Source organism: Brevibacterium sp. FAM 24630 (assembly GCF_049804075.1).
Classification (GTDB): Bacteria; Actinomycetota; Actinomycetes; order Actinomycetales; family Brevibacteriaceae; genus Brevibacterium.
On sequence record NZ_JBNBZD010000012.1, the window covers coordinates 57,672 to 113,955 of the forward strand.

Consider the following 56,284-nt stretch of genomic DNA (forward strand, 5'->3'; position numbering starts at 1 on the left):
GTCCTCCAACCAAGCGTCGACGATCATCAAATGCCTGAAGAGTCTGTCGCCGAGGATCTCCGAAGACGATCGGCTCAAGGCCGAACGCCTGCTCGTGGAGAAAGCGCCGTCCGTCCGTGTGCGCGACATCCACGCTCTCTTCGAGGAGATCCTCGGCTGGATCGACCCCGACGGGCAGGAACCCAAAGACACAATCGACCGGGAGGACTTCAACGTCAACCTGCGCCAGCTCAAGGACGGAACCTGGACTCTCAAGGGTCGCCTCGACGCAGAGACCGGTGGAGTCCTCAACGGGCTGCTCACTTCGCGGATCAAAACCGACGACAAGTCGGACATCGACAACGACGGGCAGGCCACCGGAGGCGACGACGCGACGTCCAACGACGACGCCACCGACACCGACAACGACGGCGTCACCGAGACCGACAACAGCGTCACCGAGACCGACAACGGCGGCGTCGCGACCGGAAGCGACGCCGACACACCCGACAGCGACCAGTCCATCGTGGACACCTTCACCGAGGTTCTGCGCGGAGACCGCTCCGATTGCCGAGACCCCTCGCTCGACTTCTCGCCGCCGCAGGTCAGCGAAACCGGAGAAGCCCCCAAAGGAGCAGGAGTGCGCGAAGACGGCTCACTAGTCGCAATGGCCGAACAGCAGCCGAGCGTGCGGCGCCGCATCTACGAACGCTTCTCCAGTCTCATCGGCGGAATCGAGATGAACCGCATCAAGGCCGGCGCTGCTTACGCCCTGGTCGTCACGGCCAAGGCCGAGGACCTTGCCAAGCAGACCGGCAAAGCGGTGACCGGAGCCGAAGCGCCATTCCCGATCACCTCTGCGGCACTCGAAGGGCTCAACGGCTCGGTCTTCTTTCACCTCATGGGAGAGAAGGCCAAGTCGATGGCGCTGGCAACCGAACGACGATTGGCAACTGAGAAACAGCTGGCTGTCCTCGCCAGTCGTGACCAAGGATGCACCTTCCCCGGATGCGACACTCCTCCCGGCTGGTGCGAAGCCCACCACATCGTCCCGTGGGCCGACAAAGGCAAGACCGACGTCAACAACCTCACCTTGGTCTGCTCGGCTCACCACCATCTGATCGACAAATCCGATTGGTTCTGCACAACGCTCTTGGATGGGCGACCGGCGTGGGTGCCGCCGGCTTCATTCGACCCCGAAAGAAAACCGATCCTCCACGCCCGCTTCATCGCGCGCGAGATCGGAGAGACCCTCTTCGGGTGAGCGCCGGCGGCGAGTCGGCCGGACGCCTGTCATCGCGTCGGCCGATATCCACCCCAGGGGCGTTGCCGGAAACGGCGACTGCTCGTCCGCTCGTCCGCTCGACCACTCGAGTGCTCGTCCGCGCAGCCGATGTGTGCTCCTGCCCACGAGCGGAATGAACCCGCAGCGGACACTGTTGCTTCGATATGAAGCTTTCCATCCTTGACCTCATCCCTGTTCGCACGGGGCAGACCACCGCAGACTCATTTGCCGCGTCGAAGCAGATCATCGAAACTGCCGACAGGCTCGGGTTCACCCGCTACTGGGTTGCCGAGCATCACAACATGCCATCCATCGCATCGACGATGCCCGGGCCCGAGCTCATGTATCTCGGTCAGGGAACCGAACGCATCCGCCTCGGATCCGGCGGAGTCATGCTTCCCAACCACGCGCCCCTGGCCGTGGCTGAACTCTTTGCTCTGCTTTCCGCGGTCTACGGCGATCGTATCGACCTGGGAATCGGCCGGGCGCCCGGAACCGACCCGGTCACTTCTGCGGCAATGCGCGGCCACCTCGGTGAAGGACGAATGGTCGACCGTGAGGGCAACACCATCGATCCGGTGCAGCAGTTCCCTCAGCACGTCATCGATACCCTCAGCCTGATGCAGCCTGATGGGATGCGAGTTCCGCTGCACGGCGGACGCGAACATGTACTCAAAGCAACCCCCGCCGCGGTGCCCGGCACCCAGCCGCTGCCGTGGCTGCTCGGCTCCTCCGGGTACTCGGCTCGACTGGCCGCCGAACTCGGCATGCCCTACGTCTTCGCCAACCACTTCGCCTCCGGAGCAACGACCGGCATGAAGATCTACCGCGACAACTTCACCCCCGGCAGCTACGGAGACCAGCCGCAGACCTTCGTCACCGCCAACGTCGTCGTCGCACCCACCGAAGAAGAAGCCCAGTTGCGCTCGGAGCCATTCCTGCTCCAGATGTCGCGCCTGCGCACCGGAGGGCCCATGGAGAAACTGCACTTGGCAGGCGACGACGTCCGGTCGGTCATGACCGACCGTGAGCGGATGGTCGGCGAAGAACTGTCGACCAACTGGATCATCGGTGACCCGAAATCTGCAGCCGCGCAGCTCGAGGAACTCGCCGCGCGCTTCGAAGTCGACGAAATCATGATCCAGCCGATCGCCGGAGCAATGGAAGGCGAAGACGTGCGCGAAGATCCCGGTCGAATCGAGACGATCGAGCTCCTTGCCGCAGAACTGCTCGACACAGCAGCCGAAACCTGATTCCAGGACGAAACGGATGCAGCCTGAGGTTTTTCGCCGGTCGGCTCACGTCCCTCACGTCCGATGCTCTGTGCCGGTCGGTTCACCTCCCTCACCTCCGATGCCTTGCGCCCGACGGCTGATGCCTGGCCCCTGAAACTGTTGGACTTGTATTGACCGGAGCAGAGCCTCCTCAGCAGCTCGATCCGGTGGTATCCGGCGATTCGATGCGGGGCCGAAGTCTCGGCTCCGCATCGATTCGAGCAAGTGGGCTTCAAACCGCAGGCCGATCGCGTTATCCTGTCACAGTGTCATGAATGCTGGCCGTCATCAGACAGTCAGTAGAATTGTCACCGTGCTGTGACCCGAAGCCAGTGCGATCACCCTCTTGAGGGAGACCGCTCCGGCAGCGAAAGCAGTACGCCGAGGGCGCTCGCGCAACTTCGGAGACTTCCCCCACGCGGGCCTGCAGCCCGCAGACCGAAAGAGAAATGATGCGTACCAAAATTGCTGTTTCGGCAGCACTTGGGGTCGGACTGGTTTTCGGCGCCGGTGCTCCCGCACTGTCGAGTAATCTGTCCTCGGCCGACGCCGCGAAATCATCAGGCATCTCGGCTGATGTCGTTCCCGGCCAGGAACTCGAACCGATCACCGACGGAAAGATCGAAAAGGGCGAAACGGCCTACGTCGATGTCACTGTGGCGACACTGTGGACCGACCCGAAGGCACCGCGCAAAGTGGACAAGCCTGCCCTCAGCCATCCGGTCGACCTCAAGAAGTGGAACAAGAACCTCAAATCCACCGAGGTGCGGCGTGGCCTGACAGGCAAGACCGAGACGCAGGCAACCTACGGTTCGGAAGTCACCGTCCTCGACATCAAGGGCAGCTGGGCCAAGGTCAGCGTCAAGGACCAGAAGACCCCGAAGAACAAGAAGGGATACCCCGGCTGGCTGCCGACGAAGCAACTGGTCGAGAACGACCGCTTCGGAAAGCTCCGCGATGCGCAGCCCCGCGCCGTTGTGACCACGCCCAAGAGCGAACTCGAAGGCATTGAGTTCACCAAGGACGCCGGAGCCGACGTCAGCTTCAACGTCGACCTGCCGCTCATCGCCCAAGACGTCGACGATGTTCGTGTCGCTCTCCCCGGGGGAGGGGCTGCCTGGATCGATATCGACGATGTTGACGTCTACGACGTCGGTGAGAAGCCTGAGAAGCCCAGCGGCAAAGACCTCGTGAAGACCGCGAAGCAGTTCGACGGCCTCCGCTACCTGTGGGCCGGAGTCTCCGCATACGGATTCGACTGCTCAGGATTCACCTACTCGATCTACAAAGCCCACGGCATCGACCTGCCTCGCGACTCGGGAGACCAGGCGAAGGCCGGCAAGGCCGTGTCGTCGTCGAACCTCAAGGCCGGAGACCTGCTCTTCTTCTCGACTTCTACGGGAACCGTCCACCACGTCGGCATGTACGTCGGCGACGGCAAGATGATCCACTCGCCGAACGCGTCGAAGGACGTCTACGTCACCGATTGGAAGAAGTGGGATACGGGCAACGAATTCTCCGGAGCCCGCAGGATCCTCTGACCCCGAAGCCAGCAGCCGGACGGTTCGGTGCTGCTGACAGGCTCACAGATGGCCGGTGCCCCGCGATGGGGCACCGGCCATCTGCGTCCATGTCGAGTGCACCGGTCTGCTGCGCAGGAAGCGCGCGGAGCTGGTGTCCATCGAACGCGCGCGGAACTGGTGCGCAACGAAGACACAGAACCGGTGTACAACGAACGCGCGGAACTGGTGTCCAATGAACGCGCGGAGCTGGTAGGCATCGAACGCGCGGAACCGGTGCACTTCCAACGCACGGATGTCATCGACGCTGGAGAGCGAACGGCCGCCTCGGCGAGAACAGCTGCACGAGCGTGAGCAGGAACCCGCGGCCCGCAGCGGACCCGTGGATCAGTGACGGGAACTCTGCGTCGACTTGAGGAAGACCGCGCGGGCCAGATCGTCGCGGCGTTCGATGACCAGACGGCGCAGAGCCGCGGGGGCACCCGGGTTGGCCGCCAGCCAGGCATCGGTCTTCTCTACGACGGCTTCCTCGTCGATCGACCACTTCGGGTAGAGACCGAGCACCAGGCGCCGAGCGATCTCGATCGAATTGTCCATCCAGAAACCGAGCAGACCCGCGAAATACGCGTCGACATAGCCCTCGATGAGCGGCAGCGCGCTCGGTGCGACGAACCCGGAGATGATGGCTGAGAGCACGTCATTGCTCAGCGCACCCGCCTCGCGGATGGCCTCCCAAGCGCGGATCTTGACGATCGGCAGAGGCAGCGCAGCACTGGCCGTCTCGGCATGGAGCCGGCCCGAAGAGCTCGGATCCGACTGGTTCTCCCGCGCGATGTCCGTCTGATCCGCCCAACCGAGGCATACGAGCGCCGTGAGAGCATTCCACCGCAGCGCATGATCGTTGACGAGACCGCGGAACGGCAGCGTCGCCGTCGAATGCACGGCGCCGCCGGAACTGCCGGCACCACCGGAACCGCCAGCACCACCGGCATCACCGGCGAAACCAGCGTCGCCAGAATCACCAGCGCCACCAAGATCGCCATCAGCCTGGACCGGAGCCTCCGGGTACATGCGGTCGATCTCCTCGCCGACGGGCACGGCGAGGATCTGACTGGCGAATCCGCGCCCCATGGCCACGGCCGAACTGTCGCTCGCGCAACGTGCCGTCCGCGAAGTCAACGCCAGCACGAGGTTCGCCAAATGCAGCTGAGCGTCGGAACCGGCCTTCGCCGCGGCCAGAGCATCGAGCGCCGCTCCCAGCAGGCCGGTGATCGCGGCATCGAAATTCCGATCCGCCACCCACTGATCGATGCAGGTCAGAGCCGTCTGACTGAGCCCGGCCATGATCCCCGCATGGCTCTCCTTGCCGAGGCTGCGAGCATAGGCCTTGAGGTACTTCTGCACCGGCATGAGCCCATCGCGGACCGCATTGTCCAAAGCCGACCACACGAGAGCCCGCGACAGGGGATCGGTGATCCGTGACGCCGAGGTGACCGCCGCCTCCGTCGACTCCGGATCCAGGCGCACACGCGCATAGTCGAGATCGTTGTAGTTGAGCAGAGTGATCACACCGGCGCTGCGCCCGATGAGCGGCTCGACCTCGGCGGATTCCGTGGAGAACTCGAACCGGAACGTATCGAGCGGAACGATCTCCCGCCCCGACCGACCGAGCGTGGCGATCTCGAACGTATGCGGGCGCAGCAGCGCCGCACCCTCGGCAGAATCGGCCTGAGTGATGATCGCACCCGTGATCGTCTCGGACCCAGACCTTCGCCGAGGCGGCTCGACCGTGGACGCGGACGCCGAGTCAACGCTGGCACCGGCAGACCCGGAATCGTTCTCGACCGAACTCGCGCCGGCTTGGCCGGCACCGGCATCGCCGGGGCCGCGCAGCCGGGCTCCCGTGCTCGAGGCCACTCGTATTCGGGACCCCGCGCCATACGCATCAGCCCCAGCCCCCGCGCCATACGCCCCAGCCCCCGCGCCAAACGCGTCAGCCCGGGCTCCCACTCCAGCCGAGGAATCACCGGCCGACGACGCATCGGACGTGGTCAGCTGCAGGGACAGCTCGGACACCCCGGACGTGCCCAGCCACGCGCCCGCCCAATTGGCGATGTCACGGTCGGGAGCCGCCTCGGCGAGGCATTCGAGGAAGTCCGCGAGCTCGGTGTTGCCGTACTCGAACCGCTTGAAGTACAAGCGGGATCCGGCGAAGAACGCCTCCCGGCCGACGAACGCAACGAGCTGCTTGAGCACAGACGCGCCCTTGGCATAGGTGATGCCGTCGAAGTTGAGCTTCGCGGCCTCGACATCGGGGATGTCGGCGACGATCGGGTGCGTTGTCGGGTAGAGGTCCTGCGTGTACGCCCACGCCTTGCGCCGCAGGGCGAAGGTCACCCAGCCGTCGGTGAAGCGCGTGGCCTCGGCGAGCGCCAGTCCGCCCATATAGTCGGCGAACGACTCCTTGAGCCAGAGGTCGTCCCACCATTTCATCGTCACAAGATCGCCGAACCACATGTGCGCCATCTCGTGGAGGATGACGTTCGCGCGCGATTCGTATTGGGCGTCGGTGACCTTGTCGCGGAAGATCAGGCTGTCGGTGAACGTCACCAGTCCCGGATTCTCCATCGCCCCGAGGTTGTACTCGGGGACGAAGATCTGATCGTACTTGCCCCACGGGTAGGGGTAGTCGAATTCGGAGGTGAAGAAGTTCAGCCCGGACTTCGTGATCGAGAAGATGTCGTCGGCATCGAGATGATCGACGAGGCTGGCCCGCGTCCACGCGCCCAGCTGCACCGTCTGCCCGGTGCGCGGATCCTTCCATTCGTCCCGCGCGCCCTCGTACGGGCCCGCGGTGATGCAGGTGATGTAGCTCGACTGCGGGAGAGTCGGCTCGAAATGGTGGGTGACGACTCCCGCCGAGGTGGAGTCACCGGTCTGTCCCGTGCGCGGTCCCGGCCCCGGTTCCGTGCTCGCCTCGCCGCGGTTCGACAGGACCTGGAAATGGGCGGGCGCGGTCACGGAGAAGATGAACTCGGCTTTGAGGTCGGGCTGATCGAAGTTCGCGAACACTCGCCGGGCGTCGGTGGGCTCGTACTGCGTATAGAGGTAGACCTTGCCGTCGGCAGGATCGGTGAAGCGATGCAGTCCCTCGCCCGAAGTCGAATAGCGAGCCTGCGCCTCGATGGTCAGGCTGTTGCGGCCGGCGCGGACGGGGAACGTGACACGAGCACCGTCGAACACCTCGGCGGGAGGGAGCATCTCACCATTGATCTGCACAGAGGTGACGGAATCGGCGATGAGGTCGATGAATGTCGAATCGACGAAACGAGCGGTGAAATCGACGACGGTGCGGGAGAGGTAGGTCTGGTCATCGGTCTCGGCGTTGCTGACATCGATGTGAACGGTGTAGGTATCGACTTCGAGCAGCTGTGTCCGATTCTGCGCTTCGTTTCGGGTGAGATTCGTTGTCATTCAATAGCCTCCTCGGCGGACAGACTTTAGCATGCCATATTTCCGGTACTCTGAGTACAGCACCGGCGAATGGCAGAGGGGACTGATGGCAGAGATTCGGGTCGGCGGACTGCCTCGGCGAGGGTTCGACGTCGTCTCCCATCGCCTGCGTCTGGGTCTCAAGCGCGTGTGGGTGAACTCCGGTCAGCTGATCCAGATCCCCATCGCCGCGACCGCCGCCTACACCTTCTGCGTCTATGTGCTCGGCCACCCGTACCCGTTCCTCGCCGCGGTCGCCTCCGCTGTCGGAATCGGCCCCGTCGCTGACCGCCGCCTGCGACGCGCCTTGGAGATCGGCATCGGCGCCACCTTCGGTGTGCTCGTGGGAGAGATGCTCGTCAACCTCTACGGTTCCGGCATCTGGCAGCTCGCGCTGACCCTGGTCATCGGGCTGGTCATCGGCACGATCCTCAACTCCGGCGGCATCTTCATCACCCAGATCGCCGTCCAATCCGTCTACGTCGTCGTGGTTCCGGCCACCGCCACGTCCATGCCGTTCCCTCGCACCCTTGATGCTCTGACGGGGTCGGTGTGCGCGATCCTGCTCGCCTTCCTCATCCCGCGCGACGCGAGGAAGGTCCCCAGGCGTCTGGCCGCGGACATGCTCGAGGAGATCGACGATGTCCTCACGATGATGAAACGCGCCCTCCAGGACGCCGACACCTCCATGGCTGGCAGCGCCCTCGAACGTGCCCGCGAAACCCAGAACATCATCGACTCCTGGGGGTCATCGCTGCGGATCTCCCGCGAAGCCGCGAAGATCAACGCCCGCGCGCGCCGGCACGCCGCCGAGGTGACCCGACTCGCCCGCGCCCATACCTTCTCCGACCGTGCGATGCGCACCATGCGCGTGATCGCCCGCCGCGTTGTCGGCATCACCGAGCTCGGCGTCGACAAACCCGTCATCGCCGTTTACGTCGGTTCCTTGGCCGAAGGGGCCAAGAAGCTCGAGATCGCGCTGCGGCGCGGCACCGATCGCTCCCTCGCCGAGGCGGCCCTGTCCGAAGCGGCGGGCGCCCTGGATCCGCGTGCGAACTCCGATTGGGACATCCACGACGAATCCCTCGTCCTGCTCCTGCGCACCGTCGCCGTCGACCTGCTCCAAGCAGCCGGGCTGACTCGAGACGAGGCCCAGTCGCGGCTGCCGCCGCTGGACGATACGGCCGCCGAGGCCGACGAAGGCCCGATCGTCGAGTAGAAGGCGTACGTGCCTCGGCGACGGGTCGTCAGGGTGCGCCGGAAATCCGAGCCGGGCTCGGCCTGCGGTCCGATCCCTCAGGTGCTTTCGACGACGAAGACGGCGTTCGTGCCGGGTGCGAGTGCCGTGAAGCGATGCGGCTGGTCTCCGGGATGGGTGAGATAGTCGCCGACGCCGAGTTCGAAAGACTGCCCGAGCACCTCGATGCGCGCTGCCCCGTTGCCGAGGATGACGTGCTCGATCGTTCCCTGCGGGTGCGGCTGAGACTCTCTCGGCTCGCCGGGTTCGGCCTGGATGAAGTAGATGTCGCGTCGGGAGTGCGCCGGAGACGGTGACAGCAGCGTGGCCACATAGTTCGCCGTCGTCGACGGCAGGCTGGGCATTTCGCCGACGTGCTGCAGGGCCACTTCGTGCGGGGGCGGGTCGAGCAAGCGGGCCAAGGGGATGTCGAGTGCGGCGGCCAGTGCCCACATGGTCTCCAGGCTCGGATTGCCGGTACCGGTTTCGAGCCCGGACATCGTCGACTTGCCGATCCCCGCCCGCCGTGCGACCTCCGAAAGCGACAGCCCGGCACGAACGCGTTCGCGCTTGAGCGCGGCCGCGATCTGTTCACTCGGCGACAGTCCGGGTGCGGGATCTGCCGACCGACCGGCCGGCAGATCGGCCGACGCATCCTGCACATCGGCCTGCCCGTCGGCAGGCAGATCGGCCTGCGCACCGGCCGACGCATCCGGCAGATCCGCCGGAGCATCGGCCGACGGACGGGCCGACAAATCGGCCGAGAGATCATCGGGCGTGGAGTCGTGGCGTCGAGAACTCATACGTTCACTATAGCGGCAAGCTCGTTCGGGTTGACGAACAACAGCACGGAGTGCACTGTATAGAACATGGGTTCATTATTTCGTACGGCTGAGCGGGCGCTTCCGCGGACTCGGAATCGGTTCGGAGCGCGCCGCGTCGAGCGGACGCTTCCGGGTTCGATTTATCGGGCCGTCGCCATCGTCACCGTCACGATCATCGCGGTTGCGTTGTCGTACGGCGCGATCTCTGCGGTCTCCGGGTTCGCGTGGTGGCAGACTCTTCTGCTGGCGATGTTCGCCCTCGGCGGTGCCGCGGAATTCACCTTCGTCGGCGTCATCGCCGCTGGCGGTGCGCCGATCCTCGCGGTCCTCGCCGGGCTGCTCGTCAACACCCGCAACTTCGCCTTCGGCGTCGCCGTCGGACCCTATTTCCCGCAGGATTGGCGCGCCCTCATCGCCTCCCACTGGATCAATGACGAGTCGACCGCGATCTCGCGCACCGGGAGAAACGACCGTGCGAAATGGCATGCCTTCCTTCTCATGGGCGCCTCGATCGCTCTCATGTGGCCCAGCGGTGCCATGGTCGGGCAGTGGCTCGGCAACGTCATCGACGCCGACCTGCTCGGCCTCGACGCCGCATTCCCGATCATCCTCTTCTGCCTCATCCGCGGAGACCTGAAGAACCGCGCGACGCTGTCACTGACTCTCGTCGGCATCCTCGTCGCGGTCTGTCTGACCCCGGTGCTGCCGCTCGGCCTGGGCGCGGTGACCTCGCTGTCCGTCTTCGTGCTCGTCGCGGCCGGTTGGGCCGTGCGTTCGACGCTGCGTCGCCGTCGTGAGACACAACATGCGCGCGATGGCGACCGCAATGGGGCAGAGCGTTCCGCTGTTCGGCAGGATTCGTCCCAGCCCACCACCAGCATCGCCGGCCCCGGAACCGATCGGCCCAGCACCGTCAGCCGCGGAACCGACCAGTCCAGCACTGCAGGGGAGGACCGCCGATGAACGCTGGAGACTTCCTCATCGCCCTGGCGGCGCTGAGCATCGGAACCTACCTCATGCGGTTTGCCGGGGTGAAGCTCGGCGCGGCAATCGCCACGAAGGGTCGCCGCCGCACTCCGGTGACCGCCTCGGTGGGAGCGGAGGGGGATCCGACTGGTGCGGATGCACCTGCCGCCGGTGGTGGAGACTCCGCCACCGCTGCCGGAGGCGCGGGCCCTGCCGCTGTCGAGAACGCCGCCCCCGCCGACTCGACCGAACGGGTGACCAAGTGGATGGATCGGGCCACGGTCGTGCTCATCGGCGCCGTCTTCGCGACCACCGCGATCTTCGACGGCAAGGACATCGCCGACCCGGCCCGGCTCATCGGCGTCGGGGTCGGTGTGTTCGCCGCAATCGTGCGCGTGCCGATGCTGCTCGCCGTCGCCATCGGCATGGCCGTGTGCGCGGTCATCCGCATGACCGGCATCCTCTGAGGCTGTCTGCCCCGCTGTCCACCTGTGCCTCAGCCCCGTCGGTCAGCTCGAGGCTGCCCAGATGCGGCCCCGCTGCCCATCGACGCGCAGTCGCGCTGAGAGACCGGTGGGACGCGGGTGGGCACTCGCCGAGGATTCGCCTCCGGGGCCTGACCTCGACGAGTGCGATTGCTAGGCTGTGGGGATGGAATACATCGCGGGCTTTCAGCGTCTCGTCTTTCTCGCTCTGACGGTGGCCGCATTCGTCGTCCAACTGTGGGCGTTCATCGACTGCCTCCGCTTCAAGGATGAGAACTACCGCGCCGTGGACAAGCAGAGCAAGAAGTTCTGGGTCATCCTCCTCGGCGTCGGACTCGCGCTCGCCCTCATCGCCCTCCCGCCGATGGGCATGAGCATGATCTTCCTCAACATCATCGCCCTCGTGGCCGGCATCGTGTACCTCACCGATGTGCGTCCGAAGGTCCGCGCCGTCGACCCGCGCTACCGCAACCGCTGAGCCCCCGCATCGCATGAGCCCAGACCTCAACCTTCCGGGTCCCGAATCCGGCTACATCGCCACGTTCGGATCCGGCGAACCGCACACCCTGTTGGGCCACGGATTCGCCGGCGCGATCCGCGACACCCGCCCCTTCGGCACCGGTATCAGCGGCACCCGCCACTTCCTCCACCTGCCCGGACACGGCGGCCGTCCCTCACCCGGTCCCGGGTGGACCTACCCGCAGATCGGCAGGGTCCTCGCCGAAGCCGTGGAGACCACCTCGGCGAGCCGCGCCCTGGGCGTGTCGATGTCCGCCGGGGGTCTGCTCCACCTGCTGAGCACCGCCCACCCAACCGTGCGCGGCCTCGAGAAGGTCGCTCTCGTCCTCCCCGCCTCCTTCACCGGATTCCCCGCCGAGGTGGCCACCGCCAACCGCTCCTACCTGGAGCAATTGCGCGGCTTGGTCGCCGACGAGGACATCGACGGCATCGTCGATCTCATGCTCTCCCGCGAACCCGCCGAGGTGGCCCAGATGCTTCCCGCCCGGGCGTGGACGAAGGCGAAGGCCGAGAACCTCATCGGCACCGACATGTCCGACGGCCTCGGACTCGCCCTCGAAACGGCCGTCGACGACACAGCCGTGGCCGCCGAGAACCTGCGGGCCTTCCCCGGCGAGATCCTGATCCTCACCCACGAAGACGATTCCGCTCATCCGGTCGCCATCGCCGAGGGGATCCATCGTGCGATCCCGAACTCCCGCCTCGAGGTGCTGCCGGCCGGTTCGATCCTGTGGCGCGGGCGTCACGAGGTGCGGCGCATCCTCGGCGAATTCTTCGGATAGTCACCAGACCGAGGTCGTTGGCTAGACTGTCTCCGTGCGCATCTGTGTCCTCTCCCTCCACACCTCTCCCGCGGCCCAACCGGGCCAGGGCGACGCCGGTGGAATGAACGTCTACGTCGACCAGACGGTGCGCGCGCTCTCCGCCGCCGGTCACCGTGTCGACGTGTTCACCGCCGACCCGGGCGGACTCGACGGCACGGGCGCGGGTGATGCAGCCGGCACCGTGGGAGAGCGGATGGAACTCTCCGAATCCATCACCATCCACCATCTTTCCGTCGGCGCGACGACGAAGGACGAGCTCGCCGATGCCATTGACGAACTCGCGCAGCTGCTCATCGACCATCCGGATTTTCGCGCCGCGGAGTTCGTGTGGGCCCACTATTGGATCTCCGCCGAGGCGGCCCTGCGCACCCGTGAGATCGCCGGTGAGGTCGCAGACGAGATTGCAGGTGGGGCCACAGGTGGGACTGCAGGTGGAGCCCCCATCGCGGTGAGCATGCACACGATCGGCGCGGTGAAGAACCGCGACTCCGAAACCAGCCACGAACGGCCCCAGCGGCTGGAAGCCGAAGAGCGGATCGCCGCGGAGGCGGACCTGCTCGTCGCCGCGACACCCGTTGAACGCCGTGACCTCATCACCGAACTGCGCGCCGAGCCGGACACCGTGGTCGTCGCCCGTCCCGGCGTCGACCATGCCCTCTACGTACCCGGAACGAAGTCGGCGGCCCGCGAACGACTCGGCTTCTCCGACGACGAAGCCATCGTCCTCTACGTCGGGCGGATGCAGTTCATCAAGGGCACCGATGTCGCCGTCGACGCCCTGGCCGACCTGCGCGAACGGGACCCGCACCTGGCCGCGCGGACCCGCGGAATCCTCCTCGGCGCGGTCTCCGGGATCGACACCGGACGTACGGCGCAGATCTCGTCAGTGCACCCTGCGATGTCGCAGCCCGCGACGACGAACTCGACAACGCAACCCGCGACGCCGCAACCCGCGAAGCCGCGGCCCGCGATGCCGCAATCCGCGGCGCCGCGGCCCGGCGGTGCGTCCTCGTCGTACCTGCGAGGGCTGAACTCGGCGATCGCCTCCGAGCCCAGCGTCGAAGTCCGCCCGCCCGTGCCCTCGCACATCCTCGTCGACTACTACCGGGCCGCCGATGTGCTCATCGTGCCCTCTCGCAGCGAGTCGTTCGGACTCGTTGCCGCGGAAGCGGCGGCGTCGGGACTGCCGGCGATCGCCTCGGCGGTGGGAGGACTGCCCGAAATCGTCGAACACGGCCATTCGGGGCTGCTCATCGCCGACCACAACCCGCACCACTGGGCGACGGCGATCGAAACCCTGCTGCGCGATGCGGATCTGCGCACCGAACTCGCCGGCCACGCCACGGCGCGCGCCGAACGCTTCGACTGGTCCCGCACCGTCGCGGCCGTCCTCGACGCACTGCCCGAATCGGCCGGTCGCTCCAGCCGATCCGAGCTGTCCGAAGCGGCATCACGGCGGTCGGAAGCCCTCGGAGCGTGCTGAAGGACTAGAGTCGGCGGTGAGCATGAAGGCCGAGCGAAAGGCGTGAGAGCATGAGCACCGACACCGAGGCGATCCTGGAAGGTGTGCGCACCTGGGCCGAGGCCAACGATGTTCCCGTCGACTCGGTGGAGGACGCGGAGATCGTCGTGACCCTGCCGGGGGAGAAGAAGCTGAAGACGAACGTCGCGATCAGCGTCTTCGCCCGCACCGCTCACCTGCAGGCCTTCGTCATCCGCCACCCCGATGAGAACCCGGCCGCATTCAACCGGTGGCTGCTGCAGAAGAATCTCAGGCCCGGACCGGTGGCCTTCGCGATCGACAGCCTCGGCGATGTGTATCTGCGGGCGAGCGTGCCCAGGGACCATCTGCTCGACGAGCTCGACACGCTGCTCGCCGCGATGCTCTCGACGGCGGATTCCTCATTCAACGAACTCCTCCTCATCGGCTTCATCACCGGGATGAAGAAGGAATGGGCGTGGCGGGTCAGCCGCGGAGAATCGACGCGGAATCTCGCCGCGTTCGAGAAGGTGCTCAGCGGAGAAGACAACGAATTCCTCGGCACCTTCGACGATTCTCAGGCGCAGCTGCCCGAGACGACGGCGATCGCTGGCAGCCCTCGGACCACGAGCGAAGACGGCGCGGATGAGCAGGCCACGAGCGAAGACGGCAGCGCGCGTACTGCGAACGGAGACGGCGCGGATGAGCAGAGCGCGGAGTCGAGCGGGGAATCCGATAGGGCGCAGGACGAGCACGGACGCTGACGGCGAGAGCGGCCAGGCCCGATCCGAACCGCAGCTCACTCAATCGAGGGAGAGTTTGAGACCCTCGTGGCTGGCGACATAGCCGAGCCGAGCATAGAAGCGGTGCGCATCGGTGCGTGAGCGGTCAGTCGTCAGCTGTGCGATGCCTGCCCCGACGCGACGACCGCAGGCGTGCGCCCATTCGAAGACCGCCGTGCCGAGTCCGATTCCCTGCGCGGCCGCACCGACGCGCACCGCCTCGATCTGCAGCCGCAGCGTGCCTCGCCTGGACAGGCTGGGAATGAGGCTCAGCTGCAAGGTCCCGACCACAGCGGAATCCTCCTCCACGGCCACGAGCAGCTGATTCGGGTCGGCTGCGATGAGCGCGAACGCGCGATGGTAGGCGGCCGCGTCTGTGCTGGCAGGAGCTTCTCGAGAGGCGCCGAGGACGTCATCGCGCAGCAGCGCGATGAGGGCGGGCACATCGGATTCGGCGGCCCGACGGACCGTGAACGTCCGTCCCGACACCTCGAGGACCTCGGGACGGAAGGAGTCGAAGCCTCGGCCCGGAGCCGCCTCGGTGCTCAACCCCGGGTCTCCTCGGTGGGGCCGGTGCCGACCGACGCCGTTTCGCGATGAGCGGCCCCGACCGGGGGCTTGCCGTAGGGGCGGCGGGCGAAGACCGAGGCGAGCAGGGCACCGGAGACGTTGTGCCACACACTGAAGACCGCGCCGGGCAGAGCCGCCAGCGGCGAGAAGTAGGTCGTGGCCAGGGTCGAGGCGAGCCCGGAGTTCTGGAGCCCGACCTCGAACGACAGAGCCCGGCGGGTCGGAGTGTCGAGGCGGCAGGCGGCGGCCACGCCGTAGCCGACGCCGAGTCCGAGCAGATTGTGTGTGACCACGGCCAGCAGCACGAGCACCCCGGCGGTCGCGATCGAACCGGCCGAACCGGCCACGACGATGGCGACGATGTAGGCGATCGACACCGACGCCAGCCACGGCAGCACGGGCGCGATCAGGTCGACGAACTTCGAGGCGAATATGCGGATGATCACGCCGACAATGACCGGCACGAGCACGGTCTGACAGATCGAGACGAACATCGACCAGAACGGCACATCCATGTAGGAACCGGCCAGCCACAGGGTCAGCAGCGGGGTGAGGATCGGTGCACACAGCGTCGACAGAGTCGTGATCGACACCGACAGAGCCGTATCGCCCTTGGCCAGATAGGTGACGACATTCGACGCCGTGCCGCCGGGCGCGCAGCCGACGAGGATGACGCCGACGGCGATCTCGGCGGGAAGCGAATAGACGGTGACGACGAGGAGGCCGAGCAGCGGCATCGCCACGAACTGCGTGACGACGCCGAGGACCGCGATCCACGGGCGCTTGGCGATGCGGGTGAAGTCCGGCAGGGTCAGCGTCAGTCCCATGAAGAACATGACGACGCCGAGAGCCCAAGTGATCGACGGCGCAAGAGGCGTGAACGCCTCGGGGAGGAGGAATCCGAGGACGCCTGCGATGATGACGAGGACCGGCAGTGCCGTGACCGCGATGATCGAGCTGCGGTCGGCGGCGGGAGCGTCAGAGCTCGCGGGGGACTGGTGTATCGGTGCGTCAGACATGCGCTCAGACTACTCTCGGCGTTTTGTGATGCGAGACACTGAGCCGAATGATGAGACACCGGTCAGGTCCGCGCAGCGCTCGTGCCACGGGCCCGGGGATTGCTCGTGCGACGAGCCCGGGAGACGCCCGCGCACTCTCGTGCCAAAATGGTGCCATGACGTATAACCTCATCCTGCTGCGCCACGGCGAGAGCGAATGGAACCAGAAGAATCTGTTCACCGGGTGGGTCGATGTGACCCTCACCGACAAAGGCCGTGCAGAAGGCCAGCGCGCCGGTGAGCTGCTGCGCGAAAAGGGCCTCATCCCGGACGTCGTCCACACCTCCCGTCTCAAGCGGGCGATCCTCACCGCGAACCTCGCGCTCGAGGCCGCTGACCTGTCCTGGCTCGACGTTCACCGCAGCTGGCGCCTCAACGAACGCCACTACGGTGCGCTGCAGGGCAAGAACAAGAAGGAGATCCGGGAGGAGTTCGGCGAAGAGCAGTTCATGACCTGGCGCCGCTCCTTCGACACTCCGCCGCCGGCGCTGGCCGACAGCTCGGAATTCTCGCAGGCCGGTGAGGCTCGCTACGCCAACCTCGGTGATTCGATGCCCCGCACCGAGTGCCTCGCCGATGTCATCGACCGCCTCCTGCCCTACTGGTACGACGTCCTCGTCCCCGAACTCACCGTCGGCAAGACCGTGCTCGTCGCCGCTCACGGCAACTCGCTGCGCGCGCTGGTCAAGCACCTCGACGGAATCTCCGATGCCGATATCACGGGACTCAACATCCCCACCGGCATCCCGCTGCACTACGAACTGACCGAGGATTTCACCCCGGTCACGCCCGGCGGCACCTACCTCGATCCCGAGGCCGCTGCTGCCGCCATCGGCCAAGTGGCCAACCAGGGGCGCTGAGAGCTGAGGTCTCGGCCGCCTGGCCGGCCCGAACGCAAACGATGATCGCCGAGGTGGAAGCCCCACCTCGGCGATCATCGTTCTTCGTTCGCGGCGCCGTCACTTCTTCGACAGATGCGGCTCCCAATTGCCGGTGAGCAGGTATTCGACCTTCTGCGACACCGACACCGCGTGATCGCCGAAGCGCTCGTAGTAGCGCGAGAGCAGCGTGACATCGGCGATGTGGCGCGGGGCCAGCGAGCCTGCAGGCACCTCGGCGAGCTTGGCGAACACGCTCAGGTGCAGTTCGTCGAGCTCCTCGTCGATGGCGTTGATAGTGGGCACATCGGTCAGGCCGGGGTTCGACAGCAGCCGCTGTGTCGCCTCGGCGATCTTCTCACCGGACTCGCCCATGCGCGCGAACGTCGACTCGAAGACCTCCGGGATCGCCGATTCCGGGTAGCGGATGCGCACCTGCTGAGCGATGTGACGGGCGAGGTCGCCCATCCGCTCGAGCGATGCCGACATCCGCAGCGATCCGATGACGGCACGCAGATCGGCGGCCACCGGAGCCTGCAGCGCGAGCATCTCAGCGGCCTGCTGGTCGAGGGTGAACTGCATGTTGTCGATGACGGCGTCGGCCTCGATGACCTGCTCAGCCAGCTCCAGGTCATTCGCATGCAGCGCCTGGTTGGCCAGACGGATCGCATCGAGGGTCTTGGTGGACATGCCGACCAGCTGGGTGGCCAGATCGTCCAGTTCGTTTCTGAAGACTTCGCGCATTGGCGGCGGATCCTTACTCTCGGTCGTGCGAGGAGTTCCTCATCGGAACGTCGGTGGGTGTGCGTGCCCGATCTGTGCGTTCGGGTCTGCGCCTCCGGGGCTGTGCCTTCGGGTGCTGTGCTTTCGGGTGCTGTGCTTTCGGGTCTGCGCCCGGAAGCGGGCAGATTCGGGTGGGGGAGCGCAGGCACACAGACGTCAGCTTCGCAGAGACGGGTGAACGTCGCTTGTCGGGAAGGTGAATTCCTCGGCAAATAGGTCACGCGTCGGTGAATTCGGTGCACCGAGACGATGGACAGCGCCTAAGCTTGAGACTGTGGATCTCTTAGTAGTGGCGGTCCTGACCGGCGTCGTCGGCCTGGGCCTGGGCATAGCGGGCATTCTCGCGTTCCGTTTCAGCGAACGCTCCCGCGATGCTGCCGATCTGCATTCCGAAGACGACCTGCCCGAAGGCATCGCCGAAGTCCTCGCCGTCCTGCCCTCGGCCGCGATCGTCGTCGACGCCGGCGACGACGTCGTCAAAGCCTCACCCGCCGCGTACACATTCGGCCTGGTCAGAGGCCATTCGCTGGCATCATCGGAGATGCTGGGCGTCGTCGGCCGCGTCCGCGCCCGGGGCCTCATCGAAGAGATCGACCTCGAGCAGAAGCGCGAGAACTCCGACTCCGTGCTTCGCTTCCTGCACGCCCGCGTCGCGCCCTTGGGCACGTCCTTCGTCCTCGTCCTCTGCGATGACCAGACCGAATCCAAACGCGTCGACGCCGTCCGCCGCGACTTCGTCGCCAACGTCTCCCACGAACTCAAGACCCCGATCGGAGCGATGGCGCTCCTCGCCGAGGCGGTCACCGACTTCGCCGACGACCCCGCCGCCGTCGAACGCTTCGGCGGGCGGATGCAGCGAGAGTCGAAGCGGTTGACCCAGCTCGTCCAGGAGATCATCGACCTCTCCCGCGTCCAGGACCACGCGGCACCCGCGACGACAGAGAAGATCTCCGCCGCCGAGGTGGTCGACGACGCCGCCGACCGGGCCCGCACGCGTGCGGAAGGCAAGAACATCCACATCGAGATCTCCCCGCCCCGGGACCTGCTCATCGAGGGCAACTACGAACTGCTCGTCAACGCCGTGCGCAACCTCATCGACAACGCCATCAACTACTCACCCGACGGCACCCGCGTCGGGGTCGGGGTCGACCTCGTCGACGAACGCGTCGAGATCGCCGTGACCGACCAAGGCATCGGCATGTCTGCGCAGGACACCGAACGCGTCTTCGAACGCTTCTACCGCGTCGATCCGGCCCGGTCGCGGATCACCGGCGGCACCGGGCTGGGACTGAGCATCGTCAAGCACATCATCGCCACCCACGGCGGCGAAGTCCGGGTGTGGAGCCGGCTCGGAAAGGGATCGACCTTCACGATCGTGCTCCCGCTGGCCGGAACCGCGCCCGAGCACTCGGCGAGCGATTCGGCCCCCGAAGGCGTGCTCATCGAACATTCCGCGAATCCGGCGGGCACCGCCTCGGTGCGGGGCAGGACAGGCTCGGCGGATGATGCCGACGACGACACCGCCTCGGCGAATGCCGGCGACGATGCGCACAATGACGTCGTGGACGACACGACGCCCGGCGCTGGTGATAATGGAAACGGCGGCGACGCCACCCGAGCCGAGAAGACCGGCTCACCCGAAGAACTGACCGATGAAAGCGAACAAAGGAAGCTCACAACGTGACTCGTATTCTGCTTGTCGAGGACGAGGAATCGTTCTCGGACCCGCTGTCGTATCTGCTCGGTAAGGAAGGGTACGAGGTGACGGTCGCCGATGACGGACTCAGGGCTCTGGCGGAATTCGACCGCAGCGGCGCCGACCTGGTCCTGCTCGACCTCATGCTCCCCGGGGCGTCCGGCACCGAGGTCTGCCGCGAGCTGCGCGCGAAGTCGAACGTGCCGATCATCATGCTCACGGCCAAGGATTCGGAGATCGACAAGGTCGTGGGGCTCGAGCTCGGCGCCGATGACTATGTGACGAAGCCGTACTCCTCGCGTGAGCTGCTGGCCCGAGTGCGTGCGGTGCTGCGTCGCAATGTCGAAACCGATGACTTCGAGGACGAGTCCGTGCTTGAAGCCGGGGGAGTGCGCATCGACGTCGAACGCCACGTCGTGTCGGTCCGTGGTGAGGAGCTGTCGATGCCGCTGAAGGAATTCGAGCTGCTCGAGATCCTCGTGCGCAACTCCGGACGGGTGATGACCCGCGGTCAGCTCATCGACCGGATCTGGGGCGAAGACTATGTCGGCGATACGAAGACCCTCGACGTCCACGTCAAACGCCTGCGCGCGAAAGTCGAGGAGAATCCCTCCGAACCGCGCCTGCTCACGACCGTGCGCGGACTCGGGTACAAGTTCGAGGCCTGAACCAGCCGGCGGGCCGGGACCGGCTGGACTTGGCCGGCACGCTGGGTTCGACAGGTTGGTCGGCGGGCCGGGCCCGCACTCGGTCGACGATCGGCAGTGAATGCGAAAGGAGCCGCTCACTTCGAGTGAGCGGCTCCTTCGTGTTCGCGGAGGGAAGAGGTCAGCCGTTGACGCTGCCGGTTCCTTCGGCGGCGTCAGCGCTTTCGCTGGGCACACTCGACGGCGACTCGGACGGCACGTACTCCTTGTAGTACGGGAGCACATCGCTGAGCAGCTGAGTCTGGATCGTCTTCTCGTCGCTGCCGCTCTTCACAGTGACGTCGACGAGGTCACCGGGCTCGGCATCGAGACCGTCGACCGTGATGACTTCCTTCGCCGAGGTCTCGGGGCTGTTCGGGTCCTGGACGAAGGTGTCGCCCGCCTTGACCGATTCGCTCACCGATGTGCCGGCGACATCGATGGACACCTTGGCATTGTCCTCGCCCTTGTTGATCAGAGTGAAGAACAGCTGTGCCGGACCGCTGCCGGACTTGTCCGTGATGAGCATGAGCCCACGGAGTTCGACGTCACCAACTGTGCCCGAGGCTCCATCGCCGCCGTTGTAATGGTATTCGGCGGTCTGATGGGGAGACAGCAGGCTTGCACATCCGCTGACGGGGATAACGAGAGCGAGTGCGGCAACGGCGAGGGCCGCGCGGTTGTGCCGTTTCATTATGCTCCTTGAAGTGGCAATACAAGATCAGTCTGTATACTACCCGGTTTTTGACCCGCTGTAGAACCGCATCCCGGGTGCGGACGAAAGCCTGCTGAGGAAACGGAGCCTCATGGCGCCGTGGCGTGGGTCGAGTTCATGGGAAGTTCATTTCCCGACGGGATCGGCTCACCTGCTCGATCCGTGATGACGGCAATGCGCCCGATGCCGATATTCGCGCTGGCGAGGCCGCCGATCGGCGATTCCCACGAGCCTCGGGAGGCGGAGCCTAGCATGAAGATTCGTTACCCTGAACGATTTCTGTGGCGCGCCTCATGGTAAACTGGGATTCCGCGAAAGGGGTTTGAAGAGAATATGAGTTTCCAGGTCGGCGACACTGTTGTCTATCCACATCACGGTGCAGCGACAATCCAAGAAATCAAGAAGCGATCCATCAAAGGTGAGGAGAAACTGTATCTCAAGCTCCAGGTCGCCCATGGTGATCTAGTGATCGAGGTTCCCGCTGAGAACTGCGATCTCGTCGGTGTGCGAGACGTCGTCGGCGAGGAAGGCGTGGAGAAGGTCTTCAATGTCCTCCGCGCAGAGTTCGTCGAAGAGCCCGCGAACTGGTCGCGCCGTTACAAAGCGAATCTGGAGAAGCTGCAGTCCGGTGACGTCATCAAGGTCGCCGAGGTTGTGCGTGATCTCTGGCGCCGCGAGCAGGACCGCGGCCTGTCGACCGGGGAGAAGCGCATGCTCTCGAAGGCTCGTCAGATTCTCGTCTCCGAACTCGCCCTGGCTGAGAAGAAGGAAGAGTCCGAGGCGGAAGCGCTTCTGGACGAAGTGCTCGCATCCTGAGCACCTGTGTCATCATCCCGGCCGCAGGGTCGGGATCGCGTCTGGGTTGCAATGAGCCGAAGGCCTTCGTCCGTCTTCACGGGCGGAGCCTTCTGGCCCGCAGCCTCGAGACGACCCTCTCCTCGGGAGTCGCCTCCACAATTGTGGTGGCAGCTCCCGAGGAGTTTCTTTTCCGCGCACGCGATGAAATCGCCGCGGCAATGGCTGATGCGGAATGCGAAACTTCAATTACAGCCGTAGCAGGCGGTTTAGACCGAATCGAGTCAGTGCAAATCGCCTTGAAATATGCCGCAGACTCCGAAATCGTCCTCGTCCACGACGCGGCGCGCTGTCTCACCCCGCCCGAGGTGTTCTCCCGCGTGCACGCGGCAGTGCGATCCGGTGCCGAGGCGGTCGTTCCGGTGCTGCCGATGATCGACACCGTTCGGCGTGCTCTGCCGAGCGAATCGGCAGGAGCGGAGCCGACGGAAGTCCTGCGCGGTGACCTCGACCGGTCACGCCTGCGCCGGGTGCAGACTCCCCAGGGTTTCAGAACCGCGACCCTGCTGCGCGCCCATGCCCACCACCGCTCCGAGGCCGCCCCGGCGACCGATGACGCGGGATTGGTCGAACGCCTCGGCGTCGACGTCGTGGCCGTGCCCGGGCACGAGGAGGCGCTGAAGATCACCTACCCACTCGACCGCATCCTCGGCGAACAGCTGGCCCGGATGCGCGATGCGAACGCAGGAGGACCGCAATGACCGCGATCATTCCCCGCACCGGCATCGGCGTCGACGTCCATGCCTTCTCCACCGACCCGGACCGCGAACTCTGGATCGCCGGTCTGCTGTGGCCGGGACAGCCTGGGCTGTCCGGACATTCGGATGCCGACGTCGCCGCCCACGCATGCTGCGATGCGCTGTTCTCTGCCGCCGGACTCGGCGACCTCGGCGAGCACTTCGGCGTCGACCGCCCGGAGTTCGCGGGCGCCGCGGGTGCCGAACTGCTCGCCGAGGCGGCCAGAATCGTCCGATCCGCCGGTGTCGAGATCGGCAGCATCGCCGTCCAAGTCATCGGCAACCGGCCGAAGATCGGCAGTCGCCGCCACGAAGCCCAGCAGACACTGTCTGCGGCCGTGGGGGCCTCGGTCTCCGTCTCCGGCACGACCTCGGACGGGCTCGGGCTGACCGGCCGCGGCGAGGGGATCGCGGCCATGGCCACCGCCCTCGTGTACCCGTCATGAGAGTCCTCTTCCAAGGGGCCGGCGCCATCGGCATCGCCGGGGCCGCCCTCTTCACCGATTCCCACGACGTCGCTGTCGTCTCCCGCACCGGGGGTGACCAGCCGCGGAACGCGTACCCGCGGCGAGTCAGTGACCTTGATCCGACCGACTCCGACTCCGGCTCCGGCTCCGCCGGCTGGACAGTGAATCGGGTCGCGGCGACTCGAAGGGTGACGGTCACCGGGTGGGAGCGGGCGCGCGAAGCGGCTCCCTGGGATCTCATCGTCTTATCCACCCGGCCGGGCGACCTCGACCCGGCGGTCGCCTCGGCGATTCGGGAGATCTCTCCGAGCTTCGTTGCGATCACCAGCCAGGTCGACGGTGACCTCGAGCGGGCGCAGAGGGAATTCCCCGACGCCGAGGCGGTCATCTTCGGTCCGGCGTTCCTGTCCGAACGCGTCGAAGCCGGCACAGTCGCCGCCGGGCGCGAGGTCCGCTACTGGGCACCGGCGGGGCTGCCGCGATTCCTCATCGGCGGGAGCAGGAATGGGGTGCGCTCACTGGCTCGCGGACTCGGTGGGCTCGTCCAGCCCGTGCCGCTCGTCGCCGTGTTGGCACCGCCAGCCGTGTTCATCCCCTTCGTCGCCGAACTGAGCATCCGAGACGGCGACTGGGCGGCACTGAAATCACACCTGAAACGCCCCGCGCTTGCCGCCGCCGAGGCGGTCCGAACACGTTTGGGAATGCGAGTTCCCTTCTCCGGGCACCTCGCTCGGTTCGTGCTGAAGACGATGGAGACCATCGTCCCGATCGACGTCACCGCATATGCGGGCCGACATTTCGCCCGTCACAGAGGTCAGACACGGGACATGCTCACCGGGTGGGCGTCATCCGGGCATCCGACACCGACGCTGAAAGAGCAGTTGGCGGCGCTGGACGAACAGACGGCGGTGCGCGCATAGAGGCAGCGGCGCGCGCATAGGCGGTGGGGCAGGTCGGGCCCGTCGGGCTCACACCTTCGCGGTCGGGTTCCTCTTCGTGACGACGAGACCGACGAGGTAGAGGGCGACGACGAAGACGAGCGTGCCCACGATCTGGAAGCGCACGGAATCGACCGTGAAGCCGAGCCCGATGATCACGGCGATGCCGGCCAGGGTGACATACGACAGCCAGGGGTAGCCCCACATCCGCAGAGGCAGGGTGCGCCCAGCCGCCTCGGCGCGACGGCGCAGCACGATCTGCGAAACCAAGGTCACCACCCAGGTGACGATGAGCGTCGAGCCGACGATGTTGAGCAGCACACCGAGCACCTCGGCGGCCCAGAAGTAGTTGAGCGCCACGGCCACGAAACCGAACGCCGAGGTGGCCAGCACCGCGGGCACGGGCACGCCGCGATGGTTCGTCCGGCCCAGCCCACGCGGAAGCATCGACCGCTGCGACATCGAGAACGCCATCCGGGAGGCACCGTAGATGTTCGCGTTCATCGACGACAGCAGCGCGATGACGATCACCGCAGCGAGCAGGGAGGCGACGAACGGCAGACCGGCGGTCTCGAGCACCGCGACGAACGGTGACTCGGCCAGGCTCTCATCCGTCCAAGGCAGGACGAGGACGATGATGGCCACGGAGCCGATGTAGAGGAAGAGGATGCGCCACACGATCGTCTTGATCGCCTGGCTCACGCTCCGTTCGGGATTCGCGGTCTCGGCCGCGGCCACCGCGACGATCTCGATGCCGCCGAAGGCGAACGCGACGACGAGGAGACCCGCAGCGATGCCGGGGACGCCGGTGGGCATGAAACCGTCGGCGAAGATCTGGCTCGGCGGTTCGGCCGGAGTCCACCCGAAGAGGTAGGCGGCGCCGAGGACGAGGAAGAGGACGACGAACGCGACCTTGATGAGCGAGAACCAGAACTCGAACTCACCGAAGCTGCCCGAGGTGGTGAGGTTGATGGCGGTGAAGATGAGCATGATCGCCAAAGCGACGACCCACTGCGGGATGGCGGGAATAGAGGAGGCCGCGATCTGTGCGGCCGCGGTGGCCTCGGCGGCGACGACGAGGCACAGCTGCACCCACCACAGGGCACCGACGGCGAAGGCCGCTGCCGGACCCATGGCCTTGCCCGCATAGTGGGAGAAGGCACCCGGGTTCGGGTCGGCGGCGACGAGTTCACCCAGGGCCCGCATGACGAAGATGACGATGAGGCCGGCGACGACATAGGAGATGAGCACGGCCGGACCGGCCGCCTGCACTCCGGCACCGGAGCCGACGAAGAGACCGGCACCGATCGCCGAACCGAGACTCATCATCACCAGATGACGGGGCTTCATCCCCGCCTTGAGACCGGTGGACGCGGCGGCGGAGGCCGGGGCTGACGCTGCACCGGCGGACTGTGGAGACTGTGATTCGGGCACCCGACGAGTCTAGCCGTCGGAGCCGGAACACGCAGAAGCGGGTCGCACCCCGTCAGGGGGCGCGACCCGCGTCCATCCTTCAGTGCTGCGGCAAGAGCCTCAAGGACTCTCAGTGACCAGGACTCTCACTGGGACCAAGGCCCTCAGCGAGACCGAGCCCCTCAGTGACCGCGTTTGATCCAATCGTCGAGTGCCGGACGTTCGGCACCGATCGACGTCGACTCACCGTGGCCGGTGAGCACGACGGTCGCCTCGGGCAGCGGGAAGAGCACATCGCGGATCGATTCGATGATCGTCTCGAAGCTCGAGTGCGACCGCCCGGTGGCTCCGGGGCCTCCGTTGAACAGGGTGTCTCCGGCGAACAGCACCGGACCGACGGCCCGTCCTGCCCCGGCCGAGGCGGGAGCGGGCAGACCGGTCTCGACGAAGAAGCACGTCGAACCGGGGGAGTGGCCCGGAGTGTGCAGCGCCTTGAGGCGGACGCCGCCGACGGTCCAGGTGTCGCCGTGGGCGATCTGGCCGTCGGGGCGGTAGTTGTCATAGGTCATGTCCCACAGCACGTAGTCCTCGGGGTTGAGGTACACGGTGGGATTGCCGACCCGCTGCGCGAAATCGCGGACGACTCCGACATGATCGTCGTGACCGTGCGTGAGCAGGACGGCCTTGACGTCTCTGGATCCGACCGCCTCGGCGATCGCATCGACGTCATGGGCGGGATCGATGACGATGACCTCGGAGTCATCGCCGATGATCCACACGTTGTTGTCGACGTCGAAGGTTTCGCCGTCGAGGGAGAAGGTTCCCGAAGTGACGAGATGTTCAATAGCAGTCATCAGAGTTCCACCACCGATCGTAGGACTTGGCCCTGGGCCATCTTGTCGAATGCCGCCTCGACGTCGCCGATGCTGATCCGTTCGGACACGAACTTCTCCAGCGGCAGGCGACCCTGCTGGTAGAGGTCGACGAGCATCGGGAAGTCGCGGTCGGGCAGGCAATCACCGTACCAGGAGGACTTGAGCTTGCCGCCGCGACCGAACACGTCGAGCAGCGGAACCGTCAGCTCCATCTCCGGCGTCGGCACACCGACGAGGACGACGGTGCCGGCGAGGTCACGACCGTAGAACGCCTGACGCCAGGTGGCGGGGAGTCCGACGGCGTCGATGACGACATCGGCGCCGAAGCCTCCGGTGCGCTCCTGGATCGCAGTGACGACCTCGTCCTCGCTCATGCCCTTCGTGTCCACGGTATCGGTGGCACCGAGATCCTTCGCCCAGGACAGCTTCTTCACATCGATGTCGAGGGCGATGATCGTGTTCGCTCCGGCCAGGGCCGAACCGGCGATCGCAGCGCAGCCGACTCCACCGGCGCCGATCACAGCCACGGTCTTGCCGCGAGTGACCTCACCGGTGTTGATCGCCGCGCCGATGCCGGCCATCATGCCGCAGCCGAGCAGACCGACGACGGCGGGATCCGCCTCGGGGACCTTCGTGCACTGGCCTGCGGCGACGAGCGTCTTCTCGGCGAAGGAGCCGATGCCCAGAGCCGCCTCGAGCTCGGTGCCGTCGGGCAGAGTCATCTTCTGCGAAGCATTGTGGGTGGCGAAGCAGTACCAGGGCTCGCCCCGCTTGCAGGCGCGGCAGTCGCCGCAGATGGCGCGCCAGTTGAGGATGACGAAATCGCCGACGGCGACGTTCGTCACGCCTTCGCCGATCTCGGAGACGACCCCGGCGGACTCGTGGCCGAGCAGGAACGGGTAGTCATCGCTGATGCCGCCCTCCCGGTAGTGGAAATCCGTGTGGCAGACGCCGCAGGACTTCACGTCGACGATGACCTCGCCCGGGCCCGGATCGGGGATGACGATGTCGGTGAGCTCGACGGGCGCTCCCTTGCTGCGGGAGATGACGCCCTTGACGGTCTGTGGCATTGCGTCTCCTTCTGTCGTGGTTTGAGTCTTCAATCGCGGGGCATGCTGCCGCGTTCAGCCGCAGTCGGCCCCGGCGCTGAGTGCGTACACGTCCACCCTAACCAGGCAGGCTGTGTCCGACCAGTGTGTCCGGACCCTGAGCGGGCAGATCCCTGCCGACGGCAGCGCTTCGGTCCTGCGTGCCTTGGAGTCGGGAAGATCGGCGGATGCTGGGGCGGGGAGGGCTGGGGCCGGGAGGGCTCGGCCGAGGCGGGCGCAGACGACGAAGGCGGTCCGATGCGCAGAGCATCGAACCGCCTTGGCCGTCGGATCACCGCTGGGCGGTCATCCGAGTCGGATCATCCTTCGTCCGGGTGCTTGCGCAGATGCAGGATCGCAGCGCCGAGGCCGCCCCAGACGGTGACGATGGCGATGATCATCATGACGATTGCTGACGTGCCCATTACAGTGCTCCCTTGTTGTCTTCGGTCTTCTCATTGGCCACAGAGTCGGCGATCGCGACGTCCATGTCCTCCAGTGTCTTCTTCGGCCATTTCACGACCGAGAGGATGATCGCTGCCACGACGAGGAGGGCGATCATGCCCCAGCCGTACGTGCCGGTGATCAGCGCCGGATAGTCCTCGTAGCCGTTCGTCGCGTAGTTGATGATCTGCGAGATGAGCATGTAGAGGAGGACGAGCCCGGTGATCGAGATGAGGATCATCCAGGTGATGCCGAGCTTGAAGCTCGAGACCGCATTGAGGTGACCGCTGAGCTTCGGCATCATGCGCAGCATCCAGCAGACGACGACGATGGCGAGGATGGCCGAGCCGACGATGCCGATGTTGTTGGCGAACGCATCCATGGTGTCGAGGGCGTAGAGGCCGGTGATCGTGGGCATAAGCAGCAGCGAGATGACCGCCATTCCTCCGCCGACCCAGATCGTCGAAGCCTTGTTGCCGACGCCGAACTTCTCTCGCAGGGCCTGGATCGGCACCTGGACGATCGAGATGAGCGAGGTCAGTCCCGCGAACACGAGGCAGGCGAAGAACACGAACCCGAAGATCGCTCCGCCGGGCATCTCGGAGATCAGCGTCGGGAAGCCGACGAAAGCCAGTCCGATGCCGTCGGTCGCCACATCGCCGACCGCTACGCCCTGCGCTGTGGCCATGAAGCCGAGTGCGGCGAAGATGCCGATGCCGGCGAGGATCTCGAACGCGGAGTTCGAGAAGCCCACGACGAGGCCGGCGCCGGTGAGGTTCGTCTTCTTCTTCAGGTACGAGGCATAAGTGATCATGATGCCGAAGCCGATCGACAGGGAGAAGAAGATCTGACCATAGGCCGCGATCCACACTCCTGGGTCGCCCAATGCTGCGAAGTCCGGGGTGAACAGAGCGTTGAGGCCGTCGACAGCACCGGGCAGGAACAGCGAGCGGATGACCAGGGCGAGGAACAGGACGATGAGCAGCGGGATGAAGATCTTCGAGAAGGCCGCGATGCCGTTCTGCACACCCAGGAGGAGGATGCCCAGGACGACGACCCACACGATGATGAGCGGAATGAGCACTCCGGGAACGAAATCGAACGAGATGCCCGGGTCGCCCATCTGGAGGTAGTCGGTGAAGAAGAACCCCTCCGCGTCGTCTCCCCAGGACTCGCCGAGGGAGAAGAACATGAAGGAACCGGCCCAGCCGATGATCGCCGCATAGTAGATGCCGATGATGATGGCCACACCGGTGGCGAACCAGCCGATGGGCTCGGCCGCTCTGTGCGTCATGCGGAAGGCCAGCGGAGCCGATCCCCGGGCACGGTGGCCCATGGCGTAGTAGAAGAAGAGGAGAGGGATGCCCGCAGTCAGCAGTGCGACCAGGTAGGGGATGATGAAGGCGCCGCCGCCGTTGTCATAGGTGACGTACGGGAAGCGCCAGATGTTGCCGAGGCCGATCGCCGATCCGATCGCCGCGAAGATGAACGCGGAGCGGGAGACGAAGACCTCCCTCTGGGGTGATGACTTAGTCGACATGATGTCCTTTCTTGACCGATCGCGGATCTTCGAGACCGGGGATCGCCTTCGCAGTCTCATCTGTGAGACCGGCAGGCACGTCTGAAGTCCGCTATACGAGAAAGGTTCCCGCAACGGACTTCATTGCATGATTCCACTTTACTGGGAATTCACTGTGCGATGTGCTGTACATCACGTGATGTGCATAACAGTCTGGTATCGAATGCGGGAAAACGGGGAAAGCGACCAAGCCCGGTAGACTTGTGGGCGTGACTATCTCGCTCTACAACACTGCCAGCCGCACGACTGAAGAACTGCGCCCCGTCCGCGACGGTCAGGTGGGGATCTACGTCTGCGGCGCCACGGTGCAGGGCGAACCGCACATCGGGCACCTGAGGTCTGCAGCGGTGTTCGACACCCTGCGTCGCTGGCTGCTCTACAGCGGCTACCGGGTGACGATGGTCCGCAACGTCACCGACATCGACGACAAGATCCTCTCGAAGTCGACCGAAGAGGGTCGTGAGTGGTTCGCTCACGCTTTCAAGTACGAGCGGGCCTTCACCGCCGCCTACGACGCACTCGACGTGCTCCCGCCGAGCAGCGAACCGCGTGCGACCGGGCACATCACCGAGATGATCGAACTCATCTCCCGACTCATCGAGGCCGGTCATGCCTACCCCGCACTCGACGGCAGTGCCGATGTCTACTTCGACGCCGCCTCGTGGAGCGAATACGGTGCCCTGACCAACCAGAAGCTCGAGGACATGGAGCTGTCCGAGGGCGCCGAGCTGCGGGGGAAGAAGGACGCCCGGGACTTCGCACTGTGGAAGGCGCACAAGGAATCCGAGCCGATCACCGCCTCCTGGCCCTCACCCTGGGGCCGGGGGCGTCCGGGCTGGCACATCGAATGCTCGGCCATGTCGACGAAGTACCTGGGGTCGAACTTCGACATCCACGGCGGCGGACTCGACCTGCGCTTCCCGCACCATGAGAACGAACTCGCTCAGTCGCGGGCGGCCGGTGACGGCTTCGCGAACATCTGGATGCATTCGGGCCTGCTCAACGTCGGCGGGGACAAGATGTCGAAGTCCCTGGGCAACTCGGTCTTCGCCTCCGATCTGTTCGAACGCTTCAGCCCGTTGGCCGTGCGCTACTTCCTCACGGGAGCTGGTTACCGGTCGATCCTCGACTTCTCGACCACGGCGATGGAACGCTCGGCGGCTTCGCTCGAGCGTCTGCAGAACTTCCTCCAGCGTGCCCGCCAGACGCTCGGCGCGCAGGCCCCCGCGCTGCCGGACGTCACCGACGGCTACGCCGGACGCAGCGTCGACGTTCCCGTCGAGTTCGCCGCGGCCCTCGATGACGACCTCGGTGTGCCCAGAGCCCTGTCTGTGGTCTTCGCGACCGTCACCGAGGGGGCGAAGCTTCTCGATGCCGGAGGTGATTGTGAGGGTCTGGCGACGGTCGTCGCTGAGGTCGAACTCATGCTCGACATCCTCGGCGTCAATCCCAGCGCCGAGGCATGGACCGCATCTGCGGCCGATGCGAAGGCCGAATCCGCGCTTGACTCCCTCGTCGCCGCCATGGCGCAGAAGAGGGCCGAGGCGAAGGCGGCAAAGGACTATGCCACCGCGGACGGCATCCGCGACGAACTCGCCGCGGCCGGCGTCATCATCGAGGACACGGCCGACGGTTACCGCTACCACCTCGGCGAGGGCTGAGGACCACGAACTTCGGTCATGGGCGCAGGCCCGTGACTCCCAACGCATCCGATAGGAATCACATGGCTTCCACACCCCGCTCCGGCGGTTCGAAGAAGGGTCCGACCAAGGGGTCGGGCGGTAAGAACAAGCGCAGCCTGCGCGGCAGAGGGCCGACGCCCAAGGCCGAGGATCGCGTCTACCACAAGGCACACAAGGCCGCGCAGCACCGGAAGTCCGCGAACGCCTCGGCGCAGGCGAAGCGGAAGAAGAAGGAGCTCGGGCCGAACATGGTCGCGGGGCGCAACTCGGTGCTCGAAGCGCTGCGTGAAGGCGTTCCGGCCACCGCGATGTACGTGTCCGGGCGCATCGACTCCGATGACCGGGTCCGTGAGGCCATCACCCTGGCCACACAGCGGGGGATCTCGATGCTCGAGGCGAGCAAGCCCGATCTCGACCGGCTCACCGATGACGCGATCCACCAGGGCATCGCCCTGCAGGTGCCGCCGTATGACTACGCCGATCCCTCCGATCTGCTCGACTACGCGGCCGATCGCGCCGAGACTCCGCTGCTGGTGGCTCTGGACGGCGTGACCGATCCGCGCAACCTCGGTGCGATCGTGCGTTCGACCGCGGCCTTCGGCGGGCACGGAGTGATCATCCCCGAACGTCGCGCCGCCTCGATGACGGCCGCGGCATGGAAGACCTCGGCCGGAGCCGCCGCGCGGATCCGCGTCGCCCAGGTCGTCAATCTCGCCCGGGCCATCGATGAGCTGAAGAAGCGAGGCGTTTTCGTCGTCGGCCTCGACATGGACGGCGACGTCGAGCTGCCGGAGCTGACTTTCACCAGGGACCCGCTGTGCATCATCGTCGGCTCCGAAGGCAAGGGGCTCTCGCGTCTGATCTCGGAGAAGTGCGACCAGATCGTGTCGATCCCGATCGCCGCGACCACCGAGTCGCTCAACGCCGGCATCGCCGCGGCCGTCTCCCTCTACGAGGTGGCCCGCTCCCGCCGCCCCTGACCCTCCCCATTGCTACCCGACGGCGGCGCAGCAACCTCGCGCGAGGTTGCTGCGCCGCCGTCACGTAGCAATTAGGAGTTTACGGTGGTGCGATAGCTGGTCTCGGACAGCTGCCCGACGACGGAATGGCGGCGACTGTAGGTGAAGTAGACCAGCGCACCGACGGCCATCCAGACGCCGAAGACGATCCAGGTCCGACCGCCGAGGTTGACCATGAGGAACGCACACGCCAGCGCACCCAGCGCCGGCACGACCGGGCCGAAGGGGACCTTGAACGACCGGTCGAGATCGGGGCGCTTGAAGCGCAGGTAGATGACGGCGAGATTGACGAGGCAGAACGCGAAGAGCGTGCCGATGCTCGTGGCGTCGGCGAGTTCGCCGAGGGGGATGAACGCCGCGGTGAGCGCCACGAGTCCGCCGATGATGAGCGTGCCGACCAGGGGAGTGCCGGTGCGCTGGGAGACGCGGCTGAAGATCTTCGGCACCATTCCGTCGCGGGACATCGTCAGCAGGATCCGCGACTGCCCGTAGAGGACCGTGATGACCACGGAGAAGATCGCGAGCACCGCGGCCACGGCGAAGACGAGCACGGCGATGTTCGACCCGGTGATCTCTTCGACGATCTGGACCAGCGGGGCGTGTGCGGACTCGAACCACTGCCAGTGACGGGCGCCGATCGCGGTGACGGCGACGAGGACGTACATCGAGGTGACGATGAGCATCGAGAAGATGATCGCCCGCGGCAGGTCACGCCGAGGGTTCTTCGCCTCCTCACCGGCTGTCGAGGCGGCGTCGAAGCCGATATAGGAGAAGAACACGCTCGAGGCGGCCGCGGTGACACCGGCGGCGCCCATCGGCAGCATCGGAGCGAAGTTGCCGGCCTTGAAAGCGGTGAAGGCGACGATGGCGAAGAACACGAGGATGCCGAGCTTGACGAAGACGAGGATCGTGTTGACGATGCCGGACTCTCGGGCACCGCGCATGAGCAGCACGGTCGCCAGAGCCACGACGACGAGCGCGGAGACGTTGATGACCCCGCCGGGATTGTCCGCCAGACCGGGTCCTGTGGTCAGCGCAGCCGGCAGCTCGAGACCGAAGACGCGCAGGGTCTCATTGACGTAGTCGGCGGCTCCGACGGCGACCGCGGCCACGGAGACCGCGTATTCGAGCACGAGACACCAGCCGCAGACCCAGGCCACACCCTCGCCGAGGGTGGCGTAGGAGTACGAGTAGCTCGATCCCGACACCGGAACCATGCCCGCCATCTCGGCATAGCTGACTGCCGAGAGCAGCGCCGTGAGTCCTGCGAGGACGAAGGCCAGCCAGACGGCGGGACCCGCAACGGGAACGGCCTCGCCGAGGATGACGAGGATTCCCGTGCCCAAGGTGGCGCCGACGCTGATCATCGTCAGCTGGAAGACGCCGAAGGTCCGACGCAGACCACCGGACTCACCGGACTCCGCTGCGGCCTGCGCTTCTGCGGTCATGGCGCTGATCGATTTGCGTCGTCCCAGCTGCCGCAGCACCCCGGTGGGGGTGGGCGTCGGCGGGGTGGATGGATCAGGCGAAACGGTCATATACATAGTTTTGCATAAAAATACATGACTCTTCGGGTGGGAGCCCCGCGATCACGGGCATCGGCGGCATGAATCGTCGCGGATCTCACACCGCGAGCCCGACGATCGGGAACCACGCTTGCCGAACCCGACCGGCGAGATCTCAGACGTCGAGCCCGACGGGCGAGATCTCAGACGTCGGGGGTGAACCGTCCGTCCTGTGCCATCCACCCGCCGTCGACGAGCTGCGAATGGCCGGTGACGTAGCTCGAGGCGTCCGAGGCGAGGAACACGACGGGCCCGGCGATTTCGTGCAGGCGTCCCCACCGGCCCAGTGCGGTCTTGTCCGCGTAGGCGCCCCACCACCTCTCGTCGGCCTTGATCTGCTGGGTGAGCGGGGTGTCGAAGGGTCCGGGCAGCACCGCGTTCACGCGCACACCCTGCCCGCCGAGCTCGCTTGCGAGAGTCTTCGTCAGCTGCACGACACCGGCCTTCGCCGCGGCGTAGAGCCCCTGTCCGGGTTCGATGGCCAGTGCCCGGAACGAGGCGTAGGTGACGATCGAGCCGCGACCGCGGGTCGCCATCTCCCGACCGAACCCGCGCAGCAGCCGGTACGTGCCCTTGAGGTTGATGTCGATGACCCGATCGAACTCGTCATCGCTGGTCGCTGTGAGGCGTTTGCGCACGTTCGCCCCCGGGGTGACGACGAGGGCCTGGGCATCGGCGTGGTCGGCGACGAGAGATTCGACGGAGTCCGTGTCCGTGATGTCCACGGCGCGGGCCTCAGCGGATCCGACACCGCGGGCGGAGATGAGCGCGGCGGTGTCCTCGGCGCCGCCGAGGTTGAGGTCGGCGGCGATGACGTGGGCACCGGCATCGGCGAGGCCGATGGCGCTGGCTTGGCCCAGCCCGGATCCGGCCCCGACGACGACGGCCGTGCGTCCGCTGAGGTCGAACAGGGAGGTGATCGACGGGTTGGTCTCGTTCGTGGGCATCAGCTCGTTCGTGGTCATCGGGGTCCTTCCAGGGCGGAATCGGTGCGAGAGGGACGTCATCGTCGCCTCCGTCGAGTTCCAAGGTATGCCCGCCGAGGCGGCCCCGCCCTCGTCGTTTCACCTTGTGGAACGGCGCGGGTTCAGAACTTCTTGCTGTCGACGTAGCGGATCTCGTCGGGCAGGTTCGCCAGGTAGTCGACGATGAAGTACGCGATGGCCTCCATCGTCGGGATGTCGCGTTGGCGGGCGCGGGCCATGGTGCGGCGGTGTTCGGCGAATTCGTAGAAGATCTGACCTGGCTCGAGCTTGCGGGTGAGGTTCTGCGGGATCGCCTGGATGAGCGGTTTGTAGACCTCGTCGAGCCACCGGCGGGCGGCTTGGGATTCATCGAGTTCGTCGACCTCGGCGATCTCCGGGGCGGAGCGGAAGGAATCGAGGTCGTTGAGCATCGCGCGGGCCTGGTTCTCGTTGGCGCCGATGCCGGTCAGGCGCAGCAGACGCCGGGAGTGGTGGTTGGGTTCGACGATCTTCGGTTCGACGAGCAGGCTGATGCCGTCGATATCGGTCGTCACGGTCAGCTCGCCGAGGTCGAAGCCGAGGGCATTGAGTCGGCGGATGCGTTCGTCGATGCGCCAGCGTTCGTTGACGCTGAACTCCTCGACCCGGGTCAGCTCCGCCCACAGGGCGTTGTAGGACTCGCACAGGCGTTCGCTGGCCGCCAGCGGGTCGGTCTCCGGGGCGACGAGGCCCGCGGCCTGAAGATCGAGGAAGTCTCCGGCGATATTCATCCGCGCGATCCGCAGATCCATGTTCCGCTGCCCGTCGGAGAGCTGATCGTGCAGCTCCCCGGTCTCGGCGTCGACGACATAGGCGGCATAGGCGTCGGCGTCGCGGCGGAAGAGTGTGTTCGACAGGGACACATCACCCCAGAAGAAGCCGACCAGGTGGAGGCGGGCCAGCAGCACGGCCAGGGCGTCGACGAGGCGATCGCCGGTGTCCCGGGCGAGGTCCCGGGAGAAGAGGGCACGGTAGGGCAGGGAAAACTCGAGGTACGCGGTGATGAGTGCGCCGTTGAGCTTCTGGCCGGACGCGGTGGTGCGGCCGGTGACGACGGCGCGGGGTTCGACGAGAGGGACATCGAGGTTGCCGAGTGCACCGAGGATGTCGAATTCGCGCACCGCCTGCTTGTCCTCGGTCTCCTTGATCGCGAGCACCTCGTCGCCGATCTCGACATAGCGCACGACATGACGGGAGATGCCGCGGGGCAGACCGCCGAGCAGGGTCTCCGGCCAGTCGGCCAAGGGCAGATGCCAGGGCAGTTCGGCCAGCTGGGCATGGTTGGAATCCCGGATCGTGTGGATCTGCGGCGCAGGGGGACGGGCGATCGCGGCGGCGGTCCCGGCCGCGGAGTCACCGGGAGTCGGGGTGCCCGCCACGGTTCAGGAGTCCGTGTCGGAGATCGACGCCACGATCGCCTCGGCGAGTTCCGGTGTCTCCACCCCGATGAGCCGACCGCGGTCGAGAAAGGCGATCCGATCGCCGAGGATCTTCGCGTCCTCGAGGTCGGAGGTGGCGTAGATGGTGGTCAGACCGAATTCCTGCTGCAGTTCCTTGATGAGCGCCAGCGTCTCGGACTGCTGTTCGGGGACGAGGTTGACCACGGGCTCGTCCATGATGAGCACCTTCGGGCGGCGCACGACCGCCCGGGCCAGGGCCACGGTCTGCCGCTGCAGCTGGGTGAGGTCGCCGGGGACGGAATCGAGGATCTCGGTGAGGCCGATCTTGTCCATCACGGTTTCGACGCGGTCTGTGATCTCCTCGGCCGGCAGTCCGTCGACCCGGAGGGCGAAGCCGAGGTTGTCGCGCACGCTCATGTGCGGGTAGAGGGCGTAGCTCTCCAGGGCCAGGGTCACGTCGCGGTCGTTGACGGCGGCATGGGTGATGTCGACGCCGTCGATGAGGATGGTGCCCGTCTTCGGGGTCTCGAGCCCGTGGAGCATCCTCAGGATCGTCGATTTGCCCGACCCGGAAGGACCGTAGAGGACGAGGAATTCGCCGGTGTCGACGAAGAGGTTGAAGGGGTGTACGGATTCGGACGTCGTGTTCTCGTAGATATGACTGAGGCCATTCAACGACACCGTTGACATACGTCCTCCTTTGGGTAAATCGGTGAGCAGCTGGTCGTCGGTGACCTGGCGGGGATGCTCAGTCACCCTTATCCTACGGGGTGGATCGGTCGGGTGCTCAGTCTATTCGACAAAGCGTAGAGTGATTCTCAGCACGACCACAGTGCACAGATGCAGACATCGGCCGAAAGTAGACTGCAAGGTATGAAGGTCACGCTGGAGGAGGTCGCCGCCCGGGCGGGAGTGTCCCTGGCCACGGTCTCTCGCGTCCTCGGCAGGCGCGATGCCGTTGCCGCGGCGACGCGGACGAAGGTCCTCGAGGCGATGAACGAGCTCGGATACTCGCGTTCGACCCTGCTCCATGACGCGCCGAGGCGGCTTGTGGCGGTGAGCGCTCCGGGCAATCCCGAACATTGGCAGGTCCAGGTCTGCACCCGGGTGGCCAAAGCCCTGCAGGATCATGATCTGCTCGTCACCCGCCCGTTGGTCGAGACCGATCCGGAGCCGCTGCGAGTGGCGATCGATGCCGGTGCCGTGGCTCTCGTGACCCCGACCCTGACGAGTCTGCATACCGAGATCCCCTGCATCCGGGTCGACGAACAGTCCGCAGCCGGTGGCGACGACCCCGGCGGTGAGCCCAGCAGTGAGTCCGGGCGCGGCAGTGCCGATATCATCGCCGCCCGCCTCGACCTCGGCGGTGGGATGACGACGGCGTTCGAACATCTGCGAGCGATCGGGCACCGGAGGATCGGGCTGATCTGCAACGACAGCGGCGAACTCGCCGTGCAGCTCATCCGCCGCTTCCGTGCCGAGCACCCGGCGAGGAACCTCGGGCTCGACCTCGAGGACTGGATCGCCCGCGTGCCGAAGTCGTTCTCCGGCGGATCCCGGGCCGTCCTCGAACTCAAGGATGCGACCTGCACCGCCGTCATCGTCCAATCCGCTCTGCAGCTGCACGGGGCACTGCACGGACTGCGCAACCGGCATCTGCAGGTGCCGCGGGACATGTCTGTCGTCGGCTTCGGCGACTCCCCGACGATGAAATTCACCGGCCCTCCTGCCACGGTTCTCGGTCTCGACGTCGAAGGTCTGTCGAATGCGCTGATCGCCGCGACTCTCAACACCCTGCGCATCACACCGACCGGACTGCCGACGGTGCCTCCGGTCTTCCGCCCGCGACTCATCGCCCGCACCTCGACGACGGCGGCCAGACAATGACCGGCCACCACCCGGGCCAGCCGCAGCCCGAACACCGGCACGTCCGCCTCTCCGAGATCGCCGGCGCCGCGGGAGTCTCGAAGGCCACCGCTTCCCGAGCCCTGCGTGACCCCGACTCGGTCTCAGCCGCCTCGCTGGCGAAGGTGCAGCAGGCGCTGGCCATCCTCGGAGCCGCCGGTCACAGTCCCGAGACCCAGCACATCGGACGTCCTCAGCCGGCGGGAGCCGGGACCGGGGAGCCGCTCATCGCGCTCATCAAACCCGCCGTCTCCGCCGGCAACGTCGACCCCTATTCGCGGCTGGCAGAGATCCTGACGAACCGGATGTTCGCCCTGCGCATCGCCGTCGTCCACGTCGAGGCGATCGCCGAACGCAATGCGGCTCTGGCCGATACGATCCTCGGCGATGACCAAGGCGGTCCGAGGGTCTCCGGCGCCATCGTCGTCGGCGGAGGGGCGGCCGGAGCGCTCGCCGGGATGCTCGGCGAACGCGGACTGCCGCTCATCCGCATCTCGAACGCCCGTCACGACGACGGGATCTCTCGCATCTACCTCGACGCCACCGGCGGCATCGACACCGCCGTGGCTCACCTCGTCCACCTCGGACACCGCCGCATCGGACTGGCGGTGCTGCGCGACTCCGCGGCACCGGCCCGCATCGCCGGATTCCGCAAGGCGATGGCCGGCATCCTCCACATCCCCGCGACCCGCGATCAGGCCCCCGTCGTCGAGGCCGCCGGCGGTGCCATGGCCGGTGTCGCCGCCGCCGATGAGCTCCTCGACCTGCGCTGCACGGCCGTCATCGCCTGTGCTCCGTCGCTGTCGTTCGGTCTGCTCGAGGCCGCGCAGCGACTCAAGCTCGACGTCCCCCGGGACCTGTCGCTGCTCACGGTCGGCGACGTTCCCGACGCCGACGTCGTTCAGCCCCCGCTGTCGCAGGTCGTCTATGACTGGACGACCGTGGCGCAGTCGGCGATCGATGAGATCCGGACGATGATCGCCGCCGGTGAGAAGCGCGTGCACGTCGACTACACGGTCGACCCCGACCTTGTGCTCCGCGCCAGCGCGGTTCCCCCGCAGCGCCGCTGACGCCCAGGCGGACGGAATCGGACCCGCCCCTCGCCGAGGCGGCCGTGCCCGACCGCGGTTCGAACCCTGGGTCGGTGAGTCCAGTTCAGTGGCGACCGGCACCGAGGTGCTCGGCACGTTCCCGAGCGAGGCGGCCGAGGAGTTCGGCGACGGCCGCGGGATCGGCGATCCGCCAGGTGGCCGCGGTCGCGGCGGTCCCGACCTTGAGGGTCAGGCCGGCGTCGAGGGCGGGCTGTGCCGAGTCCGCTTGAGCTTCGCCCGCGCCTGCAGGCGACGAGGAGGGAGCCGTGAGCTCGCCGAGGGCGGCGAAGGCGTCTTCGTCGGTGACATCATCGCCGAGGTAGCCCATCGCACTCGGTGCCCCGGCGCGGGCGAGCAGCCGGATGCCGTCGCCCTTCGTCGCCTGCTTCACCGCGAGTTCGGTGATGTCGTGGCCTTCGATGACGCGGATGGCTGGGAACTCCTCAGCGACCTCGGTGGCGTGCTCGTGCAGGGCCGCCGCGACCTCGGGGGCGACACCGCGCGTGTGCACCGTGCGCGAATAGGGTTTGCGCTCGACGAGGACATCGGAAAAGCCTCCCGCCTCGGGCAGGGCGTGTTCGAAGGCAGCGATGTGCGCGTCGATGGCCGCGAGCATCTCCTGCTCGTGCGGTGTGAGCTCGGGGGACCGAGTGAGCGCTGAACCCGCGCCGACATCAGCCTCGACGTCGAGATGAGCACCCGCGCCGAGTTCGGAACCCGCACCGAAATCGGCTTCGGCGCCGTGGGAGCCGATCATCCACACCGCTTCCGGCACCTGCGTCAGCCGCTGCAGGGTCGCGATGTCACGGCCGGAGACCAAGGCCACCCGAGTGTGCGGCAGCCGGGCCAGCTCGGCGATGGCCGCGGCCGAAGCCGGCACCATCCGGGACGTCTCCGGATCATCCTGCAGAGGAGCGAGCACCCCGTCGAAGTCCAGGGCGAGGAGCAGCGAATCGGCGCTGACGAGCTCACGCAGATCCACCTCGGCGGGGGTCATCAGGGCAGGGGAGGGCACTGTCGTTTCCATTCTCACCAGGTGTCTTCTAGCGGGCGGTGGAGATCTCGGAGACCCAGTCGGCGTCCTCGGGCCGCTGCGCACGATCCGACGGCGCTGCCGGAGTATCCGGTGGGGGAGCGGTCCGGCTCTTCTGCACCACGGGACGGTCGGGGACGATGGCCTCGGGATTGTGTTTGATGTGGTCGAGCTCGGCGAGGAAGTTCTTCGACCACAGACTCACGGTGTCCGTATCGACCTTCCGTCGCATCTGCCGCATCCGCCGCGTGCGCGTCCTCTCATCCATCTCCACGGCTTCGAGGATTCCGGCCTTGAGGTTGCCGATGTCGTGCGGGTTGACCATCACCGCCCCCTTGAGCTGCTCGGCCGCGCCCGTGAACTCGGAGAGCACGAGCGCCCCGTCATCGTTCTTCCGGCACGCCACGTACTCCTTGGCGACGAGGTTCATCCCATCGCGCAGAGCGGTCACGAGCATGACATCGGCGGCGAGGAAGAACGCGGTCATCTCATCGCGCGGATAGGAATGGTGGAGGTAGCGGACGGGAATCGATCCGACATCGGCCTGTTCTCCGTTGATCCGCCCGACCGCGAGCTCGACGTCATGCCGGATGATCTTGTACTGCTCGAGCCGCTCCCGCGACGGGGTCGCGATCTGGATGAGCACGACATCCTCGACGTTGAGCCGGCCCTCGGCGATGAGCTCACCATAGGCCTTGAGCCGGTGCCGGATGCCCTTCGTATAGTCCATCCGGTCGACACCGAGCATGACGACCTTCGGATTCCCGACATCCTCGCGGATCTGCCGGGCCCGTTCGACGATGTCGGGATCCTCGGCGAGCTGCTCGAGATACGGGGTGTCGATCGAGATCGGGAACGCTTCGGCGCGGACGACATGCGCGGCCAGGGATTCGCCCTCAGGCACGAGGACCGTCGAGGCCTTCGTCGTGAAGTTCAGCCGACCACGGACCGCACGGCGGAAGTTCGCCGCATCCGCCGGACGCTGGAACCCGACGAGATCGGCGCCGAGGAGGCCCCGCAGGATCTCGTCCCGCCACGGCAGCTGAGCGAAGAGCTCATAGGGCGGGAACGGAATGTGGTTGAAGAAGCCGATGGCCACATCGGGGCGCATACGACGAACCATGAGCGGAACGAGCTGGAGCTGATAGTCATGGATCCACACGGTCGCGGACTCCGCAGCCACCTCGGCGACCTTCTGCGCGAAGCGCTCGTTGACCCGCACATACGCATCCCACCATGTGCGGTGGAACTCGGGCGGGACGATGACATCGTGGTAGAGCGGCCACAGAGTCGCGTTGGAAAACCCTTCGTAATACCTGCGGACATCCTCACTTGTCAGGGTCACCGGGGTCAGGTGCATGCCATCAATGGTGAAGGAGTCGAAATCCTGATCCGGCACCCCGGTCCACCCGATCCACGCACCCTCCTGGGCCTTCATCACGGGAGCCACCGCTGTGACCAAACCCCCAGGTGAGGTGCGCCATCCTCGGCTTTCGTCCTCGGGGTCGCGATCAACCGGAAGGCGGTTGGCCACCACGACGAAATCGCTGTCTCCGTACTGGGTTTCGGTGTGTGAATCGGCAGAGTTGACGGTGCTCATCTGCGCCTCCTCCTGTGTCGGTCCTTGGAATGAACTGTACTCGCTCGACTAGGCTTGGCCAGGTGATGGAACAGGAACTGGGGGGCTACCGCCTCATCGAGGAGCTCGGCTCGGGCGGCATGGGTGTCGTCTACCTCGGTGTCGACGGCGGAAACAACCCGGTCGCGGTCAAGGTCCTGCACCCTCACATCGCCAACGACGAGACCGCGCGCAAGCGCCTTGCCCGCGAAACTCGGACCCTGCGGCGCATCCGCCACCCGCGCATCGCCGAGGTCCTCGACGCCGAGCTCGACTCCGCGCAGCCGTTCATCATCACCGAATTCGTTGACGGGCAGACCCTGTCCGATGACGTCCGCGACAACGGCCCCTTCGCCGAGGATGAGCTCGTCCACTTCGGCCACGCCCTCCTCGACGCCCTCAACGCCGTCCACGAGGCCGGCGTCATCCACCGCGACCTCAAGCCCGCGAACGTGATGATCATGGACGGCGAACCGATGGTCATCGACTTCGGCATCGCGCAGGTCGCCGACGAAGTGCGAGTGACCGCGACCGGCCTCGTCATGGGCACACCCGGCTACCTCTCCCCGGAGATCGCCGACGGCAAGAGCTCGAGCGAGAAGACCGACTGGTGGGGGTGGGCCGCGACCATGGCCTTCGCCGCGACCGGCCGCAACCCCTATGGTTCGGGTCCCCTCGAAGCCGTGCTCGGTCGGGTCGCCATGGGCAAATTCGATCTTGACGGGGCACCGAGGAACTTCGTTCCGCTCATCGCCGCCTGCCTCGACCCGAAACCCGAACGACGGCCGTCGGGGCAGATGATCCTCGACGCTCTCGTCGACATCGAATCCGGGCGGATGCCGCAGCTCGGATCGGGACCCAGCGGAGGAGCCGGCGGGGGAGTGCAGCGTTCGCCGAGCGGAACCGCTGTCATGCCCGCGGTCGATGACGGGCCGGGCGCCGGATTCGGCGCGGCCGGGGCGGCCGCCGGCGGCGCGGCCCTGGGCGGTGCCGCGGGGTATGGTGCCGCAGGTGTCGCGGGACAGGGCGGTCCGCACCCAGGACAGTACGCCGGTACTCCCGGCGGACAGCCGCAGTATCCCGGCGCCAGCCGACCATCGAACTATTCGGGCTCCGGCTACGGGGCGGACCAGTTCGGCAGGGGCGGGCAGATGCCCGGCCAACCCCAGCAGGGCACCGCTGCGCCGCTCGGCCCCGAAGGAAATATCCAGGCCGGCCCGGAATCCCCGCTGGCCGGAGCCGACCTCGGCCGGTCCGGATTCGCCCAGCACGGGCAGGGCGGCCACCCCGGACAGGGACTGGCACCCGGACAGGCACAGGGCTTCGTCGGGTCGAACGGTCAGGGGATGCAGCCGCAGGGTCAGGGTCCGTGGACCGGACCCGGCGGACCCGATGGTCAGGGCATTGCGCCCGGCGGTCAGGGGATGCAGCCCGGTGGCCGACCGTGGATGCCGATGACCTATCGGCGGGTGCGCAGCGGCGGTTGGGTCGTCTTCGGCCTCATCGTGCTCGGTGTGGCCGTCATGCCGTTGAGCCCTCTGGTCGTCTGCCTCATCGCACTCATCTGGTCGGTTGCCGCACGCACCGGTACGCGTCTGGATCGGAAGGTCCAGCGGTATCGGTTCGACCGCGGATTGGAGACGGGCGGATTCGGGCGGGCGCTCGCCTCGGCGCCGGGCGCTGTCCTGGCCTCGGCCCTGACCTCCGTGGCCTCAGTCATCCTGCCGGCGATCGCGGCCACCGCCGCACTCGTGCTCACTCGCCTCGACATCGGCGGGGTCGTGCCCAGCGGAGCCTCCGAACAGTGGTCGGTGTGGACGGCCGGGGCCGCGGGCGCCCTCGTGCTGTGGGTGGGTCCTGGAGCGTCGAGTCTGCGTTACGGTTCGCGGCTGCTGGTCTCGGGCGCCACCCGCAATCAGCTCGGACGTCTCATCGCTCTGGCCGTGATCGTGCTGCTCGTGATCCTCGCCGTGATGGTCATTCAATCGGGTGCGGCCATGTCCTGGTGGCCGCTGACGATCAGCCCCTTCGATCACCTGCCCGGCCCGGTGTGAGCTGAGCCGAGGCACCCTCGCCGAGCGGCAGGCAGTTGAACGTTGTAGTTGAACCTTGAATATTTCTGGGAATCGGTCCCCGACGGGTTTCGGTACAGTGGTGCCGTCGGGGAGCGGAAGGCATCCCGAACCGTTCGGGCCCCAGGCCGCACCGATGTCAGACGATCCAACGTGAGGAACAATGGCGAAGAACAGCTCCGGAGACGATAAGCGGAACAAGGCGCGCGCGAACGCCCGTCAGATCGCGGCGAATCAGGCGAAGAAGGAGAAAACCGCAAAGACGGTCCTCTACGTCGGCATCGGCGTCGTCATCGTCGCGGTTCTTGCCGTCGTCGGTGTGCTCGTCTTCCAGCAGAGCAAGCCTGCAGCGAACCCCGAGAACTACATCGCCGACGGAATCACCGTCGGCAAGGACGAAGCACTCGTGCAGCCGTTGAAGATGCCCGAAGGTGAGAGTTCGGACCTGCCCGCGCCGAGCGAGGCCGGAGCGAAGAAGGACGCTGCCACGGTCACCGTCTACCTCGACTTCCAGTGCCCCGGATGCCAGGCCTTCGAGCAGACCAACTCGTCGATGCTCAAGAAGCTCGCCGATGAGGGATCGATCGTCGTCAACTACAAGCCGGTGTCGTTCCTCGACCGCATGTCCAGCGGCAACGAGTACTCGACCCGGGCGGCGAACCTCGCGGCGTGTGCCATCGACAGCCAGCCCGAGAAGGCCATGGACCTCTTCGACGCCCTCTACGCTCAGCAGCCCGAAGAAGGCGGCGACGGGCGCAGCGACGAAGAGCTGCTCGAGGTCGCCGAGAAGGCCGGTGTCGACACCTCGAAGAAGCTGTCATCTGATTCCGAGCAGACTGTGAAGTCCTGCGTCAGCGAGAAGGGCTTCGAGAAGTTCGTCGAGAAGTCGAGCCAGGATGCCCTGGACGACGGCGTCGAAGCCACCCCGTGGGTGCTCATCAACGGCAAGCACACCGACAAGACCAGCGACGCGCAGGCTCTGGCCGCCGAGATCCTCAAGGCGACCGGAGAGTTCAAGGGCTGATCGCCTGAGACTTCCGGCCCGGGACCGGACGGGACACGGACCGGGACCAGCCTAGCCCGGCCGCCCGGCCGGAACTGGGGCCGGCCGCCCGGCCGAAACTGGGGCCGGTCATCGTCGTCTCCGCGGTTTTGTGGCAGGCGCGGCCGATGGACTACTATCATGTAGGCGCAGACGCTCTGTCTGCGGCACGCCTCCTTAGCTCAGTTGGTAGAGCACCGCTCTTGTAAAGCGAAGGTCGTCAGTTCGAGTCTGACAGGGGGCTCCACCAGAACAAGCCCCGCGCACCGCTGGAAACAGCGGAGCGCGGGGCTTGTGCGTGTTCGTGTGCCGAAGGGCGCTGTCCGAAAGCTCGGTCGAGGACGGAGGAGCCGAGGCGCAGTCGTCGCGCTACTCGTCCGCGTCGCGTTTGAACACGAGCATGAGCGATCGCATGCTCAGCACGAAGCCGCCGAAGAGCAGCACGAAGCCGAAGAAGGAATACAGGCGGATGTCCTTCGTCAGCAGCGGTCCCTCATTGCTGGTGATGAGCATGATCGCTCCCACCACGGCGGCCCCGGCGAGGACGGCGACGATGAGCTGCTGGAACAGGCTGGTGAGGAAGCTGCGATCGGAGGGATTCTCGAGCACACGCATGTTCATCGAGAACCGGCCCCGTTCGAGGTCCTCGGTGATCTTGTTGATCCGGCGGGGCATTCGGTCGATCATCGGCATCAGCTGCAGCGCCCGACGCTGGAGCTCATCGGTGATCTTCGTGCCTTTGAGCTTCGACCTCACGAGCCTGTTGCCCTCCTGCCGGGACACGGCGACGACGTCGAAATTCGGATCGATCGTCAGCAGCGCTCCCTCCACGGAGGCCATCGCCCGGAAAGCGGCGCTGATCGGCGCCGGCACGGAGAACCGATGCGCGAGCACGAGATTGAACAGGTCGTCGAAGAGCTTCTGCCCCTGTGTCGCACGGGTGCCTCCGCCGTAGCGCAGGAGGAGTTCGCCGACGGCGCGTTCGACCTCTCGGTCATCGAGCCCGTCGGGTCGTCCGAGCAGTTCGATGAGTGAGTCGGTGGCTCCAGCGCTGTCGTTCTGATCGATCGAATAGAGCATGAGGCCCAGAGACGTCTGCGTGCCCGGATCGAGTCGACCGACGGCACCGAAGTCGAGAAGTCCCAGTTTCCCGTCGGGGGTGATGAAGATGTTCCCGGCGTGCAGATCGGCGTGGAAGATCCCGTCACCGATGATCTGCTCGAGCGTGGCTCCCAGCAGCGTCGTCGCCAACCGGGATCGCTCGGCATCGCTGAGTCCGCTCAGCAGCTCCCCAGCTCGTGATACCGGCTGACCGGGCAGCCGGTCCATGATCAGCAGGCGTTCGCCGCTGAGCTGCGGGTAGCCGTGTGGGACGGTGACGTCGAACTTCCCCGACCGTTTGAGCGAGGCCTCGATGCTGGCCATGTTGTCCAGCTCGATCCGATAGTCGAGCTCCTCTTCGAGCGTATTCGCGAACCCCGCTGCCAGCGACTTCACCCCCAGATCCCGGCCCCAGGTCGTGGTCTTGTTCAGCCATGCCGCCAGCCTCAGGATGATGTCGAGGTCCTGCGTGACCTGGTTGAGCGCCTTCGGCCGCTGCACCTTGACGATGACCTCCGTGCCGTCGAGCAGTGTCGCCTCATGCACCTGTGCCACCGAGGCGGCCGCCAGGGGAGTGGGACTGATGTGCGCGATGACTTCGCGGATCGGTCGGCCGAGCCGCTCTTCGATGGCCGGTTCGATGACCGACCAGGGTTCCGGGGTGACCTGCGTCTGCAGGGTCTCGAGTTCACGGACGAACACGGGCGGGAGGATGTCTCGGCGGGTTGAGAGCATCTGTCCGAGCTTGACGAAGGTCACCCCCGCTTCGGCGAGGGATTCCTTGAGCGCCCGCGCGGTCTTGACCTCCCGGCCCGGCGAATCCCCGCCGAAGCCGCGCAGCTGGGAACCGAGCCCGTGCCTGACGGCAATGGAGACGACCTGGGCATAGCGGCGGGCGCGGCGACGGCGGGACTTCCACCCGAAGAACAGCGACTGCGGGCCGGGCAGGGATCCGGTGGGGAAGGCCGCTTCGAGCATGACGAGGGCGCCGACGCCCAGGGCGAAGATCCAGCCGAGGGCGAGCACCATGAACAGCATCGCCACTCCGGGGGAGACGTCGAGGCCGCTGACGTTCTGGCCGGTGCCGGCCCGATAGAGGTACTGGACGGTCACGGCCACGACGGCGCTCATGACGAGGCCGACGGCCAGCGTGCGGGGCCAGCCGGTGGGAACGCCGACGACGCGTCGGACCACGGTGGCGGCGAACCACGACTGCAGGAAGAGGAAGACGAGTGCGGCCAGGCTCACCAGCACATATCCACCGACGTCCAGTGCTTCCATCGATGACTCTCCTGATCCTGTTCGGGCTCTCAGCCGAACTTCGTCGAATCGGTCACCACCAGCCTAGTCCGTTCACCGAACGCGGTGCCGTGGCCGGGTTCAGCCCCTGCGGGGCGGGTCGAGGCGCCGCCTTCCGGGCAGCCCGACCTGGCGGGCCCAGATGAGGATCCACGCCGCGCCGAGGAAGGCGAGCAGTCCCGGGAAGAGCACCCCGAACCGCAGGGTGGTCACAGTGATGATGAGTGAGAGCAGCGTCGGTCCGCCGAGCTTGCCGCCGTTGTTGAAGATCGCCCAGATGCCGAGGAACCGAGGCCGCCCGACCGCCGGGGACAGGTCCGCACCGATCGTCATGTTCACCCCCGCGCCGAGACCGTTGCCGAAGGCCATGACGGCTGCGGCGATGACCATTCCGGTCAGATCGGGCACCGCGACCATGACGACGAACCCGGTGCCGAAGATGCTCAGGCAGGCGACGAGGGTCGCGACCCGACCGAGGTGATCCTTGATGTAGGCGCCGAGGAACATGACGATGAGCTCGAGCCCGGCACCGAAGGCGATGACCAGGGAGATCGACGATTTGTGGAGTCCGATCTCGACGCCCCACAGCTGGATGACCACGGGCTGGGCGGCACGGGCGGCCGCGAGCGTGATGATCGTGATGCCCACGAGCACCACCGACTTCCACCGCACCTCCCCGGGTGGGCGGCGATCCTTCTTCGGGCCCTTCCCCCGTCCGGATCCGGTCGCCGAGGCGGCTGAGGGCCCATCGTGGTCGCCCGGTTCGGCCGATGCCGAGGTGGGGGCCGCCTCGGGGCCGGAATCACCTGCCGAGGCGGGAGCGGGACGATCGTCGAATCCGGGGATCTGCGCGATCGGCAGGGCCATGATGACGATTGCGGCGACGGCGGAGAGGGCGGAGAAGACGAACACCGACCAGATGGGGAAGACGAGCATGAGGCCGGCACCGATCATCGGTCCGATGAGGTTGCCCACCCGCTGAGTCCCGCCGAGCGCGGTCATCGCCTTCGCGAGGTCGGCCGACGGCATCACCTCGGCGACGACCGCCTGCCGGGCCAGACTCCACACGTCGGAGACGGGACCGAAGAGCATGAGCGCGACCGTGTAGACGAGCAGCGAGGCCGGGGACTCCCAGATGAAGGCCGCCACAATGGCGCTGAGGACGAGGATCGCGGCCGCCGTGGACACGGCCATGGCCCGGAAATCGCCGAGGCGGTCGATGAGGATTCCGGCCGGCACCGTGGCCGTCAAGGACACAGCCCCCATGATGCCGACGATGGCCGCGGCGAACGCCTGCGTCGAGCCCAGCGACAGTGCACCGAGGACGAGGATCGGCATGATCGCACCCAAGCCGACGGCGAAGAGCGCAAACGGCACGAGCACCGGCCACAGGATGGGTTTGAGCACGCCACAAGCTTAGTTGAGGCCACAGACGAGGCAGGCCGCGTCCACGACATTCGCTCGGTCGTAGACTGTACGGGCACCGCGACCGACCGTCTGGAGGACCGATGGCCACGCCGACCGCACCGGGGGCAGAAAAGGCGCCGCCGCGCTTCCGTCTCATGCCGATGCACCCCCGTGACCCGAACGAACCGGGCCGGGCGGCGAGTTCGCTCGAACTGTTCTTCGACCTCGTCTTCGTCATCGCCGTCTCCATCGCCTCGGCTCACCTGCGGGACGCGGTCACGGCGGGCCACCTCGGTGAGGGGGTGGGAAAGTACCTGCTCGTGTTCTTTGCGATCTGGTGGGCGTGGATGAACTTCACGTGGTTCGCAACCTCGTTCGACGTCGACGACTGGGCCTACCGGGTGCTCACGATCGTGCAGATGGCCGGGGTGCTCGTGCTTGCCGCCGGGATCGAACCGGTCTTCGCCCACGGGGATCTGCACTTGCTCGTCGCCGGTTATGTGCTCATGCGCGTGGTGATGATCTCGCAATGGCTGCGGGCATCACGGCGGGCCGGTCCCGCACGGCCGACCACGCTGGTCTATGTCGGCGGGATCGCCGTGGCGCAGGTGCTGTGGGTGGCGTGGTTGTTCATTCCCACCGCATCGGGAGCCGTCATCGGGACGCTCCCGACCGCGGTGCTGATCTGCCTCATCGTCTTCGAGCTCGCGATCCCCGTCGTCGCCGAGACCCGCGGGACGACTCCGCTTCACCCGGAGCACATCGCCGACCGCTACGGCTGCTTCACGATCATCGTCATCGGCGAATCCCTCCTCGCCTCGGCGAACGCAGTGTTCGGAGCCTTCTCCGAGGTCGCCGAGCTCGCGCCGCTCATCTCCTTGGGCGTGCTCTGCCTGATCGTCACCGCGGCCCTGTGGTGGATCTATTTCTGGCCGCCGCACCATCGGATGCTCACCGGACTGCCCGCGGCTCTGACCTACGGCTACGGCCACTACCTCATCTTCGCCGCGGCCGGTGCGTTCTCCGCCGGGGTCGGCATCGAGGTCGACTCCCAGCTGGGAGTCAGCGCGCTCGATCCGGTGGCGGCGACCTTCACCGTCTCCGTGCCGATCGTCCTGTTCGTCCTCGGGGTGTGGCTGCTTGCGATCCGTGCCAGCGCCCACTGGGTGATCAACCTCGCCGTGCCCGTGTGCGCCGTCCTCGTCCTCCTCGACCCGATCATCCCGATCCCGACGTTCCTCACGACCCTGTTCATGATCGCCATCGTCGCCGTCCTCGTCGTCTGCCCGCCGAAGGACGACCCCGACCCGGGCGCGAACCCGGCCGACGGCACCGAGGCGGCTGATGGCACCGAGGCGCCCGACGGCACCGAGGCGGCCGCGGGCTGAGCCGGGCCCGCGGGCTCGGCCGGGCCCGACTCAGAACGGCAGGCCGTGGTACCGGTCGAGGTGGATCTGCTTGGCGGCATCGACACGGCGCGACATCTCTGCGGAGTCGACGCGGGGTCTCAGGGCGCGGATGCGGCGGCGTTCGATCATCCACAGCGCCAGGCGCAGGAGCACGCGGTCGAGGCCGGTGGCTTCGGTGCTCGTGTCCTCACCGCTGTCGATGACGAGTTCACGGGTCACCGTGACCGTGCGTTCGACGATGCGGCGGTGGTGTGCGGCAAATGTTGGGCGGTTGGGGGCGGTGAGCGTGCTCATGATGGGGATTCCTCTCCATCGATCAGGGGGAAGGCGTTGAACTGGACCTGCACCGGGCGGGAGCCGGGATCATTGCGGCCGCGATAGCGATTGATGAGCGCCATGGTGGTCCTCTCGAATTCGGCGGCGATCTCCGACAGCTGCTCCTTCGTCAGGCGCAGGTTGCTCGTGTCGCTGACGGCGGCTTCGACCCATGCCGTCGGCATCCGCTGCTGGTCGTAGGCGGCGTCGACGAAGGCCTCGAAATTGCGGTGCATATTGCGCACGAGCTCCCGATTGACGTACTGGGAAGCGGTCCGGGTCGAGGGATCCAAGTCGCTTTCGGGACCGGGGACCCGCATGGCTCCGGGAATCCTCTCCCACCACTTCTCGCGGCCGCCCGCCTCGCCTTCGACCTCACGGATGAGGCGATGCCGAGCGAGCTGACGCAGGTGATAGCTCGTCGAGCCGGATGATTCGCCGAGGCGCTTGGCCAGAGTCGTCGCCGTCTGCGGCCCCAGCGCCGACAGGGCATCGTAGATCGCCATCCGCAGGGGATGCGCCAGGCCCTTGAGGGCTGAGGTGCTGATCTCGCGGACGCCGTTGGGGTGGGTGATCTCCTCGCTCATAATGCAAAGATACTCTTGCAAAGAAAGCTTTGCAATACTTTGTTTGCATCATTTTCCGACCATCGTTTTCCGACGGAGACCCCGCCCTGTGCGGAGCGCTCCCTCGCACGAGGCATTCGCCCCGTCCTCAGAGCGGACCGTGCCCTACCGAATCCGTGCCGAACGTGGGACGCTGGAATCATGATCTCTCACAGAGCCGTCAGCATCCGCAGCGTGATCCCGCCCTACCTCCTCGACGCCATCGCCGAGCGTGGAACCCAGCGCTTCCCGAGGGCCGCCGCCGCAGCCCGCAGCTGCCGGATGTCCGACGAGAGCTGCCGGAACCTCCGCCTGGCCGGTCTGCGCTACACCCCTCCGGCCGACCTCGACAAGGATGAGGCCGCGCTCGCCGCTCCGGCTCGGGCCGGGCTGCAGCGCCTCATCCACGATGCCGAGAACACCGAGGTCCTGCCCGGCACCCTCGTCCTCTCCGAAGGCGAAGCGCCGGTGAGCGATGAGCCGGTCAATGAGGCCTACGACGGCCTCGGCGCCGCCTATGCGCTGTTCTCCGAAGCGTTCTCCCGCGACTCCCTCGACGGTCAGGGGATGCCCCTCATGGCCAGCGTCCACTACGGCAAGGACTACGACAACGCCTTCTTCGACGGCCGCCTCATGGTCTTCGGCGACGGCGACGACGAGGTGTTCACCGGTTTCACCGGATCCGTGTCGATCATCGGCCACGAGCTCTCCCACGGGGTCATCAGCCACACCGCCGACCTCGAATACTCCGGCCAGCCGGGAGCGCTCAACGAACACTGCGCCGATGTCTTCGGGGCCCTCACCCAGCAGCATGCGGCCGGGCAGAACGCCGAGGACGCGGATTGGCTCATCGGCGCTGGGATCTTCACCGCCGAGGTGACCGGTCGAGCCCTGCGATCGATGATCGAACCCGGCACGGCCTATGACGACGATGTCCTCGGCAGGGATCCGCAGCCCGCGCACATGGACGACTTCGTCACCACCGATTCCGACAACGGCGGGGTCCACCTCAACTCCGGCATCCCGAACCGTGCCTTCGCGCTCGCGGCGACGAGCATCGGCGGTTCCGCCTGGGAGAGCGCCGGACAGGTCTGGTACTCGGTCCTCACGGGGTCCGAGATCACGAAGCAGACCGATTTCGCCGGTTTCGCCCAGCTCACCATCGCCGAGGCGGCCGACCAGTTCGGTGCCGGATCCGACGTACACGATGCGGTCGTTGCCGGATGGGAAGCAGTCGGCATCTCCCACGCGGCCTCGGCCAGGGGAAACCAAGGGAGCAGCTGGTGATGGACAGCGAGGCCGATGCCGCGGCCGGAGGCCCGGCAGGGGGCGACCGCGGGGACGCGAGCGAACCTGTGCACGGGCGAGACGACGGTTATGGTCGCCTGCTCGTCGAACGCACGGGCGGGATCGGCGGCATGCTGCTCGTGTGGGAGGTCGATATCGATGCGAGCAGTCGTCGAGAGGACCTCGGCCGCACGGTCGCCGAACTGCCGTGGTCGCAAGCTGAGTCCGGTGCGCCACCGGCCGGAGCCGACCGCTTCGCCTACCTCATCGAGAGCCGGTACGGTTCCGTCCGATTCGGCGAAGGGCAGATGCCGCAGGAATGGCAGCGACTCATCGACGAGGTCCGCGAGGTCACCGAACCGCAGAGGCGGCGACCCGGCTGAGCCCTATGCTGGAACCCATGACCGATTCGAATTCCGCTCCGGGCGACGAGGCCCGGACGACCACTGACGATCGCACCCGCACACAGACAGAAGCGAACGAGTCTCCCACCGCCGGGTCGACGGCGGAGAAGAACGTCCGCGATCTCGAAGCCGGGGTCCACACCGACCTCAAGGAGACGATGACCTACGGGTCCTATCTCGACCTCGATCGTCTGCTCGGCGCTCAGCACCCCGTCAGCAGCCCCGAGCATCACGACGAGATGCTCTTCATCATCCAGCATCAGACGGCCGAACTGTGGTTCCGCCTCGTCATCCACGAACTCCTCGACGCCCGACGGCTCATCGCCGCCGATGAGCTGCAGACCGCGCTCAAGCGCATTGCCCGCGTCAAACACATCCAGAAGACCCTGACCGAACAGTGGTCGGTCCTCGCGACTCTCACCCCCAGCGAGTACATCGGGTTCCGCGACCACCTCGGTCGGGCCTCCGGTTTCCAATCCTGGCAGTACCGGGCAGTGGAATTCCTGCTCGGCAACAAGAACCGAGCCATGCTGCCGGTCTTCGACGGCGAACCCGAAGCGCGTGCGACGCTCGAGCGGTACCTTGAGGAGCCGAGCATCTACGATGAGTTCCTCGCCTGCCTCGCCCGTCGCGGACTCCCGGTTCCGCAGCGACTGCTCGATCGGGACGCATCGGTGGCGCACACCTTCGACGAAGAGCTGCTCGAGACCTTCCGGGTCATCTATGAGAACCCACAGAAGTACTGGCAGGAATACGAAAGCTGCGAAGAGCTCGTCGATCTCGAGGAGAACTTCCAACTCTGGCGCTACCGGCACATGCGCACGGTGCTGCGGATCATCGGCATGAAACGCGGAACCGGCGGGTCGAGCGGAGTGGGCTTCCTGCAGAAGGCGCTCGACCTCACCTTCTTCCCCGAACTCTTCGAGATCCGCACCGGCATCGAGAACGGCCCCGGAATCAGCCCCGAAGGAGTCTGAGGGCCGGGCCTCACTCGAGGAGAAGGTCCCTCACCTGCGCGAAGTAGGGTGACTCGGGGTCGATGACATCGGCATGGTTGGCTCCGGGCAGCTCGGTCCGGGCGGCAGGGAAGACGCGAGAGAACTCGACATCGACGATCCCATCGGCATCCCCGTGGATCGAATGCACATTCACCCGGGTCGGGATGAGTGCGACCCGAGACCGCGGATCGTGACGCAGATACGCCTCGAGATCCTCTTCCGGCCGCACCCCCATATAGTCGAGCACGGCCCCATCACCGAGGTGGCCGGCGACCTCTCGCAGCAGATCGGTCACCGGTGCCAGGGGCCGCAGACGGATCCGCGGTCCCGTCGCGGGCAGGTGCGACGCCCACGCCAGCACGAGGCAGCCTCCGGCCGAATGGCCCGACACGATGAGGTTCTCCCGCACCTGCTCGCCGGCACCCCAGCGCGGCAGTGCGGCACACACCGAGTCGATGGCCGCGGTGACATCGTCGAGCAGGTGCGGCTGCCCGCCGATCCGTCGGTATTCGACGGCGGCGACGAGCACCCCGGACTCGGCCAGCGCACGGGCGAGAGGGCGGGCGTGGGCGAGATCCGTGCGGGGGCGGAAGTAGCCGCCGTGGACGAAGACCACCGTCGCCGAGGCGGTCGCCGGATCACCATAGACCTCGACGAACTGTTCGGGGGAGTCCCCGTAGGAGTACCGGAACGCCGGCACGCTCATCTCCGACTCGACCGCGCCCGCCTCTGCGCCGGTCCTGCGGGGTCCCGAATCACGCACGGCGAGCGCGAGCTCGGCTCCGGCGGACGCGAGTGCGGGAATCCGTTCGCCCTCGATGCTCATCCCTGTGCGTGGCCGGGCCCGTTCGCCCCGTCGACGTCGTCGGCCCGGGCAGAGTCGCGTGCCCGCTCGATGAGATCGGCGACGCGGGTGAGTTCGGCCAGCTTCGGGTCGAGCTTGTCACCGGAGGACTCTCCGCGCAGACGCCGACCGACCCACGGGCCCAGATACTGCCGCGCCCACCGGGACTCTTCGCTCATGACCTCGCGGATCGCCCGTGTCGGGCGGGCCGGAATGCCGAAGCCCTCGGTCGGCAGCGAATGTCCGGATTCGAGTGTGGCCAGGGCCTGCTCGGCCACGAGGTGATGCCCCTTGGGGGAGAGGTGGATGCGGTCGTCGGCCCACATCTCCACAGCATAGAGCGAGCGCAGCCCCCACAGATCGACCATATGGCAGCCGTGACGCTGCGCGATCGACCACAGGTGAGCGTTGTAGATGCCCACGCGAGGGCGCACCGCGCGGATGAGCGGGGTGCTGAACTCGGTGTCGAAGCCATTGCACATGAGCACCTCGATGCCGGCCTCCCGCAGGGCGATGACGGCGCGTTCGTACTTCGCTGCCAGAGCATCGATATCGGCCTTCGGGCGCAGGCAGTCGTTGCCGCCGCCGCACAGACTGACAAGGTCGGGTTTCATCTCGAGCGCACGTGGCACCTGCTCGTCGAGGATGCGGTCGAGCAGGCGACCGCGGATCGCGAGATTGGCATAGGAGACATCGGGGCTGCCGATCGACGATTCGGTGAGCATGAGCGCCAGACGGTCGGCCCAACCGCGGTACCGATCATCCCCGCGCGGGTCGGGATCCATCAGCCCTTCACTGAACGAATCTCCGACAGCGACGTATGAGGTGATGGTCTCGAGCATCAGGGAACCTTCTCTCTTCGAACGATTGTCCAAGACTATACGCCGGAGCTGACGCGGGGCACTCACGAGGGCGGCGGAGTGACCCGAGCGAAACGTCAAGTGGCGTAGACTCGTTTCCGCAGCCAGACGACGCCGCCGTCCCCATTGCTAGGAGCACAATGTACCGTTCGGTTCCGGTCCCCGCCGCCACAGATCTCGTGATCACCAACGCACGGATCGTGCCCGTCGCCGATGCGCACGGGCACCGCGCCGAGGCGATCGAATCGGGTACGCTCACCGTCACCGACGGCCGCATCGCCGAGGTGGTCGCCGGTTCCGTCGACACCGCCGACCTGCCGTCGGACACCGAGGTCATCGATGCCGGAGGACGCTGGGTCCTGCCCGGTTTCATCGAAGCCCACGGCCACCTCGGCGTGCATGAGGACGGCGAAGGCTGGTCCGGTGATGACACGAACGAGATGACCGATCCCAACGGGGCCGGTCTGCGCGCTCTCGACGGGATCGATCCCACCGAACTCGGGTTCAAGGACGCCCTGCGCGGCGGCGTCACCTCCGCCCTCATCAAACCCGGGTCCGGCAACCCCATCGGCGGCCGCACCGCCTTCGTCAAGACCTGGGGACGCATCGTCGACGAGATGCTCATCAGCGAAGACCTGTCCGTGAAGTCCGCACTCGGGGAGAATCCGAAACGCGTCTACGGAGAGAAGAAGACGACCCCCTCGACGAGGATGGGCACCGCGAAGATCCTCCGCGACGCCTTCGTCGACGCCCGCAACTACCAGGCCAAACGCGCCCACGCCGAAGCGGAGGGCACACCGTTCGACCGTGATCTGGTCAAGGAGACCCTGGCCGACATCCTCGACGGAAAACTCGCCCTGGACCAGCACTGCCAC

The 56,284-nt window shown here is 66.5% G+C and carries 52 protein-coding genes and 1 tRNA gene (2 of these 53 only partly in view); 30 read left to right on the forward strand and 23 right to left on the reverse strand.

From position 1 onward, the window contains the following. The 4 genes from ACPUD7_RS10705 to ACPUD7_RS10720 form a co-directional block, all read left to right on the forward strand. Nucleotides 1-1,243 carry the 3' portion of a DUF222 domain-containing protein gene (locus tag ACPUD7_RS10705; protein ID WP_425119880.1) on the forward strand. It extends 1,103 nt beyond the left edge of the window, so only the last 1,243 of its 2,346 coding nucleotides appear in the window; the start codon falls outside the window, past its left edge; it ends in the stop codon at nt 1,241-1,243. Nucleotides 1,244-1,428: 185 nt separating this feature from the next. Continuing rightward, nucleotides 1,429-2,517 carry an MsnO8 family LLM class oxidoreductase gene (locus tag ACPUD7_RS10710; RefSeq protein ID WP_135539236.1) on the forward strand — a complete coding sequence of 363 codons (1,089 nt, stop codon included), beginning with the start codon at nt 1,429-1,431 and terminating at the stop codon, nt 2,515-2,517. Between the two features lie 470 nt (nt 2,518-2,987). Next, on the forward strand, nt 2,988-4,079 hold the full coding sequence (locus ACPUD7_RS10715) for a C40 family peptidase (RefSeq protein ID WP_240689716.1): 1,092 nt from the start codon (nt 2,988-2,990) through the stop codon (nt 4,077-4,079). Between the two features lie 159 nt (nt 4,080-4,238). Next, a complete protein-coding gene (locus ACPUD7_RS10720; RefSeq protein ID WP_167854397.1) occupies nt 4,239-4,412 on the forward strand; it encodes a hypothetical protein in 174 nt (57 codons plus the stop codon). A 33-nt stretch (nt 4,413-4,445) separates the two neighbouring features. Here ACPUD7_RS10720 and pepN read toward each other — a convergent pair whose 3' ends face one another. Then, nucleotides 4,446-7,532 (reverse strand): aminopeptidase N, encoded by a 3,087-nt coding sequence (gene pepN, locus ACPUD7_RS10725; protein WP_425119881.1) that lies wholly within the window; start codon nt 7,530-7,532, stop codon nt 4,446-4,448. An 85-nt stretch (nt 7,533-7,617) separates the two neighbouring features. Between pepN and ACPUD7_RS10730 the strand changes: the two genes are divergently transcribed. Next, a complete protein-coding gene (locus tag ACPUD7_RS10730) occupies nt 7,618-8,769 on the forward strand; it encodes an FUSC family protein (RefSeq protein ID WP_425119882.1) in 1,152 nt (383 codons plus the stop codon). A gap of 77 nt (nt 8,770-8,846) precedes the next feature. Here ACPUD7_RS10730 and ACPUD7_RS10735 read toward each other — a convergent pair whose 3' ends face one another. After that, a complete protein-coding gene (locus ACPUD7_RS10735; RefSeq protein ID WP_425119883.1) occupies nt 8,847-9,590 on the reverse strand; it encodes a helix-turn-helix domain-containing protein in 744 nt (247 codons plus the stop codon). A 66-nt stretch (nt 9,591-9,656) separates the two neighbouring features. On the opposite strand from ACPUD7_RS10735, the gene ACPUD7_RS10740 reads away from it, so the two are divergent. The 6 genes from ACPUD7_RS10740 to ACPUD7_RS10765 all read left to right on the forward strand — a co-directional run bounded on the left by ACPUD7_RS10740 (nt 9,657) and on the right by ACPUD7_RS10765 (nt 14,649). After that, a complete protein-coding gene (locus tag ACPUD7_RS10740) occupies nt 9,657-10,574 on the forward strand; it encodes an AzlC family ABC transporter permease (protein ID WP_425119884.1) in 918 nt (305 codons plus the stop codon). Further along, nucleotides 10,571-11,044, forward strand: a complete 474-nt coding sequence (locus ACPUD7_RS10745; RefSeq protein WP_425119885.1) for an AzlD domain-containing protein — start codon at nt 10,571-10,573, stop codon at nt 11,042-11,044. Before ACPUD7_RS10740 ends, ACPUD7_RS10745 begins: the two co-directional genes overlap by 4 nt. A 184-nt stretch (nt 11,045-11,228) precedes the next feature. After that, the gene (locus tag ACPUD7_RS10750; protein WP_092010787.1) at nt 11,229-11,540 is read left to right on the forward strand and encodes a DUF2516 family protein; all 312 of its coding nucleotides are present in this window, start codon (nt 11,229-11,231) and stop codon (nt 11,538-11,540) included. A 13-nt stretch (nt 11,541-11,553) separates the two neighbouring features. Then, nucleotides 11,554-12,363, forward strand: coding sequence for an alpha/beta fold hydrolase (locus ACPUD7_RS10755; RefSeq protein ID WP_425119886.1), 810 nt, complete (start codon nt 11,554-11,556; stop codon nt 12,361-12,363). Nucleotides 12,364-12,397: 34 nt separating this feature from the next. After that, nucleotides 12,398-13,888, forward strand: a complete 1,491-nt coding sequence (locus ACPUD7_RS10760; protein WP_425119887.1) for a glycosyltransferase — start codon at nt 12,398-12,400, stop codon at nt 13,886-13,888. A gap of 50 nt (nt 13,889-13,938) precedes the next feature. Next, nucleotides 13,939-14,649, forward strand: coding sequence for a YbjN domain-containing protein (locus tag ACPUD7_RS10765; RefSeq protein ID WP_425119888.1), 711 nt, complete (start codon nt 13,939-13,941; stop codon nt 14,647-14,649). A 39-nt stretch (nt 14,650-14,688) separates the two neighbouring features. Here the strand turns inward: ACPUD7_RS10765 and ACPUD7_RS10770 are convergent, their stop codons facing one another. Both ACPUD7_RS10770 and ACPUD7_RS10775 read right to left on the reverse strand, forming a co-directional pair. Further along, the gene (locus ACPUD7_RS10770; RefSeq protein ID WP_425119889.1) at nt 14,689-15,216 is read right to left on the reverse strand and encodes an N-acetyltransferase family protein; all 528 of its coding nucleotides are present in this window, start codon (nt 15,214-15,216) and stop codon (nt 14,689-14,691) included. After that, nucleotides 15,213-16,256, reverse strand: a complete 1,044-nt coding sequence (locus tag ACPUD7_RS10775; RefSeq protein ID WP_425119890.1) for a bile acid:sodium symporter family protein — start codon at nt 16,254-16,256, stop codon at nt 15,213-15,215. The genes ACPUD7_RS10770 and ACPUD7_RS10775 overlap by 4 nt, the downstream gene beginning before the upstream one ends. A gap of 155 nt (nt 16,257-16,411) precedes the next feature. Here ACPUD7_RS10775 and ACPUD7_RS10780 point away from each other — a divergent pair, with 155 nt between their 5' ends. Next, nucleotides 16,412-17,155, forward strand: coding sequence for a phosphoglyceromutase (locus ACPUD7_RS10780; protein WP_135539222.1), 744 nt, complete (start codon nt 16,412-16,414; stop codon nt 17,153-17,155). Between the two features lie 99 nt (nt 17,156-17,254). Here the strand turns inward: ACPUD7_RS10780 and phoU are convergent, their stop codons facing one another. Further along, nucleotides 17,255-17,917, reverse strand: coding sequence for a phosphate signaling complex protein PhoU (gene phoU, locus ACPUD7_RS10785; RefSeq protein ID WP_425119891.1), 663 nt, complete (start codon nt 17,915-17,917; stop codon nt 17,255-17,257). Nucleotides 17,918-18,230: 313 nt separating this feature from the next. Between phoU and ACPUD7_RS10790 the strand changes: the two genes are divergently transcribed. Together ACPUD7_RS10790 and ACPUD7_RS10795 are read left to right on the forward strand one after the other, a co-directional pair. Continuing rightward, the gene (locus tag ACPUD7_RS10790) at nt 18,231-19,640 is read left to right on the forward strand and encodes a sensor histidine kinase (protein WP_425119892.1); all 1,410 of its coding nucleotides are present in this window, start codon (nt 18,231-18,233) and stop codon (nt 19,638-19,640) included. Continuing rightward, complete coding sequence (locus tag ACPUD7_RS10795) at nt 19,637-20,320, forward strand: response regulator transcription factor (RefSeq protein WP_135539217.1); 684 nt, start codon at nt 19,637-19,639, stop codon at nt 20,318-20,320. The genes ACPUD7_RS10790 and ACPUD7_RS10795 overlap by 4 nt, the downstream gene beginning before the upstream one ends. Before the next feature lie 160 nt (nt 20,321-20,480). Here ACPUD7_RS10795 and ACPUD7_RS10800 read toward each other — a convergent pair whose 3' ends face one another. After that, nucleotides 20,481-21,032, reverse strand: coding sequence for a hypothetical protein (locus tag ACPUD7_RS10800; protein WP_205683335.1), 552 nt, complete (start codon nt 21,030-21,032; stop codon nt 20,481-20,483). A gap of 354 nt (nt 21,033-21,386) precedes the next feature. Between ACPUD7_RS10800 and ACPUD7_RS10805 the strand changes: the two genes are divergently transcribed. The 4 genes from ACPUD7_RS10805 to ACPUD7_RS10820 are packed head-to-tail and all read left to right on the forward strand — an operon-like array spanning nt 21,387 to nt 24,032. After that, on the forward strand, nt 21,387-21,869 hold the full coding sequence (locus ACPUD7_RS10805; RefSeq protein WP_135539215.1) for a CarD family transcriptional regulator: 483 nt from the start codon (nt 21,387-21,389) through the stop codon (nt 21,867-21,869). 41 nt (nt 21,870-21,910) lie between these two features. Then, nucleotides 21,911-22,609: an IspD/TarI family cytidylyltransferase gene (locus ACPUD7_RS10810; protein WP_425119924.1), complete on the forward strand. Its 699-nt coding sequence runs from the start codon at nt 21,911-21,913 to the stop codon at nt 22,607-22,609. Further along, the gene (gene ispF / locus ACPUD7_RS10815; RefSeq protein ID WP_425119893.1) at nt 22,606-23,091 is read left to right on the forward strand and encodes a 2-C-methyl-D-erythritol 2,4-cyclodiphosphate synthase; all 486 of its coding nucleotides are present in this window, start codon (nt 22,606-22,608) and stop codon (nt 23,089-23,091) included. The genes ACPUD7_RS10810 and ispF overlap by 4 nt, the downstream gene beginning before the upstream one ends. Beyond that, nucleotides 23,088-24,032 carry a hypothetical protein gene (locus ACPUD7_RS10820; RefSeq protein ID WP_425119894.1) on the forward strand — a complete coding sequence of 315 codons (945 nt, stop codon included), beginning with the start codon at nt 23,088-23,090 and terminating at the stop codon, nt 24,030-24,032. Before ispF ends, ACPUD7_RS10820 begins: the two co-directional genes overlap by 4 nt. Nucleotides 24,033-24,080: 48 nt before the next feature. On the opposite strand, the gene ACPUD7_RS10825 is transcribed toward ACPUD7_RS10820, so the two are convergent. The 5 genes from ACPUD7_RS10825 to ACPUD7_RS10845 all read right to left on the reverse strand — a co-directional run bounded on the left by ACPUD7_RS10825 (nt 24,081) and on the right by ACPUD7_RS10845 (nt 29,410). Then, nucleotides 24,081-25,400 (reverse strand): amino acid permease, encoded by a 1,320-nt coding sequence (locus ACPUD7_RS10825; protein ID WP_425119925.1) that lies wholly within the window; start codon nt 25,398-25,400, stop codon nt 24,081-24,083. A 245-nt stretch (nt 25,401-25,645) separates the two neighbouring features. After that, nucleotides 25,646-26,317, reverse strand: coding sequence for an MBL fold metallo-hydrolase (locus tag ACPUD7_RS10830; protein ID WP_135539208.1), 672 nt, complete (start codon nt 26,315-26,317; stop codon nt 25,646-25,648). After that, nucleotides 26,317-27,408: an S-(hydroxymethyl)mycothiol dehydrogenase gene (locus ACPUD7_RS10835; protein WP_425119895.1), complete on the reverse strand. Its 1,092-nt coding sequence runs from the start codon at nt 27,406-27,408 to the stop codon at nt 26,317-26,319. The genes ACPUD7_RS10830 and ACPUD7_RS10835 overlap by 1 nt, the downstream gene beginning before the upstream one ends. 338 nt (nt 27,409-27,746) lie before the next feature. After that, nucleotides 27,747-27,851, reverse strand: a complete 105-nt coding sequence (locus ACPUD7_RS10840) for a methionine/alanine import family NSS transporter small subunit (protein ID WP_135539204.1) — start codon at nt 27,849-27,851, stop codon at nt 27,747-27,749. Next, nucleotides 27,851-29,410 (reverse strand): sodium-dependent transporter, encoded by a 1,560-nt coding sequence (locus ACPUD7_RS10845; RefSeq protein ID WP_135539202.1) that lies wholly within the window; start codon nt 29,408-29,410, stop codon nt 27,851-27,853. Before ACPUD7_RS10845 ends, ACPUD7_RS10840 begins: the two co-directional genes overlap by 1 nt. Before the next feature lie 248 nt (nt 29,411-29,658). On the opposite strand from ACPUD7_RS10845, the gene cysS reads away from it, so the two are divergent. Next, complete coding sequence (gene cysS / locus ACPUD7_RS10850; RefSeq protein WP_135539200.1) at nt 29,659-31,110, forward strand: cysteine--tRNA ligase; 1,452 nt, start codon at nt 29,659-29,661, stop codon at nt 31,108-31,110. 62 nt (nt 31,111-31,172) lie between these two features. Continuing rightward, entirely contained in the window at nt 31,173-32,111 is a 939-nt protein-coding gene (rlmB, locus tag ACPUD7_RS10855; RefSeq protein WP_135539198.1) for a 23S rRNA (guanosine(2251)-2'-O)-methyltransferase RlmB, read from the forward strand. 71 nt (nt 32,112-32,182) lie between these two features. On the opposite strand, the gene ACPUD7_RS10860 is transcribed toward rlmB, so the two are convergent. The 4 genes from ACPUD7_RS10860 to ACPUD7_RS10875 form a co-directional block, all read right to left on the reverse strand. Continuing rightward, on the reverse strand, nt 32,183-33,688 hold the full coding sequence (locus tag ACPUD7_RS10860; RefSeq protein ID WP_135539196.1) for an amino acid permease: 1,506 nt from the start codon (nt 33,686-33,688) through the stop codon (nt 32,183-32,185). A 170-nt stretch (nt 33,689-33,858) separates the two neighbouring features. Next, on the reverse strand, nt 33,859-34,680 hold the full coding sequence (locus ACPUD7_RS10865) for an SDR family NAD(P)-dependent oxidoreductase (RefSeq protein WP_425119896.1): 822 nt from the start codon (nt 34,678-34,680) through the stop codon (nt 33,859-33,861). A 122-nt stretch (nt 34,681-34,802) separates the two neighbouring features. Beyond that, entirely contained in the window at nt 34,803-36,098 is a 1,296-nt protein-coding gene (locus ACPUD7_RS10870) for a DUF4032 domain-containing protein (RefSeq protein ID WP_240689706.1), read from the reverse strand. 3 nt (nt 36,099-36,101) lie between these two features. Then, entirely contained in the window at nt 36,102-36,875 is a 774-nt protein-coding gene (locus ACPUD7_RS10875) for an ABC transporter ATP-binding protein (protein WP_425119897.1), read from the reverse strand. 117 nt (nt 36,876-36,992) lie between these two features. On the opposite strand from ACPUD7_RS10875, the gene ACPUD7_RS10880 reads away from it, so the two are divergent. Then, nucleotides 36,993-38,006: a LacI family DNA-binding transcriptional regulator gene (locus tag ACPUD7_RS10880; protein WP_425119898.1), complete on the forward strand. Its 1,014-nt coding sequence runs from the start codon at nt 36,993-36,995 to the stop codon at nt 38,004-38,006. After that, the gene (locus tag ACPUD7_RS10885; RefSeq protein WP_135539190.1) at nt 38,003-39,094 is read left to right on the forward strand and encodes a LacI family DNA-binding transcriptional regulator; all 1,092 of its coding nucleotides are present in this window, start codon (nt 38,003-38,005) and stop codon (nt 39,092-39,094) included. Before ACPUD7_RS10880 ends, ACPUD7_RS10885 begins: the two co-directional genes overlap by 4 nt. Before the next feature lie 85 nt (nt 39,095-39,179). On the opposite strand, the gene ACPUD7_RS10890 is transcribed toward ACPUD7_RS10885, so the two are convergent. Together ACPUD7_RS10890 and ACPUD7_RS10895 are read right to left on the reverse strand one after the other, a co-directional pair. Further along, nucleotides 39,180-40,142 (reverse strand): trehalose-phosphatase, encoded by a 963-nt coding sequence (locus ACPUD7_RS10890; protein WP_167854396.1) that lies wholly within the window; start codon nt 40,140-40,142, stop codon nt 39,180-39,182. A 16-nt stretch (nt 40,143-40,158) separates the two neighbouring features. Next, nucleotides 40,159-41,748 (reverse strand): alpha,alpha-trehalose-phosphate synthase (UDP-forming), encoded by a 1,590-nt coding sequence (locus ACPUD7_RS10895; protein WP_425119899.1) that lies wholly within the window; start codon nt 41,746-41,748, stop codon nt 40,159-40,161. A 65-nt stretch (nt 41,749-41,813) separates the two neighbouring features. Between ACPUD7_RS10895 and ACPUD7_RS10900 the strand changes: the two genes are divergently transcribed. The 3 genes from ACPUD7_RS10900 (at nt 41,814) to ACPUD7_RS10910 (ending at nt 45,127) form a co-directional block, all read left to right on the forward strand. After that, on the forward strand, nt 41,814-43,820 hold the full coding sequence (locus tag ACPUD7_RS10900) for a serine/threonine-protein kinase (protein ID WP_135539185.1): 2,007 nt from the start codon (nt 41,814-41,816) through the stop codon (nt 43,818-43,820). A gap of 181 nt (nt 43,821-44,001) precedes the next feature. After that, nucleotides 44,002-44,862: a DsbA family protein gene (locus tag ACPUD7_RS10905; protein WP_425119900.1), complete on the forward strand. Its 861-nt coding sequence runs from the start codon at nt 44,002-44,004 to the stop codon at nt 44,860-44,862. A gap of 189 nt (nt 44,863-45,051) precedes the next feature. After that, a tRNA-Thr gene (locus ACPUD7_RS10910) sits at nt 45,052-45,127 on the forward strand. Between the two features lie 122 nt (nt 45,128-45,249). Here the strand turns inward: ACPUD7_RS10910 and ACPUD7_RS10915 are convergent. Beyond that, on the reverse strand, nt 45,250-47,262 hold the full coding sequence (locus tag ACPUD7_RS10915) for an ABC1 kinase family protein (RefSeq protein ID WP_425119901.1): 2,013 nt from the start codon (nt 47,260-47,262) through the stop codon (nt 45,250-45,252). A 99-nt stretch (nt 47,263-47,361) separates the two neighbouring features. Then, nucleotides 47,362-48,687 (reverse strand): MFS transporter, encoded by a 1,326-nt coding sequence (locus ACPUD7_RS10920; RefSeq protein ID WP_425119902.1) that lies wholly within the window; start codon nt 48,685-48,687, stop codon nt 47,362-47,364. Nucleotides 48,688-48,788: 101 nt separating this feature from the next. Between ACPUD7_RS10920 and ACPUD7_RS10925 the strand changes: the two genes are divergently transcribed. Further along, the gene (locus tag ACPUD7_RS10925) at nt 48,789-50,075 is read left to right on the forward strand and encodes a low temperature requirement protein A (protein ID WP_425119903.1); all 1,287 of its coding nucleotides are present in this window, start codon (nt 48,789-48,791) and stop codon (nt 50,073-50,075) included. A 30-nt stretch (nt 50,076-50,105) separates the two neighbouring features. Here ACPUD7_RS10925 and ACPUD7_RS10930 read toward each other — a convergent pair whose 3' ends face one another. Next, nucleotides 50,106-50,390 (reverse strand): hypothetical protein, encoded by a 285-nt coding sequence (locus ACPUD7_RS10930; protein WP_425119904.1) that lies wholly within the window; start codon nt 50,388-50,390, stop codon nt 50,106-50,108. Then, a complete protein-coding gene (locus ACPUD7_RS10935) occupies nt 50,387-50,998 on the reverse strand; it encodes an ArsR/SmtB family transcription factor (RefSeq protein ID WP_425119905.1) in 612 nt (203 codons plus the stop codon). Before ACPUD7_RS10935 ends, ACPUD7_RS10930 begins: the two co-directional genes overlap by 4 nt. Nucleotides 50,999-51,178: 180 nt before the next feature. On the opposite strand from ACPUD7_RS10935, the gene ACPUD7_RS10940 reads away from it, so the two are divergent. The 3 genes from ACPUD7_RS10940 to ACPUD7_RS10950 are packed head-to-tail and all read left to right on the forward strand — an operon-like array spanning nt 51,179 to nt 53,684. After that, a complete protein-coding gene (locus tag ACPUD7_RS10940) occupies nt 51,179-52,303 on the forward strand; it encodes a M4 family metallopeptidase (protein WP_425119906.1) in 1,125 nt (374 codons plus the stop codon). After that, nucleotides 52,303-52,686: a protealysin inhibitor emfourin gene (locus ACPUD7_RS10945; protein WP_346763082.1), complete on the forward strand. Its 384-nt coding sequence runs from the start codon at nt 52,303-52,305 to the stop codon at nt 52,684-52,686. Before ACPUD7_RS10940 ends, ACPUD7_RS10945 begins: the two co-directional genes overlap by 1 nt. A 17-nt stretch (nt 52,687-52,703) precedes the next feature. Beyond that, complete coding sequence (locus tag ACPUD7_RS10950) at nt 52,704-53,684, forward strand: tryptophan 2,3-dioxygenase (protein ID WP_425119907.1); 981 nt, start codon at nt 52,704-52,706, stop codon at nt 53,682-53,684. A 10-nt stretch (nt 53,685-53,694) separates the two neighbouring features. Here ACPUD7_RS10950 and ACPUD7_RS10955 read toward each other — a convergent pair whose 3' ends face one another. Together ACPUD7_RS10955 and ACPUD7_RS10960 are read right to left on the reverse strand one after the other, a co-directional pair. Beyond that, nucleotides 53,695-54,531 carry an alpha/beta hydrolase gene (locus tag ACPUD7_RS10955; protein ID WP_425119908.1) on the reverse strand — a complete coding sequence of 279 codons (837 nt, stop codon included), beginning with the start codon at nt 54,529-54,531 and terminating at the stop codon, nt 53,695-53,697. After that, complete coding sequence (locus ACPUD7_RS10960) at nt 54,528-55,391, reverse strand: SGNH/GDSL hydrolase family protein (protein WP_425119909.1); 864 nt, start codon at nt 55,389-55,391, stop codon at nt 54,528-54,530. Before ACPUD7_RS10960 ends, ACPUD7_RS10955 begins: the two co-directional genes overlap by 4 nt. Before the next feature lie 158 nt (nt 55,392-55,549). On the opposite strand from ACPUD7_RS10960, the gene ACPUD7_RS10965 reads away from it, so the two are divergent. Further along, nucleotides 55,550-56,284, forward strand: the 5' portion of a protein-coding gene (locus ACPUD7_RS10965) for an amidohydrolase (protein ID WP_425119910.1). The gene runs 546 nt beyond the window's last position; 735 of the gene's 1,281 nt are visible here — the first part of the coding sequence; it begins with the start codon at nt 55,550-55,552; the stop codon falls past the right edge of the window.

What these genes read in the sequence shown, in the direction of transcription:
- ACPUD7_RS10710 (WP_135539236.1), top strand. Translation starts at nt 1,429, where the DNA reads ATGAAGCTTTCCATCCTTGACCTCATCCCTGTTCGCACGGGGCAGACC.
- ACPUD7_RS10715 (WP_240689716.1), top strand. Translation starts at nt 2,988, where the DNA reads ATGATGCGTACCAAAATTGCTGTTTCGGCAGCACTTGGGGTCGGACTG.
- pepN (WP_425119881.1), bottom strand. Translation starts at nt 7,532, where the DNA reads ATGACAACGAATCTCACCCGAAACGAAGCGCAGAATCGGACACAGCTG.
- ACPUD7_RS10730 (WP_425119882.1), top strand. Translation starts at nt 7,618, where the DNA reads ATGGCAGAGATTCGGGTCGGCGGACTGCCTCGGCGAGGGTTCGACGTC.
- ACPUD7_RS10735 (WP_425119883.1), bottom strand. Translation starts at nt 9,590, where the DNA reads ATGAGTTCTCGACGCCACGACTCCACGCCCGATGATCTCTCGGCCGAT.
- ACPUD7_RS10740 (WP_425119884.1), top strand. Translation starts at nt 9,657, where the DNA reads ATGGGTTCATTATTTCGTACGGCTGAGCGGGCGCTTCCGCGGACTCGG.
- ACPUD7_RS10745 (WP_425119885.1), top strand. Translation starts at nt 10,571, where the DNA reads ATGAACGCTGGAGACTTCCTCATCGCCCTGGCGGCGCTGAGCATCGGA.
- ACPUD7_RS10750 (WP_092010787.1), top strand. Translation starts at nt 11,229, where the DNA reads ATGGAATACATCGCGGGCTTTCAGCGTCTCGTCTTTCTCGCTCTGACG.
- ACPUD7_RS10755 (WP_425119886.1), top strand. Translation starts at nt 11,554, where the DNA reads ATGAGCCCAGACCTCAACCTTCCGGGTCCCGAATCCGGCTACATCGCC.
- ACPUD7_RS10765 (WP_425119888.1), top strand. Translation starts at nt 13,939, where the DNA reads ATGAGCACCGACACCGAGGCGATCCTGGAAGGTGTGCGCACCTGGGCC.
- ACPUD7_RS10775 (WP_425119890.1), bottom strand. Translation starts at nt 16,256, where the DNA reads ATGTCTGACGCACCGATACACCAGTCCCCCGCGAGCTCTGACGCTCCC.
- ACPUD7_RS10780 (WP_135539222.1), top strand. Translation starts at nt 16,412, where the DNA reads ATGACGTATAACCTCATCCTGCTGCGCCACGGCGAGAGCGAATGGAAC.
- phoU (WP_425119891.1), bottom strand. Translation starts at nt 17,917, where the DNA reads ATGCGCGAAGTCTTCAGAAACGAACTGGACGATCTGGCCACCCAGCTG.
- ACPUD7_RS10800 (WP_205683335.1), bottom strand. Translation starts at nt 21,032, where the DNA reads ATGAAACGGCACAACCGCGCGGCCCTCGCCGTTGCCGCACTCGCTCTC.
- ACPUD7_RS10805 (WP_135539215.1), top strand. Translation starts at nt 21,387, where the DNA reads ATGAGTTTCCAGGTCGGCGACACTGTTGTCTATCCACATCACGGTGCA.
- ispF (WP_425119893.1), top strand. Translation starts at nt 22,606, where the DNA reads ATGACCGCGATCATTCCCCGCACCGGCATCGGCGTCGACGTCCATGCC.
- ACPUD7_RS10820 (WP_425119894.1), top strand. Translation starts at nt 23,088, where the DNA reads ATGAGAGTCCTCTTCCAAGGGGCCGGCGCCATCGGCATCGCCGGGGCC.
- ACPUD7_RS10825 (WP_425119925.1), bottom strand. Translation starts at nt 25,400, where the DNA reads ATGAAGCCCCGTCATCTGGTGATGATGAGTCTCGGTTCGGCGATCGGT.
- ACPUD7_RS10830 (WP_135539208.1), bottom strand. Translation starts at nt 26,317, where the DNA reads ATGACTGCTATTGAACATCTCGTCACTTCGGGAACCTTCTCCCTCGAC.
- ACPUD7_RS10835 (WP_425119895.1), bottom strand. Translation starts at nt 27,408, where the DNA reads ATGCCACAGACCGTCAAGGGCGTCATCTCCCGCAGCAAGGGAGCGCCC.
- ACPUD7_RS10840 (WP_135539204.1), bottom strand. Translation starts at nt 27,851, where the DNA reads ATGGGCACGTCAGCAATCGTCATGATGATCATCGCCATCGTCACCGTC.
- ACPUD7_RS10845 (WP_135539202.1), bottom strand. Translation starts at nt 29,410, where the DNA reads ATGTCGACTAAGTCATCACCCCAGAGGGAGGTCTTCGTCTCCCGCTCC.
- rlmB (WP_135539198.1), top strand. Translation starts at nt 31,173, where the DNA reads ATGGCTTCCACACCCCGCTCCGGCGGTTCGAAGAAGGGTCCGACCAAG.
- ACPUD7_RS10860 (WP_135539196.1), bottom strand. Translation starts at nt 33,688, where the DNA reads ATGACCGTTTCGCCTGATCCATCCACCCCGCCGACGCCCACCCCCACC.
- ACPUD7_RS10865 (WP_425119896.1), bottom strand. Translation starts at nt 34,680, where the DNA reads ATGACCACGAACGAGCTGATGCCCACGAACGAGACCAACCCGTCGATC.
- ACPUD7_RS10880 (WP_425119898.1), top strand. Translation starts at nt 36,993, where the DNA reads ATGAAGGTCACGCTGGAGGAGGTCGCCGCCCGGGCGGGAGTGTCCCTG.
- ACPUD7_RS10885 (WP_135539190.1), top strand. Translation starts at nt 38,003, where the DNA reads ATGACCGGCCACCACCCGGGCCAGCCGCAGCCCGAACACCGGCACGTC.
- ACPUD7_RS10890 (WP_167854396.1), bottom strand. Translation starts at nt 40,142, where the DNA reads ATGGAAACGACAGTGCCCTCCCCTGCCCTGATGACCCCCGCCGAGGTG.
- ACPUD7_RS10895 (WP_425119899.1), bottom strand. Translation starts at nt 41,748, where the DNA reads ATGAGCACCGTCAACTCTGCCGATTCACACACCGAAACCCAGTACGGA.
- ACPUD7_RS10900 (WP_135539185.1), top strand. Translation starts at nt 41,814, where the DNA reads ATGGAACAGGAACTGGGGGGCTACCGCCTCATCGAGGAGCTCGGCTCG.
- ACPUD7_RS10905 (WP_425119900.1), top strand. Translation starts at nt 44,002, where the DNA reads ATGGCGAAGAACAGCTCCGGAGACGATAAGCGGAACAAGGCGCGCGCG.
- ACPUD7_RS10915 (WP_425119901.1), bottom strand. Translation starts at nt 47,262, where the DNA reads ATGGAAGCACTGGACGTCGGTGGATATGTGCTGGTGAGCCTGGCCGCA.
- ACPUD7_RS10925 (WP_425119903.1), top strand. Translation starts at nt 48,789, where the DNA reads ATGGCCACGCCGACCGCACCGGGGGCAGAAAAGGCGCCGCCGCGCTTC.
- ACPUD7_RS10930 (WP_425119904.1), bottom strand. Translation starts at nt 50,390, where the DNA reads ATGAGCACGCTCACCGCCCCCAACCGCCCAACATTTGCCGCACACCAC.
- ACPUD7_RS10935 (WP_425119905.1), bottom strand. Translation starts at nt 50,998, where the DNA reads ATGAGCGAGGAGATCACCCACCCCAACGGCGTCCGCGAGATCAGCACC.
- ACPUD7_RS10940 (WP_425119906.1), top strand. Translation starts at nt 51,179, where the DNA reads ATGATCTCTCACAGAGCCGTCAGCATCCGCAGCGTGATCCCGCCCTAC.
- ACPUD7_RS10945 (WP_346763082.1), top strand. Translation starts at nt 52,303, where the DNA reads ATGGACAGCGAGGCCGATGCCGCGGCCGGAGGCCCGGCAGGGGGCGAC.
- ACPUD7_RS10950 (WP_425119907.1), top strand. Translation starts at nt 52,704, where the DNA reads ATGACCGATTCGAATTCCGCTCCGGGCGACGAGGCCCGGACGACCACT.
- ACPUD7_RS10955 (WP_425119908.1), bottom strand. Translation starts at nt 54,531, where the DNA reads ATGAGCATCGAGGGCGAACGGATTCCCGCACTCGCGTCCGCCGGAGCC.
- ACPUD7_RS10960 (WP_425119909.1), bottom strand. Translation starts at nt 55,391, where the DNA reads ATGCTCGAGACCATCACCTCATACGTCGCTGTCGGAGATTCGTTCAGT.